Source organism: Leisingera coralii, from assembly GCF_049056525.1.
GTDB classification, from domain to species: domain Bacteria; phylum Pseudomonadota; class Alphaproteobacteria; order Rhodobacterales; family Rhodobacteraceae; genus Leisingera; species Leisingera coralii.
In genome coordinates, this window is record NZ_JBHUPT010000048.1 from 1 (window position 1) to 57,352 (window position 57,352).

The 57,352-nt window shown below is 62.8% G+C and carries 48 protein-coding genes and 2 pseudogenes (1 of these 50 cut by a window edge); 30 read left to right on the forward strand and 20 right to left on the reverse strand.

Annotation, left to right across the window (positions count from 1 at the left end; translation table 11 throughout):
• On the forward strand, positions 1-505 hold a 505-nt coding region (locus tag ACFMBG_RS15570; protein ID WP_421055615.1), incomplete at its 5' end, for a S16 family serine protease.
• A gap of 116 nt (positions 506-621) precedes the next feature.
• Positions 622-978 (forward strand): SPW repeat protein, encoded by a 357-nt coding sequence (locus ACFMBG_RS15575; RefSeq protein ID WP_421055616.1) that lies wholly within the window; start codon positions 622-624, stop codon positions 976-978.
• Positions 979-1,226: 248 nt separating this feature from the next.
• On the opposite strand, the gene ACFMBG_RS15580 is transcribed toward ACFMBG_RS15575, so the two are convergent.
• On the reverse strand, positions 1,227-1,529 hold the full coding sequence (locus ACFMBG_RS15580; RefSeq protein ID WP_421055617.1) for an SHOCT domain-containing protein: 303 nt from the start codon (positions 1,527-1,529) through the stop codon (positions 1,227-1,229).
• A gap of 482 nt (positions 1,530-2,011) precedes the next feature.
• A complete protein-coding gene (locus ACFMBG_RS15585; RefSeq protein ID WP_421055618.1) occupies positions 2,012-2,437 on the reverse strand; it encodes a DUF3775 domain-containing protein in 426 nt (141 codons plus the stop codon).
• Positions 2,438-2,642: 205 nt separating this feature from the next.
• Between ACFMBG_RS15585 and ACFMBG_RS15590 the strand changes: the two genes are divergently transcribed.
• The 4 genes from ACFMBG_RS15590 (at position 2,643) to ACFMBG_RS15605 (ending at position 5,120) form a co-directional block, all read left to right on the forward strand.
• Complete coding sequence (locus tag ACFMBG_RS15590; protein ID WP_421055619.1) at positions 2,643-3,062, forward strand: CBS domain-containing protein; 420 nt, start codon at positions 2,643-2,645, stop codon at positions 3,060-3,062.
• 9 nt (positions 3,063-3,071) lie between these two features.
• On the forward strand, positions 3,072-3,530 hold the full coding sequence (locus ACFMBG_RS15595; protein WP_421055620.1) for a host attachment protein: 459 nt from the start codon (positions 3,072-3,074) through the stop codon (positions 3,528-3,530).
• A gap of 183 nt (positions 3,531-3,713) precedes the next feature.
• The gene (locus ACFMBG_RS15600; RefSeq protein WP_421055621.1) at positions 3,714-4,235 is read left to right on the forward strand and encodes an Hsp20/alpha crystallin family protein; all 522 of its coding nucleotides are present in this window, start codon (positions 3,714-3,716) and stop codon (positions 4,233-4,235) included.
• 171 nt (positions 4,236-4,406) lie between these two features.
• Entirely contained in the window at positions 4,407-5,120 is a 714-nt protein-coding gene (locus tag ACFMBG_RS15605; RefSeq protein ID WP_421055622.1) for a response regulator transcription factor, read from the forward strand.
• Here the strand turns inward: ACFMBG_RS15605 and ACFMBG_RS15610 are convergent.
• Positions 5,095-7,044 carry an ATP-binding protein gene (locus ACFMBG_RS15610; RefSeq protein WP_421055623.1) on the reverse strand — a complete coding sequence of 650 codons (1,950 nt, stop codon included), beginning with the start codon at positions 7,042-7,044 and terminating at the stop codon, positions 5,095-5,097. The genes ACFMBG_RS15605 and ACFMBG_RS15610 overlap by 26 nt on opposite strands.
• 249 nt (positions 7,045-7,293) lie before the next feature.
• Here ACFMBG_RS15610 and ACFMBG_RS15615 point away from each other — a divergent pair, with 249 nt between their 5' ends.
• Positions 7,294-8,094 (forward strand): Crp/Fnr family transcriptional regulator, encoded by an 801-nt coding sequence (locus ACFMBG_RS15615; protein WP_421055624.1) that lies wholly within the window; start codon positions 7,294-7,296, stop codon positions 8,092-8,094.
• A gap of 269 nt (positions 8,095-8,363) precedes the next feature.
• Here ACFMBG_RS15615 and ACFMBG_RS15620 read toward each other — a convergent pair whose 3' ends face one another.
• The 4 genes and pseudogenes from ACFMBG_RS15620 to ACFMBG_RS15635 form a co-directional block, all read right to left on the reverse strand.
• Positions 8,364-9,014, reverse strand: a complete 651-nt coding sequence (locus ACFMBG_RS15620) for a BON domain-containing protein (protein ID WP_421055625.1) — start codon at positions 9,012-9,014, stop codon at positions 8,364-8,366.
• 310 nt (positions 9,015-9,324) lie between these two features.
• Complete coding sequence (locus tag ACFMBG_RS15625; protein WP_421055626.1) at positions 9,325-9,717, reverse strand: hypothetical protein; 393 nt, start codon at positions 9,715-9,717, stop codon at positions 9,325-9,327.
• A gap of 61 nt (positions 9,718-9,778) precedes the next feature.
• Positions 9,779-11,578, reverse strand: a complete 1,800-nt coding sequence (locus ACFMBG_RS15630) for a PHA/PHB synthase family protein (protein ID WP_421055627.1) — start codon at positions 11,576-11,578, stop codon at positions 9,779-9,781.
• Positions 11,579-12,011: 433 nt separating this feature from the next.
• Positions 12,012-12,161, reverse strand: a pseudogene (locus ACFMBG_RS15635) (ATP-binding protein); the annotation flags it as partial.
• A 347-nt stretch (positions 12,162-12,508) separates the two neighbouring features.
• Here ACFMBG_RS15635 and ACFMBG_RS15640 point away from each other — a divergent pair.
• From ACFMBG_RS15640 to ACFMBG_RS15650, 3 genes are all read left to right on the forward strand, one after another.
• The gene (locus ACFMBG_RS15640) at positions 12,509-14,275 is read left to right on the forward strand and encodes an SLC13 family permease (RefSeq protein WP_421055628.1); all 1,767 of its coding nucleotides are present in this window, start codon (positions 12,509-12,511) and stop codon (positions 14,273-14,275) included.
• 377 nt (positions 14,276-14,652) lie between these two features.
• A complete protein-coding gene (locus ACFMBG_RS15645; RefSeq protein WP_421055712.1) occupies positions 14,653-15,642 on the forward strand; it encodes a universal stress protein in 990 nt (329 codons plus the stop codon).
• Positions 15,632-24,028, forward strand: a complete 8,397-nt coding sequence (locus ACFMBG_RS15650; protein WP_421055629.1) for a GH36-type glycosyl hydrolase domain-containing protein — start codon at positions 15,632-15,634, stop codon at positions 24,026-24,028. Before ACFMBG_RS15645 ends, ACFMBG_RS15650 begins: the two co-directional genes overlap by 11 nt.
• An 80-nt stretch (positions 24,029-24,108) precedes the next feature.
• Here ACFMBG_RS15650 and ACFMBG_RS15655 read toward each other — a convergent pair whose 3' ends face one another.
• Positions 24,109-24,678 carry an HPF/RaiA family ribosome-associated protein gene (locus ACFMBG_RS15655; RefSeq protein WP_421055630.1) on the reverse strand — a complete coding sequence of 190 codons (570 nt, stop codon included), beginning with the start codon at positions 24,676-24,678 and terminating at the stop codon, positions 24,109-24,111.
• 54 nt (positions 24,679-24,732) lie between these two features.
• Positions 24,733-25,011, reverse strand: a complete 279-nt coding sequence (locus ACFMBG_RS15660) for a glycine zipper 2TM domain-containing protein (RefSeq protein ID WP_421055631.1) — start codon at positions 25,009-25,011, stop codon at positions 24,733-24,735.
• Positions 25,012-25,495: 484 nt separating this feature from the next.
• Between ACFMBG_RS15660 and ACFMBG_RS15665 the strand changes: the two genes are divergently transcribed.
• Positions 25,496-25,744, forward strand: coding sequence for a hypothetical protein (locus ACFMBG_RS15665; RefSeq protein ID WP_421055632.1), 249 nt, complete (start codon positions 25,496-25,498; stop codon positions 25,742-25,744).
• Positions 25,665-25,864, forward strand: a pseudogene (locus ACFMBG_RS15670) (integrase core domain-containing protein); the annotation flags it as partial. The gene ACFMBG_RS15665 and the pseudogene ACFMBG_RS15670, both read left to right, overlap by 80 nt.
• A gap of 44 nt (positions 25,865-25,908) precedes the next feature.
• Here the strand turns inward: ACFMBG_RS15670 and ACFMBG_RS15675 are convergent.
• Entirely contained in the window at positions 25,909-26,076 is a 168-nt protein-coding gene (locus tag ACFMBG_RS15675) for a hypothetical protein (RefSeq protein WP_421055633.1), read from the reverse strand.
• Positions 26,077-26,147: 71 nt separating this feature from the next.
• A complete protein-coding gene (locus tag ACFMBG_RS15680; protein ID WP_421055634.1) occupies positions 26,148-28,943 on the reverse strand; it encodes an AMP-binding protein in 2,796 nt (931 codons plus the stop codon).
• Between the two features lie 315 nt (positions 28,944-29,258).
• On the opposite strand from ACFMBG_RS15680, the gene ACFMBG_RS15685 reads away from it, so the two are divergent.
• From ACFMBG_RS15685 to preA, 5 genes are all read left to right on the forward strand, one after another.
• Positions 29,259-29,426, forward strand: coding sequence for an SDR family oxidoreductase (locus tag ACFMBG_RS15685; RefSeq protein WP_421055635.1), 168 nt, complete (start codon positions 29,259-29,261; stop codon positions 29,424-29,426).
• Positions 29,427-29,546: 120 nt separating this feature from the next.
• A complete protein-coding gene (locus tag ACFMBG_RS15690; protein ID WP_421055636.1) occupies positions 29,547-29,945 on the forward strand; it encodes a RidA family protein in 399 nt (132 codons plus the stop codon).
• 88 nt (positions 29,946-30,033) lie between these two features.
• Positions 30,034-30,672, forward strand: a complete 639-nt coding sequence (locus ACFMBG_RS15695) for a cupin domain-containing protein (RefSeq protein ID WP_421055637.1) — start codon at positions 30,034-30,036, stop codon at positions 30,670-30,672.
• Between the two features lie 159 nt (positions 30,673-30,831).
• On the forward strand, positions 30,832-32,166 hold the full coding sequence (locus ACFMBG_RS15700) for an NAD(P)-dependent oxidoreductase (RefSeq protein ID WP_421055638.1): 1,335 nt from the start codon (positions 30,832-30,834) through the stop codon (positions 32,164-32,166).
• A 52-nt stretch (positions 32,167-32,218) separates the two neighbouring features.
• The gene (gene preA, locus ACFMBG_RS15705) at positions 32,219-33,523 is read left to right on the forward strand and encodes an NAD-dependent dihydropyrimidine dehydrogenase subunit PreA (RefSeq protein ID WP_421055639.1); all 1,305 of its coding nucleotides are present in this window, start codon (positions 32,219-32,221) and stop codon (positions 33,521-33,523) included.
• Positions 33,524-33,613: 90 nt separating this feature from the next.
• On the opposite strand, the gene ACFMBG_RS15710 is transcribed toward preA, so the two are convergent.
• Positions 33,614-34,228, reverse strand: a complete 615-nt coding sequence (locus ACFMBG_RS15710; RefSeq protein WP_421055640.1) for a TetR family transcriptional regulator C-terminal domain-containing protein — start codon at positions 34,226-34,228, stop codon at positions 33,614-33,616.
• A gap of 269 nt (positions 34,229-34,497) precedes the next feature.
• Between ACFMBG_RS15710 and ACFMBG_RS15715 the strand changes: the two genes are divergently transcribed.
• From ACFMBG_RS15715 to ACFMBG_RS15750, 8 genes are all read left to right on the forward strand, one after another.
• Complete coding sequence (locus ACFMBG_RS15715) at positions 34,498-35,748, forward strand: Zn-dependent hydrolase (RefSeq protein ID WP_421055641.1); 1,251 nt, start codon at positions 34,498-34,500, stop codon at positions 35,746-35,748.
• Positions 35,749-35,879: 131 nt separating this feature from the next.
• Complete coding sequence (hydA, locus tag ACFMBG_RS15720; RefSeq protein ID WP_421055642.1) at positions 35,880-37,334, forward strand: dihydropyrimidinase; 1,455 nt, start codon at positions 35,880-35,882, stop codon at positions 37,332-37,334.
• A gap of 60 nt (positions 37,335-37,394) precedes the next feature.
• Positions 37,395-38,234 carry an ABC transporter ATP-binding protein gene (locus ACFMBG_RS15725; RefSeq protein WP_421055643.1) on the forward strand — a complete coding sequence of 280 codons (840 nt, stop codon included), beginning with the start codon at positions 37,395-37,397 and terminating at the stop codon, positions 38,232-38,234.
• Positions 38,235-38,335: 101 nt separating this feature from the next.
• Positions 38,336-38,593 (forward strand): hypothetical protein, encoded by a 258-nt coding sequence (locus ACFMBG_RS15730; RefSeq protein ID WP_421055644.1) that lies wholly within the window; start codon positions 38,336-38,338, stop codon positions 38,591-38,593.
• Positions 38,590-39,507, forward strand: coding sequence for an ABC transporter permease (locus tag ACFMBG_RS15735; RefSeq protein WP_421055645.1), 918 nt, complete (start codon positions 38,590-38,592; stop codon positions 39,505-39,507). The genes ACFMBG_RS15730 and ACFMBG_RS15735 overlap by 4 nt, the downstream gene beginning before the upstream one ends.
• Positions 39,508-39,592: 85 nt before the next feature.
• A complete protein-coding gene (locus ACFMBG_RS15740) occupies positions 39,593-40,438 on the forward strand; it encodes an ABC transporter permease (protein WP_421055646.1) in 846 nt (281 codons plus the stop codon).
• Positions 40,439-40,587: 149 nt separating this feature from the next.
• Positions 40,588-41,574: an ABC transporter substrate-binding protein gene (locus ACFMBG_RS15745; RefSeq protein WP_421055647.1), complete on the forward strand. Its 987-nt coding sequence runs from the start codon at positions 40,588-40,590 to the stop codon at positions 41,572-41,574.
• A 296-nt stretch (positions 41,575-41,870) separates the two neighbouring features.
• Positions 41,871-42,689 (forward strand): ATP-binding protein, encoded by an 819-nt coding sequence (locus tag ACFMBG_RS15750; RefSeq protein WP_421055648.1) that lies wholly within the window; start codon positions 41,871-41,873, stop codon positions 42,687-42,689.
• A gap of 31 nt (positions 42,690-42,720) precedes the next feature.
• Here the strand turns inward: ACFMBG_RS15750 and ACFMBG_RS15755 are convergent, their stop codons facing one another.
• The 8 genes from ACFMBG_RS15755 to acs all read right to left on the reverse strand — a co-directional run bounded on the left by ACFMBG_RS15755 (position 42,721) and on the right by acs (position 52,273).
• Positions 42,721-43,221 carry a flavin reductase family protein gene (locus tag ACFMBG_RS15755; RefSeq protein ID WP_421055649.1) on the reverse strand — a complete coding sequence of 167 codons (501 nt, stop codon included), beginning with the start codon at positions 43,219-43,221 and terminating at the stop codon, positions 42,721-42,723.
• A 74-nt stretch (positions 43,222-43,295) separates the two neighbouring features.
• Entirely contained in the window at positions 43,296-44,705 is a 1,410-nt protein-coding gene (locus tag ACFMBG_RS15760) for a 3'-5' exonuclease (RefSeq protein ID WP_421055650.1), read from the reverse strand.
• 2 nt (positions 44,706-44,707) lie between these two features.
• A complete protein-coding gene (locus ACFMBG_RS15765) occupies positions 44,708-45,226 on the reverse strand; it encodes an RNA-dependent RNA polymerase family protein (protein ID WP_421055651.1) in 519 nt (172 codons plus the stop codon).
• 85 nt (positions 45,227-45,311) lie between these two features.
• Positions 45,312-47,135: a DUF294 nucleotidyltransferase-like domain-containing protein gene (locus ACFMBG_RS15770; RefSeq protein ID WP_421055652.1), complete on the reverse strand. Its 1,824-nt coding sequence runs from the start codon at positions 47,133-47,135 to the stop codon at positions 45,312-45,314.
• Positions 47,136-47,365: 230 nt separating this feature from the next.
• A complete protein-coding gene (locus ACFMBG_RS15775; protein WP_421055653.1) occupies positions 47,366-49,150 on the reverse strand; it encodes a sodium:solute symporter family protein in 1,785 nt (594 codons plus the stop codon).
• A gap of 1 nt (position 49,151) precedes the next feature.
• Entirely contained in the window at positions 49,152-49,436 is a 285-nt protein-coding gene (locus ACFMBG_RS15780) for a DUF4212 domain-containing protein (RefSeq protein WP_058287156.1), read from the reverse strand.
• A gap of 184 nt (positions 49,437-49,620) precedes the next feature.
• Positions 49,621-50,304: an adenylate kinase gene (locus ACFMBG_RS15785; protein ID WP_421055654.1), complete on the reverse strand. Its 684-nt coding sequence runs from the start codon at positions 50,302-50,304 to the stop codon at positions 49,621-49,623.
• Positions 50,305-50,311: 7 nt separating this feature from the next.
• Positions 50,312-52,273 carry an acetate--CoA ligase gene (acs, locus tag ACFMBG_RS15790; protein ID WP_421055655.1) on the reverse strand — a complete coding sequence of 654 codons (1,962 nt, stop codon included), beginning with the start codon at positions 52,271-52,273 and terminating at the stop codon, positions 50,312-50,314.
• A 502-nt stretch (positions 52,274-52,775) separates the two neighbouring features.
• Here acs and ACFMBG_RS15795 point away from each other — a divergent pair.
• The 5 genes from ACFMBG_RS15795 to ACFMBG_RS15815 form a co-directional block, all read left to right on the forward strand.
• Positions 52,776-53,792 (forward strand): C4-dicarboxylate TRAP transporter substrate-binding protein, encoded by a 1,017-nt coding sequence (locus ACFMBG_RS15795; RefSeq protein ID WP_421055656.1) that lies wholly within the window; start codon positions 52,776-52,778, stop codon positions 53,790-53,792.
• Between the two features lie 81 nt (positions 53,793-53,873).
• Entirely contained in the window at positions 53,874-54,539 is a 666-nt protein-coding gene (locus ACFMBG_RS15800) for a TRAP transporter small permease subunit (protein WP_421055657.1), read from the forward strand.
• Between the two features lie 5 nt (positions 54,540-54,544).
• On the forward strand, positions 54,545-55,948 hold the full coding sequence (locus ACFMBG_RS15805) for a TRAP transporter large permease (protein WP_421055658.1): 1,404 nt from the start codon (positions 54,545-54,547) through the stop codon (positions 55,946-55,948).
• 255 nt (positions 55,949-56,203) lie between these two features.
• Entirely contained in the window at positions 56,204-57,205 is a 1,002-nt protein-coding gene (gene dusA, locus ACFMBG_RS15810) for a tRNA dihydrouridine(20/20a) synthase DusA (RefSeq protein ID WP_421055659.1), read from the forward strand.
• An 86-nt stretch (positions 57,206-57,291) separates the two neighbouring features.
• Positions 57,292-57,352 carry the 5' end (the start) of a sulfite exporter TauE/SafE family protein gene (locus ACFMBG_RS15815; RefSeq protein WP_421055660.1) on the forward strand. Its footprint extends 794 nt past the window's final position, so 61 of the gene's 855 nt are visible here — the first part of the coding sequence; the start codon lies at positions 57,292-57,294; its stop codon lies beyond the right edge, outside the window.

Genomic DNA, 57,352 nt, shown 5'->3' on the forward strand with positions numbered 1-57,352 from the left:
AGGCCATCATCCCGATAGACCAAAGGCCAGCCATGCACTAACTTTCAACTTGGACCACTCAAGTGGGGCGGCTCAGCTTGGCGACGTCATGCGTGAAAGTGCGCAGGCTGCCATGACGCTGGTCAAAGCACGGATGGGCGGGCTTGGCATTGATCAAGCCGTGTTCGAGAACTCCGATATTCATGTGCATGTTCCGGCAGGGGCAACACCGAAGGACGGTCCGAGCGCCGGCACCGCCATTTTTGCCGCCATGGTTTCGCTCCTTGTTGGCCGCAAGCTCAGGAACGACACCGCGATGACCGGTGAAATTTCACTGCGCGGCCTTGTTCTTCCGGTGGGCGGCATACGCGAAAAGGTGATGGCGGCAGCGACCGCCGGACTATCGCGCGTGCTTTTGCCTGCGCGCAACCGGCATGATTTTGATGATATCCCAAAGGCAGCCCGCGACGTGCTTGAAGTTGTCTGGCTGGAAACCGTTGATGATATTCTGGCCCGTGCCTTCTGATAGAGTTCTGAAAATGAGCGGTTTTGGTCGTTGACGGGGGGCAATGCCGCGCCGGCCGGGCGGGGCATAATGGGGTCGGCGGCAGCGTGCTGCAGGAGAACTCAGGAGGCTCGGGAATGGAACGGATTCATTGGCAGGATGGAATTACCCTGCTGACAGGGCTAGCACTGGCAATCGCCCTGTATTTTCTCAATGTCACCCCGGCGGACGGCGAAAGCCTGGCACCGGCGACCTGGAATTTTGTCCTTGCCGGGATGGCGGCGGCGGCACTCGCCGCCACCGCCCTTGTCAGCTTCAATGTCTGGGAAGAATGGGTTGAGATTGTGCTCGGTGCCTGGCTGATTATTTCGCCTTGGGTTCTGGGCTATGCCGACGCGGCCGTTCTGACATGGATGGCCGTTATCGGCGGTGTGGTCATCGTCGCGATGGGCGCGACTGTGGTGTATGGCGACAGGGCGAAGAAGCGGCTGTGACGCCTTTCCGGAAAAGCTAAACCGGGGCGGCGTACTGGTTGCCATGTTTTCTCATCGGCATGCTGCCCTTGATTGAACCGCGCGCGGCTTGGTCGGTGCGCGCTTCCTGCGGGAGTTCCGGAGACCGGCCGTTGCCAGTGCCCGTACCGGAGCGATCCTGAGCGGTCGCCTTGTGACGCAGCATCCGCCCGGCACCATGACACGATAGGTCGGGGATACCTTGGTCAAACCTGGCGAGTTTGTCTCTTCTAGCCCGCCAAAAGCTTTTTCCGAGCAGAATATTCTTCGGGTTCGATTTCGCCGCGTGCGAGGCGCATGTCGAGTTCGGCAAGCGCGCTCTGGCGGTTGCGCGACACGTTGCTGTCGTCGTTGCGCCGAACGAACCAGATAATACCGGCGATGACCAGTCCGAGCACGGCCAGCCACAAGATTGAACCGAAGATCATTAACAGGCCATGGCCGTAACTCCAATCCGGCATATGCCGGTATCCTTCCGTGCCTGCCATTGCCGGGGACGCGAATACAATTGCGGTGAGCGCGAAACGTTGCATGACTGCCTCCGCAGGATAAGTGACATAGCAGCAATCTGCAGGGCCGGAAGGGCCGACGCATTGATACACCGCAATCCCGGGAGTATTTTTGTTTTTTGAGCGCGGCCCGGTTTGGTCCGGCCCCGGGGATGTGCCGAATTTCTGCTGTTGTGAAGCGCAAGCGTAGGGGGCCGGGAACTGACGGGTTATTGGGATGAATACCGCCTCATCCGCTTTCAGCCTTAATAGCCAGCGCCTGAGAACAGCGAAGGATTGCCGGTCCCAGCTTCCACAACAAAGGTCTCCCCTAGTACGCTCGCTGAAATGCCGGCAATCCTCGACCAGCGGAATTCATTGCCGTGCCAGTCCATCGTTCCGAAGCTCCGCGCCTTGCGACGGTTTGCCTGGGACCTTCTCCGGTTTTGGCTCCCTCCACCGATAAAACCAGCATTGCTGATTCTCGCCTGCCCGCCATTGACAGCCGTCAACACAATGCCAAGCAATTACTCACGTTCCTGGCTGCTGATGCCAAGCTTGTCCAAGCCCGCTTGCAGGTAGCTGGAAAGAAGCGGAGTGCCGAGCAGGTAGTCCGCGGTGAAGTCGTTGTGTTCCAGTTCAGCCAGTTCGCGAAGCTCCGGCCATTCGCCTTCGTCCCGGCCCAGCCACATGAGGGCGACAAGATCGGTTTGAGCTTCCTCATCTAGATCGGCGATGAAAGATCTCAGCTCTTCCTCTGCCGGATCTCTGCCGCGGTCTTCCAGTATGTCTGCTTCCGGGTCGTTGTCGTCCCCTGCGTCTTCCGGTGCAGTGCTGGCGCTTTTTCCCATCAAGTCCTGTGCCAGTTCAGCTATGAACCAGACCGCCCTGGGCGTCACCCTGAGACCCTCGGCTTCCGGCTTGGCTGCGGCTGGTGATTTAAGAGGTTCCATTGGTCTTCCTTTCGAAATGCGGGTCCGCTCCGGATAGCGGAAATGCGCGTAGCCTCCTGTCCGGTGCTGCCGGACTTGCATCCATTCTCCTGGCAGCCGGTTCGATTGCATTGACCGCGGTCACTCCGGACCTGCTTGACGGCCATCAATGCACAAAAACCCTTGCGGGTCAGAATGGATCAGATGCTTTGGCATGGAGGATACAATGAAGATCAGTGAAGCAATGCATACCCCTGCAGAGTGGGTCAGCGCTGACACACCTGTCAGCGAAATCGCTGCCCGTATGGCGAAGGATGATATCGGGGCGGTGCCGGTTGGGAAGAATGACAAGCTCATCGGCATGATCACCGACCGCGATCTTGCGACGCGGGTGGTTGCAAAGAACCTCAGCGCCAAGAAGACAAAGGCTGAAGATGTGATGACGCCGGGCATTGTCTTTTGCCGCACCGAAGAAACGGTTGAAGACGCGGTGCACCTTATGGACCAAAAGAAGATCCGCCGGCTGCCGGTTCTGAACGAGGAAAAACGCTATGTTGGCATGCTCAGCCTTGGCGATGTGGCCCATGCCGCCGGCCTGGAGCTCATCGGTGAATTGACCCGCGCCGTGGCCGATCATCATAAATAGGAAACGACGATGCCACCCGGCCCTTCGGAACGGATCTGGTATGTGGTCATGAACACTAGCCGCGCCCGGATTCTCCGGCAGCTGCCCAGTGTCCGGAGCCAGGCAGCGGCAGAGATCACAATGCAGTCGGCGCGCCGGAACCTGCGGGACGTCCTGCAGAACAAACCCACCGGCAGCTTTTCTTCGGCCAGAGATGGCCGAAGATCCGGGGGTGAATCGGGCTCTGACCCCTTGCAGGAAGACGCGCGTGCCTTTCTCGAAGAGGTTCTCAGTTTTTTGGATGAACAGCACCGGCTTCATGCTTTCGACGGGCTGGTTCTGATTACGCCACCTGGCTGCGCCGACCTTTGGCGGGCTAAACTGCCAGGAACGCTACGGGATTGTGTGCGTAAGGAATTTCACAAAAACCTTGTGCGCCTCTCGTCTGCGGAGCTAGCAGCGGCGGTGCGGGCACTGGTTTCCGGTTGACCGCTGTCAATGCCTGCGGACTGAGTTTCATCCATAATTTCCTGGTTCGCGGACACTATGCGTTGAGCAGTCGCAGGCAGCCACGTCCCTTGTCCCAGTGTTCCGCAAACTCTCCGCTGGCCCGGGCCAGGCTTCTTGCTGTGTGCCCCGCCAGCGGAGTTCTTTTCACCAAGACGTAAACTCATGACCAAGAAAACCAAGGTTCCCGTTGCCCGCGAGACAGCACCGGCGCAGCGTTCACCCGCTCTAAGGCCTTGGAGCGGCTTTGGAACCCTGCGGGATGAAATGGAGCGGCTTTTCGATGCCTTCGAGCCGCGCTCACGGTTCAGCCGCAGCGGCCCGGATTTTGGATCACTCCGGGGGGAAATGGCGTTGTGCCCGGCAATCGACCTGGCCGAGAACGGCACCGAATTTGCCGTCACTGCGGAATTGCCTGGTTTGGATCCGGAGTCCATCGAGGTGAAGACCAGCAACGGCACTCTGTCGATCAGCGGCGAGAAGACGGAGCAGAAGCAGGAGGATGAACCCAGCTGCCACCTCAGCGAGCGCCACTGGGGCAGCGTCTTCCGCTCGGTCAGGCTGCCGGAAAATATCGACCCGGAAAAGACCAGCGCGCAGTTTTCCAATGGTGTGCTGACGGTGCATCTGCCGAAATCGGCGGAAGCGATTGCCTTCGAAAAGAAGGTTGCTGTCAAGGCAGCGTGACATCGAAACTCTGCACTGCGAAGGGGAACACTTTCGCGGTGCAGCAAGCTGCATGCAGGATCCCGGGGCCTTGCGGCGGTGAGACTCCGCGTTGCAGAATTGCCGGAGATATAGGTGGAAGTGTGATATGGTGACTTTGAATCGCGTTGTGATTGCAAAAGTTCCGCCAGTATGCAGCAAATCGAAATCCTCGTCGTAGATGATGAAGCCCCTGTCAGAGAGGCGCTTCGCCAAGGACTTGAGCCGGAAGGCTGGACGGTCCGCGAGGCATGGGACCGCGAGGGGCTTTTTGCAGCGCTTGAAGCCTATGACATTGATCTTGTGACGCTGGACATTGGCCTGGGGCAGCAGGACGGCCTGGACCTCGCCCGGGAACTGCGGCAGCAGCGTAATATTCCAATCCTCATGATCACCGGGAAAGCCCACCCCTTTGACCGGGTGAGGGGGCTGGAATGCGGTGCTGATGACTATATCGTCAAACCCTTCCATATCCGGGAGGTGGTCCTGAGAACCCGCAAGACGCTGGAACGCTACCGCGGGGCCTCTGATCTGGCGGCTTCGGTCCGTTTTGGCAATTGCGAGTTCGATGCGAAGGCCAGGCTGGTCCGGGATGCGGCCGGCACGCCCATAGACCTGACCGGAACCGAATTGCAGCTGCTGGAGCTGTTTCTGCGCAATCCCGGGCGTGTCCTGAGCCGGGATGAAATCTCGCAGGCGGTGCTTGGACGGAAATGGGCGCCCCTCGACCGGACGGTTGACGGCCACGTCGCGCGGCTGCGCCACAAGATCGAGCCCGGTGGCGAAGCGCCGCTGATGATAAGGTCGGTCAGGGGGGTCGGCTATGTCTTCAGCGGCGAGGTCACTCCTTTGGCTGCACGGTTCTGAGCGTCCGCGACACGGCCTGTGCCAGCACCTTGAGCGTATAAGGCTTTCGCAAGAGTTCAGGCTGCACGTCCATTTTCAGCCCGGTTTCGACGGCCCTGGAAAGATACCCAGAGGTCAGTAGAACGGCCGTGTCCGGGAACAGCCGTCTGACTTCCGCCGCCAGTTCGTAGCCCGACATCCCGCCCGGCATAACGACATCGGAGAACAGCAGATCCACGGGTTCTCCATCAGACAGCAGCTGCAGGGCGGTGGCGGCATCCGCCGCTTCGGTCACCGCATAGCCAATCGCCTCAAGGCGCTGCAGCGTTGCTTCGCGGACCCTCGCGTCATCCTCCGCAACCAGCACCAGCTCGCCGTTTCCGAATGGAATGTCCTGCCGGTCCGCCTGCGGGTCAGCGGCCTGCCGTCCGGCGGCAGGCAGGAACAGGGATACGCATGTGCCCTGGCCGGGCTCGGAACTGATGTGAACAAACCCCCCGGCCCGGGCGGCGGCGGCAGCGACACTCGCCAACCCTAGCCCGGTTCCCAGACCGCTGCCCTTGGTGGTGAAGAACGGCTCCAGCGCGCGGCTCCTGACGTCCTCAGTCATGCCGGTGCCCTTGTCCGACACGGAGAGCCTTAGATACTCGCCGGGCCGCCCGTCCGGATAGCGGCTGGCGGCGGCCTCATCCAGAGACACATGCGCAGTGCGGATATCGATGCGCCCGCCATCCGGCTGGGCGTCGCGGGCATTGATCACCAGATTGATCACCGCGCCGTCTAGTTCCGGCGGATCAACCCGGACACAGCAGCCATCGGCACCCGGAAGAAAGCGTAAGGTTATAGATTCGTTTAGCAAATTCTCTAGCATTGCCCATGTCTTCAGAATATGGCTGTCCAGTTGCAAGATTTCCGGGTTGCGGCCGTTTTCCCCCGTCAGGGCCAGCAGCTTTGCGTTGAAGTTTCCGCCGGCCTCAGCCGCATCAATTGCGCGCTGCAGATAGTCCTGTACATCGCCGCCCGGCACACGCAGCGCAGCCAGTTCCAGGTTGGCAAGAATGATCGATAGAAGGTTGTTGAAATCATGGGCGATCACCCCGGCCAGCTGCCCCAAAGATTCCAGCCGCTGGGCCTTTGCCAGTGCCGCTTGCAATTGGTGGCGCTTGGTTTCGTCAATGAGAAAACAGACAACATACTCAGGGTGGGCGCCCTTGCGTTTTCCCTTGCCGGTGAAAAACACCTTGCCGATAACACGCAGGTGTTTTTCTCGGCCCTTCACAATCGGGCAAATCTCACTGCGGACCAGGCCGCTCCCCGATGGATCAAGCGCATGTTCGCTCATCGCGCGGAACGCTTCCTGATCGGCTGGCCGAAGAAGTTCCGCCCACCCGGCAAGTGTCTTTGGAATATTCTTTTCGCCTATTTCCAGAAGAGACAGAAAGCCGTCTGATGCCTTCACCGAACCGGTGCGGTATTCAAGCTCGAAAACGCCGATTCCGGTTGCATCCATCGCCTGGAGGAAACGGTCCCTGCTTGCGGTTTCCAGTATCCCCGGGTCAGTGACCTGCTGGGACCAGACAACCGCCCCGGCGACCGCGCCGCCGGTATTCAGGACCGGCTGAACCTGCCTGCGTTCCCACGCGGTGCGGCCGCTTGCGTACTGGTAGCGTTCCGTCTCGCAGGAGGTGCTTTCCCCGGCCATTGCCTGCGCAATGGCTTTGCGGAACTGCGGCGGCAGATCGGGGAATTCCTCCTCGTAGCGCCGGCCCTGAAGGCCGGAGCCATCGGCGCCATGATCAAGAGCCCATTGCCGTGACCAGGCAATATAGCGCATCTGCCTGTCGAACATGGCCGCGGCCAGCGGAGATTCTGAAATAAAGGCGGACAGGCGGGCAGACAGCGCCTCGGCAGCGGGATCAGCATCCTGCGGATTTGGCTTGGACATAGGCGCACCTCGTTAAGAACACTCAGCCTTTTCTGCCGTTCCCGGCCCGCACAATTCTGCACAATTTCCCCCCTGCCGCCGCTGCCTCTGTTCTGCGAGGGTTTTGCAGGAGCCGGCGGACCGCCGGGACTGTGTGATGAGAGAAACTTTAAACCACGGGGGGGCAAAATGCCAAACTGCGCCTTTACTCCAACATCTGCCGGCGGCCTTTGCGAAACCTGTGCCTCAAGGGAACACGGGCTGTGCCACATGCTCGGCAGCGGATCCCTGTCCCACCTGGCATCCAGAAGTTTCCGCGCGCGTTACAAGCAGGGCGCCGGCATATCGGTTCAGGGGGAAGAGGCCGGGAACATCGGCATTCTCGTTTCCGGCCTGGTTAAGGTTTTTCTGATCACGGAGGATGGCGAGGAGCTGTTGCTCCAGATACTCGGTCCCGGACAGCTGATCGGTGAGCTGAACTCCGTAGAAAATGCGTTCTCGTGGCAAGCTGCTGTCCCGGCAGAGGTGTGCTGGGTGGCCCGCAGAACATTCCAGGATTTCCAGTCTGAAAGACCGCAGATCTTCTATGCCTATCTGTCCGCGCTGGACCACCAGATGACCGAGTACCGGCTTTGGGCGGCAGCCTTGCGGGGCCGCACCTCGCTTCAGCGCATCGCCTACTGGCTGGTTCAGCAGATGCCAATGGACACCAAAACGGGCGCGCCGGAAATTGAGGTGATTCTGACACGGCGGGATGTCGCGTCCTTTTTGAACATGACCGTGGAAACGCTCTGCCGCGGGTTGCACCAGCTGGCGGACAGAGGTGTCATAAGCTTGCTGGCATCCAATCGCTTCAGGGTTACAAACACGGGTGAGCTGCAGGATTTGGCGGATTTCGGCCTGCCGCGGACCCGGTCGGCTGCCGAGGCGGTCAAACGCCTGCTCCGGACCGTCCCAAGAGCCGGTTCCCGCGAGGAAAAACGGTTTGGCCCGGGCAGGAAGCGGGGCTCCTGCCAGCTTCGGAGGCGTGCCGCAGCCACTGCCACGGGTATTGGCAGTTACCGGCAATGACTTCTGTCAAAGCCTCTGCTGCACTGTTCCGGCAGAGTGAAAAAGGATCAAGCGACCCGGAATAAAGGGGGTGATGATTTCGCCGCTGGCCTTGACCGGCGCGGGTTCAAAGCGACGATCACGGGCCGATCTGCAACCGGAGGTCAGCGTGCAGCGGAACTGCTCCAGACTGCAAGGGAACAGAGTGCGGATCTGGTGGCTGCAGGCGCTCCTCTGTAAATGCCCTGAATATGCCAGGCGGGCTTCACCCGCCCGGCGTCTTGGCTGCGTCAGTTGCCGATGGAAATATGGTCAACCACATTCGCGACGCCCGGAGCTGCCCAGGCTGCGCGTTCAACCGCTTCACGCTCTGCCCAAGTCCGGACCTTGCCTTCGAGCGTGACTTCCCGGTCATGGACATTGACCTGGATTCGCTTCGCTTCCAGTTCCGCATCGCGCCTGAGCGCGTCTTCGATGCGCTGGCGCACATCGGCCGGCTTGACCGAAGGGACAATCTGGACCTGATTGGAAACAGCCTTGACACCTGCCAACCCTTGGACAGCCCGCTCAGCTGCCTGTTTTTCATAGTACCATCGGACATTCCCGGTTAGCGTCACAAGGCCGTTCTCAACTTTGACCTTGATGGAGTCCTTGGGTATGGAACTGTTCCAGCGCAGGGAGTTTACCGCCCGTTTCGCGACTTCGTCGTCTGCTGTTCTGTGAGCTCCAAACGGCCGCACCTCGATTTCCTGGGCAATGGCTCGCACGCCCTTCACCCTTTTGACGATGTTCTCGGCCGCCAGCTTCTGAGAATAAGTCGGAACATGGCCGGTCAAAGTGACCGTACCATCTTCAACTGTGATGCCGATGTCAGCGGCATCAATGCTTGGATCATAGTCCAACTCGTCCAATATGTCCTGCTTGAGATCGATATCCTTCATCTCGTTCATCCTTCCAGGAAACGCGAGTCACTCGCTTACAATGCGGCCATTCTTATGGTTCCGGGGGTATAAGGCATTGATAGCCGACAACGGCTTTCCCGAAGTGGTGGGGCAGGGATTTAATTAATTGCATATTTTTAGCCGCTTATGCCTTGCGTATTTGCATTTAAACGCAGGTTACAAGGCGTGTTTCCGCTGCTGCGGATGAATTTGCAGGGCAGGCGGATTGATAGGTGAGGCTGCAGACGTGAATGACCCCGAGTGCTTCCGTGACCGGTGGTCAAACGTGCTCGGATCATTCGGCTGGGCGTCAGGTGCGGCAATGACCAGACCAGAAATCCGATCCGAGAGCGGTATTCACGACGAGCCATTGTGGCGCAGTGAATTCCACTGGATCCTGGTCGGTTAGAATTTCGGCGGGGACTAGCAGGCCAAGATGCGTGCGTCGATCTGAGTGCCGGAACGAAAATTCGACGGCGGTCAACGCGCCGGCGGAACCGTCAGTGACCGGTAGTTGGCTAAAGCCAAGATGATTGAGGAGTTCGGCAAGAGTGTCTGTCTGATACGCTGGTAAGACGTCTTCGGAAAAAGCGCTGCCGAGAAATCCGAAACGGGAATGTGCGATGATGCCAAATCCGCACAGGCGGAGTTTAACAGCGAAAAGCAGTCCCTGATCGAAGCCTCTGCCAGTTCCATGGACCATTATGGGCGGCAGGCCGTCTTAGGCAACGGCGTATTCCAACGCCCCAGGTGTCTTAGACTGTTTATGGAACGCGTACATAGACGCCGGGTGCCGAGTAGAGCCTTTTCGGCCGTTTGCTGTCTGTCGTTGGCAGGGGCGGTTTCGCCCGCTCGCCCGAGCGTCCAGCCAGCCACGCTACCAGCTCAGGCCACCAGGACCCATTCTTGGGATCATGCGATGCGATCCACTCGTCCGGTGGTTCATAGAGTGCGCCGGCAGGTCGGCGGCCGATCCGATAGTGCCGGCCTGGATGTCCGGGTTCGCTCAGGATACCGCCATTGTGTCCGCCTTTCGTCAGGACGAAAGCGAGGTCGCCGTCGGTAAACAAACGCATCTTGTAGACCGATTTCCAGGGCGCAATGTGATCGGTCTCGGTCCCCACAACGAACATCGGCACGCGAATATCCTTGAGCGCCACGACCCTGCCTTCGACGGCGAAGCGCCCGGCACTCAACCGGTTTTCAAGAAATAGCCCGCGCAGATATTCCGAGTGCATCCTGGCAGGCATGCGCGTGGTGTCATTGTTCCAGACCGTGATGTCGCTAGGCAGGTCGTCTTCGCCCAGAAAATAGCGTCGCACCGCGCGTGAGTAGATCAGATCCTCGGCCCGGATTGAGGTGAAGGTGCGAGTCATCTGCGGCCGGTCGAGGTAGCCCTGCAGCCACATCAGATCCTCGACGAAGGCGACCTGGCTGTCATCGATGAAAAGCAGGAGTTCGCCCGCCTCGGCGAAATCGACCTGTGCGGCCATAAAGGTCAGGCTCGCTAATCGGTCGTCCGCATTCCGCGCCATGACGGCCGCTGCGATGGCCAGCAGTGTCCCGCCAAGGCAGTAGCCATTCACATGGACCTTTCGTTCCGGCAGAATGGACCCGATCACATCGAGCGCCGTCATGATGCCCCTAAGACGGTAATCCTCAAGAGAAAGATCAGATTGGTCGGCGCCGGGATTGACCCATGAGACCATGAAGACGGTGAAGCCTTGATCCACGAGGTAACGCACCATGGAGTTCCTGGGCGACAAGTCGAGGATGTAATACTTCATGATCCAGGCCGGCACGAAGAGGACCGGTTCCGGATGCACGCGGTCGGTCGTAGGCGCATATTGGATCAGTTCGAAAAGCTCGTTTCGATAAACCACGTCGCCTGGCGTGCAGGCCAGATCCTTGCCAATCTCGAAACCTTCCGGTGCTGGCTCATGACATTGTGTCACCGTGTGGGTGAAATCCTCCCAGAAGTGGTGTGAGCCTTCGACGAGGTTCCGGCCGCCTTCCTTCATCGTTCGTTCGATGATTTCGGGATTCGACCATGGGAAATTCGAAGGCGAAAAAAGGTCAAGCGCCTGGCGAACCTGGAACCGGGCGCGGTCGGCGTCCCGTCTGGCAAGTCCCGGCATCTCTTCCGTCGCCGCTTCCCACCAATCCTGGGTCGCAAGGAAGGCCTGTTGCCATACTGAGAAGGGTGCCTTCTTCCACCCATCGGCCTCGAAGCGGTGATCGAAGCTTCGCGGTTCGAACTGAGGCGTGTCAGTCAGGCCCGATGCCGACAACCCGACCTTTGCCGCGTTTTTTACGGCCCGTTCCGCCAATTCCAGCTGCCGACCGGGGGATCTGCTGAGATGCAGCGCCCAGTCCATCCATGTGGCCATGATCGAATGGGGCGATACGCCGGCCGTGACGCGCGCCAGGGCCGCACGGGTTGCGCGGTCCATTTTTTCATAGGGGTGCACAGCCTGTTGTTCGGATGAAACGAGCGCCTGGCCCCCTTCAAGCGTGGCGGATTCCTTGTCTACCGATGGGTTCACTTTGGAGTGTTCGACCATGACTGCAGCCTGCCTATGAGCGGGAAGGACCATCGAACCGGTCTTTCCGAAAAAGTATTCGCATGGTCACGCCAAGAATTATCTGTCTTGCGCGTGATTGATCGGCGGCACCGCGCCAACAACAATGGAGAGATGTGGGGACCTTGCGTGCGCCGCCGCAAACAATTGTTGGAACTTGCTAGGAGCGGCCCCCCAGTTGACCAAGACAGTGACGGTTGCGTTTTTCATGATCGTGCTCCCATGCAGTCAACGGAATGATAGCCCTTGATCGCGCGAGAGCCTTGATGTCCGTCAATTGTGTTCCTGGGTTGAAACGTATCACGAGAGTGATTGGCCCGTCCGTCTGATCCATGTCCTGCCGGTTTGCCATTCCCTGGGCGGGCACAATTGGGCCATTTCGGATGTGTCTTCTGGATCGGGTGGCGAAATTGGCTTTGAAGCGGTCGCTGTCGTATCCAGTTTCCAGAATCCGGCAGCGGCGGGTGAGAAGGTCGATGAGTGCTGTGGTTATCTTGGCACCTCCGAAGAAGGCGGCCCATTCGCTGAAACTGAGGTTCGTCGTGATGAACACGCTGGTGCGCTGTTATATCCGCTGCTGCGCGGAGCTATCTGTGATCGCCGACAGCGCTTCGCTTTTATGAACTCGTGCCGAAGGCGCAGTGGTCTGGATGATACTGCGGGTGACAGTGGGGTTCTGTTTCGCAGGCCTCTTTATAGTTGCAGGATGCTGGCTCAACGACCGAGCCACAGATGGGACGCGGCAACGCCTTTTCAGGAAATACACATTCGCCACCGTAAAATCATAACGGGAGGGAAAGAGCCGTTGACCCGGACATAACCACCGGAAGATAACAATCAGGCGGGTCACTTCTCGACAAAAAAATTTGGTTAGATCTCGGCGGGAAACAACAAACTGACACCTGATAGAACATGACTGTCGAAATCATACTGGTCCTAGCCCTTCTTTCATTGGCGGTTCTTTTCATCGCGATGGAGTGGTTGCCGGTCGACGTCATTACGCTGTCCCTCCTTGCGGCTCTCGTCGTTTCAGGCGTCCTGACACCTGCCGAGGCTTTCTCGGGTTTCGCGAACGAGATGGTGATCATTCTGGCTTCAGTGTTTGTTTTATCCAGCGCTTTGATCAAATCCGGTGTGATGGAATGGCTTAGCGGAAGCATTCGGAACTTGGGTGGCAAGACGGAATGGCGCGGCATGGGCATGTTGCTGACCATCGCTGCCGCTACCTCCGCCTTTTTGAGCAACACGGTTGCAACCGCAATACTCATGCCAGCCGTGCTCCAGATCGCAAGAAACGCACAGGCCAGCCCGAGCCGGTTTCTCATGCCGGTGGCATACGCTTCGATCCTTGGAGGAGCATGCACGTTGGTCGGGACGTCGACGAACATCGCGGGAAGCGCCATGGCAGCGCACTTGGGACTGGAACCTTTCTCAATGTTCGAATTTCTGGAGATTGGCTTAGTAATGGCGGCCTGCGGCATCGTTTGGCTGGTGTTCTTTGGCAGCCGTCTGGTGCCGGCTCGCGCGCCAGTGGAACTTGAGGATGAGTTTGGGAAACCTGATTATCTGTCGGCACTCGTGGTTCCGCGAGGGTCACGTGCCGACGGACGGACGATTGGCGAGCTCAAGCTAGGGGAGTTCAATGTGACCGCGCTCGCAGCTGTTCAAGCCGGCAAGCGCCTGCGCCCTCATCACCGGCGCAAGCTGCATGAGGGGGATCTCCTGATTGTGAGGGCTTCGCGCCAAGACCTGCTTCGCGCCGAAGCTCAACTCGGATTGGCAATCGATGCCACTCAGCATTTCTCCGTGCAGGACCTTCAACCCGAAGAGATCGCTATGGCAGAGGCGGTTTTGCTGTCGCAATCAAACTTAGTTGGCCGAACCCTGAAACAGACAAATTTTCACCGCAGATACGGTGTCACCGTCGTGGCAATTCACCGCCCTGGTCACGCCCGGCCGGCCAAAATCGAAAACCTGCGGCTTCAAGTTGGGGATGTTCTTTTGCTGCAAGGCGCACGGGAGGAACTTGAGAAGCTGAAGGGAAACCGCAATCTTTGGGGCCTATTGGAAGTGGAGAGCAGAGTTCTCACTCATCAGCAGGGTGTGATTGTAATAGGGATAATCGCGATGGCCGTGCTGCTCGGAGCATCGGGAATTCTGCCCTTGTCGGTTTCGCTGCTTTCGGCTGCGCTGGTGCTTGTCATGGCGCGGTTTGTCACCATGGAAGAAGCGTACCGGTTCATTGAATGGCGCCTGCTTGTTTTAATCGCCGGACTCACCAGTTTTGGCGGGGCCATGGTCAAGACGGGTACTGCGGCCTATCTGGCAGACTTGATCGTTAGCGCAACTCTGCCATTCGGTGTTACTGCCTCCATGGCGGCTTTCGCGGTTCTCACCATTCTGCTCACGCAGCCGATGTCAAACGCGGCAGCCGCATTGACGGTGTTACCGGTAGCCGCTGCTTCGGCCGATGCCTTGGGGGTTGATGCGCGCTCGCTGGTGGTTCTGGTCACGCTTGCTGCCTCGCTTTCCTTCATCACGCCGTTCGAGCCCGCCTGTTTGCTCGTCTATGGCCCGGGACGCTACCATTTCCGGGACTTTGTCCGGGCCGGTCTGCCGCTGACAATAATCTGCCTCACTCTATTGCTGACACTCGTTCCAGTGTTCTGGCCGCTTTGAATCCTCCGCTGAATTCCGCTTTCGCGGGTGGGCATCTCCGATGGGCGCGTGAAGAGCCATGCCGTCCGCGCCTGCCACAGCAACAGGTTTATGCTCAAGGGGGCATCACGCACCGATGGCCGACAGCGGTTCTTCCGGAGCGACGGGGTGAAACTTTCATTAATGTAATGTTTGCAGATGCTTACGCTTGCATCACTTGCGCTTCGTCGCGCGTTGCGAAACCTGTCCCTGCTGGTCCGCGCGGATCACCGGCACAGGCGGATTGATAGGCGTCAATGCGGCTCCAGATGGCCAAGGGTACTACTTTTTGCAACTACTCACCAATTAAAGGCCCTGCTGACATGCCGGAACACGCGTGCCCCGTTCGTATTGATGACATGTCTCCTGCTTCCGGAAAGTCCCGCAAATGCCGGTTGTTCCAACGTGTGCTTGTGTGCCTCGACCGTTCTCCCAACTCTCAGCGCGTACTGGAGAAGGCTGTAGAATTGGCGAAGCTTCTGGAGGCACCGCTAACGGCAGTCAGAATGTCTTCCGAACCGGGCAATGACTTTCGGGCTGTGGACCCGGTTGACTGGGAACTTGCAAAACGTGACGAACTTGAGCGTTTGCGCGAATTGGCGGTGTCCGCGAACGCACCAGGGGACATTCATCTTGAGATCCTAACCTGGCCGGAAATACTGACGGTTTGCCGAAAGGCCGATGCCCAAGAGCGCGCGCTGACTGTGATTGGCGCGGGAGAGCACAAGGAAAAAGGCAGCCAGCGGTTTGGCGGAACCAGCCGCGATTTGATTGATTCCCTGCCGGGTTCGGTCTTCATTGTTCCTGCGCCCTTGGCGGGCGGAAGGGGAAACGGCCCTGAACGGCGTGTCCTTGCGCCGCTTGATGGATCGTCCGAGGCGGAAGCAGCCCTCAGGATTGCGGCGCAATTTGCATCGAAACGGGATGCTGAGCTGGTTCTTATTCATGCCATTGAAGAGGTGGCGGCACCGGCTTCGGGACAGGCCAGGCGCGAGGAAAAGGCGTTGTGTGAACGCTTGATGTCCCACCGTGAGCGCGTAGCGCAAAACATGCTGGAACGTGTCAGGCGTTTGATCCCCGGCAACGGAGTCCGCAGCCGGGTGCTGCGCGCGCGGAATCCGCGGCAGGCTCTTGCTCAGTCGATTTTGGAAGAACAGGGCGAACTTGTGGTGCTATCCGCGCGCGGAATGGGCGGCGATCCCGAACTTTCGGTGGGCAGCACAGCCGATTATCTCATCTCACATGCGACGACACCGGTGCTGCTGGTGCGGACCAAGGCCGGGGAACTGCCGCAGCGGAGCGCGGAGGCTCCTCCCAGGCGTCCGGGCACGGTTCACGATGGCACGTGATCTCGGAAAAACCGAGCAAGGCCAAGAGACTGCCGGGGCTGCATCCCAGGGCGCCTTACACGCAATCAAGGCGGGGCAGCCAGAGCCCGTCGGCGTCTGGCTGCACTTGAACGCGATCCGGAGCTGGCTCGGCACCGCCCGTGCCGCTTGTCACAAGCCGCCAGCCGAAGCGGAAAAAGCAGCGGAATGGCTGCTTGACAACGAATACCAGATCCGGCGCGCAGTTGCTCAAGTCGAGGAGGACATGCCGGCGCAATTTTACTGCCGTCTCCCCCGCCTTGCGGCCGCGGAGTTCGAGGGGGTGCCGCGCGTATTTATCGCGGCTGACTGTTACATGGATGCTGTGCACGGGCAAATAGGGCTCGCCTCTGCCACCGATTTCATTGGCTCCTACCAGGATGGGCAATCGCTGCGCATTGCCGAGCTGTGGGCGTTCCCAGCCATGCTCAGGCTGATTTGCCTGCAGGCCATCGTCGCTGCCGTGTCGGATCTTTTCCCTGATCTTGAAATGCCCTTCCGGATGGCGCCTGCGGCGGCTGCGGGCAGCGAGCGTGATCCGACTGAGACGATGTCGCGTGCGATCGTGGCGCTGGGGGTGATTTCACGGGTGCGCTGGAAGGACTTCGTCGAGGCTTCAAGCCATGCGGAGTCCATTCTGCGCGCCGCGCCGGACGGGCTCCACGCGGCAATGGATTTCGAAACCCGTGATATGTACCGCAACGCTGTCGAGGAACTTGCGGACGGTTCCGGCTGGACGGAAACGGCGATCGCCAGCGAGGCGGTCAAGCTGTGCGCCGCGCAGGCGGGCAGCCGCCGCCGTGCGCATGCAGGCTGGTGGCTCATTGGCGGGGGCAGGCGTGAACTGGAACGGCGCACCAGTTTCCGCCCAAAGGCTGCTGCCGTCTTGAAACGCTTTGCCCTGGTTTATGCCGAAAGCGCGTTTCTCCTAGTGCTTCTGGTATTTACGCTGCTGGCGCTTGCGCCGCCCGTTCTGCTTATGCGTGCCAGCGGCGCCGGCCCGGCCGCGCTGGCCGCTGTCACTGTTCTCTCAGTCATTCCGGCGTCGATCATCGGTGTGACACTGACCAACTGGATTATCACCCTCACCGTTCCGCCACGCATCCTGCCCAAGATGGACTTTGAGAAGGGCCTGCCGGAAGGATACGAAAGTGCGATCATCGTCCCGGTGATCTTTCGGACACGAAACGAAACAGCACCGCTTCTGCGTCAGCTTGAAAGACACTGGCTGACCAATCCCGATCCAAGGCTGCGGATCGTTTTGCTCAGCGATCTGGGGGACGCGGAACAGGCGGTTATGCCGGGTGATGCCGGCATCGAGGCAGCCCTGAAGTCCGGTATCGCAGCATTGAACGCGAAATATGCGCCGGAATCTCCGTTCGTGCTGATGCACCGCCGCCGCCGCTGGAACCCGTCTGAGGGTGTCTTCATGTGCTGGGAACGCAAGCGCGGTAAGATCGAAGAGTTCAATGAGTACCTGCTTGGCGCAGGGAGGGACGCTTTTCCGGTCAGTGAAGGCGATACCGGCTCCCTTCGGAAGATCCGTTTTGTAACAACTTTGGACGCCGACACCATGGCGCCCCCAGGCACGGTCCGGCGGATGATCGGGACACTGGCGCATCCGCTCAACCGGCCCGGGTTCGATCAATCGGCAAGCCGGGTAACGGCGGGCTACTCCATCATTCAGCCCAGGATCGAGATCTCGCCAGCCGCTGGGGCAGCTTCAATTTTTGCACGGCTCTATACCGGCGACACCGCCATCGACATCTATAGCCGCGCGGTCTCGGATGTTTATCAGGACCTCTTCGGTGAAGGGATCTTTACAGGCAAGGGGACTTACGACGTTGCCGCCTTCCACCGGAGCCTGAAGGGCAGGGTGCCGGAAAATGCACTAACCAGCCACGACCTTTTTGAAGGGCTGCACGGGCGCACCGGCCTTGCATCCGACATCGTGCTCTACGAAAGCTTTCCGGCGCGCTATCCCGAATACGCGCGCCGCCTGCATCGCTGGGTACGCGGTGACTGGCAGCTGCTGCCATGGCTGAAAGCTTCGCCGCCAGGGCACGGCGGACAGAGAGTGCGGTCTCACTTCTCGCAGATCGACCGCTGGAAGATAATCGACAACCTGCGCCGCAGTCTTGTCGCGCCGTCGCTTGTTCTTCTCGCGGTCTGCGCCTGGCTGGCAATGCCGCGCGCGGCGCCGGTCTGGACGCTGCTGATTGCCGCGGCACCGGGCTCCTATCTGTTCACCGACCTAGTGATGGGGCTTTCGCGCGGCCGCCGCCGCGGCACGGTCCGGCACCGGACCCGCCGGTTCGCTGATCATGCCGGACGCTGGGCTCTGGAGGTTGCCTTCATGGCGCAGGGGGCGCTTGTTTCGCTCGATGCCGTCCTGCGGACGCTTTGGCGGTTGTTTGTGACCCGCAGGCGCATGCTGGAATGGGTCACTGCCGCTCACGCTGCCGCGCGCGGTTCGGACCGGCGGGCGGGCTACTGGGCCGCCATGGCAGGTGCGCCGGTTCTGGCCGCCAGCATTACCGGAATTCTGACGGTGCTGGCCCCCCAGGCGCTGCCGGGCGCGCTCCCGCTTCTCGTGGTCTGGCTCCTGTCGCCTGAGATTGCGCAGTTGATCGGACGGCCGCTGCCGAGGCGTCAAGAGCGGCTCAGCGATGACGACAGGTGTTATCTCAAAGGGATCGCAAGACGAACCTGGCTTTTTTTCGAGACCTTTTCCGGCCCCAAGGACAATTGGCTGCCGCCGGACAATTACCAGACCGGGACGCATGAAGAGATTGCGCACCGGACCTCGCCGACGAATGTGGGGATGCAGTTTCTTTCCAGCCTGACGGCACTCGATCTGGGCCATGCGGGGCTTTGCGAGATAAATACCCGGACGCAACAGGCCCTATCGGCACTTGGCCGCATGGACCGGCACCGGGGGCACTTTCTGAACTGGATCGACACGCAGACGCTTGCGCCACTGGAGCCGCGTTACATTTCGACCGTCGACAGCGGCAATCTTGCAGTATCGCTGATAACCCTCGAGGAAGGGCTGCGGGAAGCGTCCGGCGGCCCGGCAATCTCTCTGGCCATCTGGTCAGGGCTCGGAGATACGATGACGCTTCTTAGGCAAGCGGTGATGGGGCTTCAGGGCGGCCTGCGCACACCGCTTCTTGCACGAATGGACAATCTGCTGCACACCGCCGCGGCCGTTTGCGACCGTCCGTCTGCGTGGCAGGAAACGGCCGTCCGGCTTCATGAGGAAGAGCTTCCCGCCCTTGCCGCCGAAATTCTCGAAGCACTCAACGCTTCTCCGGAAACGGACTCGCGCGAGCTTCACCTGTGGCTGGAACGCTGTCAGCATCATGTCGGCAGCCTGGTCCGGGATTTGTCAGTGTATTTCCCATGGCTTGAGATGCTTTCGGCACCGCCTGAAGGGGCAGAGGCGCTTGCCGCCGAGCTTTCGGAACTGCTGCCCGCCGATATGCCGCTGTCGCGTGCGGAAGACCTGGCGAAGGCGGGCAGAACGGCAATCGGCCCGGCACCCGCCTGCCGCTGGAGGAGCGGTCTTCTTGCGGCTATCGGGCAGGGCATTAAGGCTCAGATGGACCTGCGCCAAAGCCTCCTCGACAATGCCGGCAAATGCGCAGACTTCGCCGAAGCGATGGATTTCGGTTTCCTCTACGACCGCGAGACCTCGACGTTTTTCATCGGATACAATCTGAGCCAGGACCGCATGGATGAGCACCGCTATGACCTGCTTGCGTCCGAAGCACGGCTTGCGAGTTATTTCGCTATTGCGAAAGGGGATGTGCCGGCAGAGCACTGGTTTTCATTGGGCCGTCCGATGTCACGCGAGGGTGGCGCGCTCAGGGCGTTGTCGTGGAACGGCTCCATGTTCGAATACCTGATGCCGGCGCTTCTGATCCGGAGCGAGCAGGACCAGCTCCTTGGGCAGAGTGAGGCGGCAGCGGTTGATGTCCAGATCCGCTGCGGCGGTAAGCTGCGTCTTCCGTGGGGCGTGTCCGAGGCTGCATTTGCAGCGCGCGATGCCAGGCAGGCCTATCAGTACAGCGCATTCGGGGTCGCTGGCCTTGGGATGAAACAAGGGCTGGCAGAGGACTATGTGGTCGCGCCTTACGCCAGCGCCCTGGCTTTGGCCGTCAAACCGCATACCGCTACCGCAAACCTGAGGCGGCTGGACGCTATGGGCCTCCTGGGCCGGTATGGGTTCTATGATGCTGTCGACTTCACGCCTGCGCGCATTCCGGAGGGCCGCAAATACACGCCCGTCCGGGTATTCATGGCCCACCATCAGGGAATGCTGCTGGCTGCAATCGACAACATCCTCATGGGCGACCTGCTGCCCAAGCGGTTTAACCGCAACCCCCGCATCGCCGCGGTGGACCTCATCCTGCATGAGCGGATTCCCTGGGAGTATGTGCCAGAGCCGCTCCCGGACCCGGGTCTGGAACCGCTCGAGAAGCAGCGCCGGTCCGTCCCGAAGCTGCATGGATGGCGGCCGCCTGCCGGGGAGACGCCGCAGCTCCATTCATTTGGAAACACCCGCCTGTCAATTTGGATCGATGATGCTGCCCGAAGTTCGGTCTGGTGGCATGGGCAGTCCATTACGCGATGGGCCGGAGACCCGTCAGCGCCTGCCGGAAATGCGCGGCTGTATCTGCGCGATGCGGAAACCGGTGAGGTCTTCGGTTTCGGCCGGGGCGCCACGCAGGACCCGGATGTTACATTCTATCCGGAGAAGGCGGCGTTTCATGCCCGCCACGGCGGTATCGCTGCAAGCCTTGAGATGTCGGTGGCCGCCGCCGACGATGTTGCGATCCAACGGGTCGGGCTTGTCAATCACTCGGACAAAAGCCGCGAGATCGAGGTTACATTCTTCTCGGAGCCAGTGCTTTGGCCGAATGCCGCGCACGAGCGGCATCCTGCATTCAGCAAGCTTTTTATTAAAAGCGAGCTTTTGCCCGGCACGAAGCCGCTGGCTTTCATCCGCCGCCCGCGAAAACCTGGGGACCAGCCGCCTGTGCTGCTGCAGCAGCTTGTCATCGAAGATCCATCAGTCCAAGCTGCGGGATACGAAACCGACCGCCGCGTCTTCCTTGGGCGGCACGGTGATCCGGCCAGGCCGGAAGGGCTCCGGCGCGACCTGACGGAAACGGCGGGCTGGACGCTCGACCCTGCCGCGGTGATGCGCGCGCGGGTGGTTCTCCGCCCCTGGGGAACCGCCAGCTTTGCCTTCGTCACGGTTGTCGCGGGTTCACTTGAAAGTGCGGTGGAGATCGCCCGCCGCTACAATGGCATGGCCGCACTCGACTGGGTGCGCGAAGACGCGGAGCGGGCTGCGGCGGTGGCCGCCGCAGCTCTCGGAACCGGGCAGTCCGAGATTGAGGACGCCCAGGCGCTGTGCAGGCGGCTTGTCCTGCCTCCGGTGAAGCCGGCGGACACGTTGCGAGGGGAGCTTCCGGGCCAGGCAGACCTTTGGAGCCTGGGGCTGTCGGGTGATCATCCGGTCATCCTTGTCAGGCTTGCAAACCCGGACTCTGACGGGCTGCTGCCGACCGTGATCCGGGCCCATCACTGGTGGAGGCGCAATGGGCTTAGTTCTGACCTCGTGATCCTGGGCCTATCCGCCTCGAGCTATGACGAACCGGTCAGTGCCAGCGTGCGCGGCATTCTCCGCAATGCCGGACTTGACGAGCGTTTGGGCGGTGCAGGCGGCGTGCACCTTCAGAGCATCGACCGGATCTCACCCCGGCAGCGGCACGCGCTCGAAACCCTGTCGCGGATCGTTCTCGACGGGCAGCCGGAGACACTGCCTGCTGCATTGCCGCCCCGGCCGGAAGCCCATGCCAAGCCGCCGTTTTTTGAAGCGGCGGCGCCATGGCGCCAGCACACCGTCAAGCCGGTCCCAAGGCCGGATGGCCTTCTCTTCGGCAATGGAACCGGCGGTTTTTCCGCGGACGGCAAAACCTATGTGATCCATCTGGCTTCAGGCCAGCGCACACCGGTGCCCTGGTGCAATGTCATCGCGAACGAAAATTTCGGTTGCATCGTCTCGGAAGCCGGCCTCGGGTTCACATGGAGTCTGAACAGCGGCGAGTACCGGCTGACCCCATGGCCGAACGACCCGGTTTCAGATCCGCAGGGCGAAGCGCTGTATCTGCGGGATGAGGAAACGGCCGAAATCTGGACAACGACGCCGCTGCCGGCAGGAGATGTCGAACCCTGCCGGATTGACCACGGGGCCGGTACCACGGAATGGCGCCGGAACAGCAAGGGGCTCGAACAGCGTCTCACGGTTCTGGTTCCGGCCGATGCGCCGGTGAAAGCCGTCAGGCTGATGCTGCGCAATCCTGGCAGCGAACCCAGGCGGGTAACTGCTACCTATTACGCGGAATGGCAGCTTGGCGGGCTCTACAGCCCTTCACATGCGCATGTTTCCTGCGGATACGACACCGATGCACAAGCGCTGACAGCGCGCAACGGCTGGTCCAGCGAGTTCGCCGGCCGCGTTTCATTTCTTGCCTCCAGCCACCCGCCGCACGCTTTGTCGTATGACCGCAGCAGTTTCCTCGGGACCGGGGATACATCCCGTCCGGAAGCCCTGACGCGCTGGGACCTTGGCAGCCTGCCAAGCCATGTCAGCGACCCCTGCGCCGCTTTTCAGGTGCATCTCGACCTTCCCCCGGGCGGCAAGACCGAAGCGGTCTTCATTCTGGGAGATGCCGCCAGCCGTGAGGAAATGAGAAAACTTGCGGAAGAATGGACGGCACCCGGTCGGTTCGAAGAGGCTGAGCAGGAAAATTCAAGGGTTTGGGACAAGCGGCTGGGGGCGGTGCAGGTCAAGACGGCCGATCCCGCTTTCGATCTGATGGTGAACCGCTGGCTGCCCTATCAGGCGTTCGCTTCGCGCATTTTGGCGCGTGCGGGCTACAGCCAGGCAGCGGGGGGTGTCGGTTTCCGCGACCAATTGCAGGATATGATGGCCTTTCTCATCTCTGATCCGTCCCGCGTCCGCAGCCACATCCTGGATTGCGCCGCAAAGCAGTTCGAGGAGGGAGACGTTTTGCACTGGTGGCACCCGCCGCTGGGGCGCGGTGTCCGGACCCGGTGCTCGGACGACATGCTGTGGCTGGTCTATGCGACACACCGTTATGTTTCCGCCACCGGGGACGCGGCCATTCTCGACGCGAATGTCCCCTTCCTGACCGCACCGGAGCTGGCCGAGGACGAGGATGACCGCTATGCGGCCTTTGAAACTTCCTGGGAGGCGAGACCGCTTTATGACCATTGCCGGCGGGCGCTTGAACGCGGCTTGACCGAGGGGCAGCATGGGCTGCCGCTGATGGGCGGCGGCGACTGGAACGACGGTATGGACAGGATAGGCCGCCAAGGGCGCGGCGAAAGCGTCTGGCTGGCCTGGTTCGGGTCGGTGTGCGCGGATGCCTTTGCCGGCCTCTGTACCCGGAAGGGCGATGACACCCAGGCGCAGAAATGGCACGCGTGCTCTGCGGCGCTTAGGCGCGCGGCAGACAGCGCTGGCTGGGACGGAGCATGGTACAAAAGAGCCTTCGACGATGACGGCGAGCCCTGGGGGTCGGCAGGCAACGAAGAGTGCCGGATCGACAGCATTGCGCAGTCATGGGCGGTGCTGGCCGGTGCACCGGACAAAGCCCGCGCCCGCAAGGCGGTGCAGTCTGCCGCGGCCCGCCTCGTTGACCGGGAGCTGCGACTTGTGCGCCTTCTGGCGCCTCCCTTCGAAAACACTCCGCGCGATCCTGGCTATATTCGCGCCTATCCACCCGGTGTTCGCGAGAACGGAGGCCAATACACCCATGCCGCGACATGGCTCGGCCTTGCCTTTGCAGGGCTCGGCGATGCCCGGGCCGCGCGCGAAATCTTCGATCTGATCAACCCGGTACTGCGCACGGCCACCGCGCCGGAAGCCGCGCTGTACCGGGGGGAACCCTATGTGATGGCTGCCGATGTGTATGGGGTTCCGCCGTTTGAAGGGCGGGCAGGCTGGACATGGTATACCGGCGCCGCCGCCTGGGCCTGGCGCCTGGCCGTCGAGGGAATACTTGGGCTTGAGCTTTGCAATGGCCGGCTGCGGGTCGCGCCCTGCCTGCCGCAGGACCACAGCGGCATCAAGGCAGAGGTGAAAGGGCCGCGGGGCACAATCGCGCTCACCCTTGCGCCGGCGGGAGCTTCGGAGACCGGTTCCGGTCTGCAAGACGGTGCGCCGGCTGCCGGTTTCACCGAGGTGGAATTTCCGGAGGACGGATCAGTGCTGGCCGTTCACATTGCGGCTGGCGGGCAATCCGGCGCTGCAACGGAAACGAGCTGACGGATGGCGCCGCCAGCCAGCCAGTGATCCTTTCTCCACGCGGGCACCTGGGGTTACCCGTCAGACGAGCCCTGGAGGTTTCAAAACGGGGATTTTCCGGCGCCGGCCACGGAAACGGCCGCGGCATAGGGGCCTTTTTCACCCTCCATCACGCGAAACCTAAGCAGAGTGCCTTCGGTGAGCTGGTCCCACACGTCCGCTGTCAGAGCGTCCCGTTGAAAGTACACCTCGCGCCCGTCATCAGCACGGACATACCCATAGCCCAGCTCTTTTTCCAGCAGCGAGATACGGCCTTGCAGCACTGGAGGGTGGCGTTTGACCTCAATGGCGGCCATTGTCTTCTTTTGCCGTTTCAGAAGCTTTTCGGCGGCGGAAAACGCCCGGTTCAAGGCAAGTGCCAAGTCCTCCCTGGCGCTGCCCTTGGCTGATTTCCGCGTTACTGAAATATCCGGGCCTGGCACGCTAAGTGTGAGCCGGACCCGGTACTCCCGGCCCGAAACTTTGCGTTTCTGCGGCGCTTCAATAACGGTCTCACAGCCAACGATCCGGCTGTTGATCCGCTCAAGAGCCTCAATCCGCCTGGCGACCAGCGCCTCCACCGATGGGGAGGGGTCGACATTGCGGTATGTTACAATTGGCTCGGTCTGCATTTTGAACCCCCTATTGCAAACTCAGCGGGCCGCCAGACGGCCGAAAACTTCTGATCAATAACAGGGCCGGGTGTAGTAGGTTCCGTCCCCCCGCGCGTAGGCGCATCGCCCGGCTGCGTTGTTCTGCGCAACCAGTGTTCCGGCTGCCGCGCCGGCCAGCGCCGCGATCAGGCGCCAGTCATCGTCGGCCTTAAGTGCGTCCGCCGTAATCAGCCCAGCCGCTGCGCCAGCGGTTATTCCAACAACGGTGCGCTGTTCGGGAGTGAGATTTTCGCAAGCAGGGAGGACTCCCAAGGCGATCAGCAAGGATGCAATCCTGAATTTATGCGGCATTTCCTTACCTCCATCGTATTTTGCTTTTCACCAAGGGAGCGGGAATTTCCTGGAGCGCCGGCCACCCCCCTGAATTACCCGGCGCTCCAGCCCCGACATCCTCGCCGCTGATCTTCCGGCCCGGTTGTGTCGAGGAAGGGAAATCATCGGCACATCAAGGACTCGAAAGAGGACTGCGGGCTGCCGCAGCCCAACCTGACATCTCCTCCCACCGTAGCTTTCGAGACATTCTTCGGTCCGTCCTCATGTTCGGTCTTCGGCCCAGAATGTCCCCTGCCGGGCAAGCGGTCATTGATTGCGGTCAATCGGAATTCCCTTAATCGCGGCGGAAGAACGGCCAGAAGGGGCTGCGCATCAATCCAAGGGGGTGCCTGCCGTGACAAACTTGACCGGCGTTGCGGCTGCGTCGGCACCGCACCTAGTGACAGCTGACGCGGGCCGCTGAGACGCTGCTGCGTTTGGCGGGCAAGGGGGCAGTGCAGAGATGACGCACAAGAAGATGCTGTTTTATTCGAAGGCGCGCGAAAAGCTCCTTCGCGGTATGACGGCACTTGCCGAAGCAGTGCGCGTGACGCTGGGGCTGCGCTCGGATTCCGTTCTGCTGCAAAAAAATGGGGCGCCGCTGATCACTGAGGCGGGTCCAGGAGCCCGGCATCGGCTGGCACTGCACCGCACCCGGCAAGCCTCAACAGAACGCCTTCATCGAAAGCTTCAACGGCAAACTGCGCGATGAATGTTTGAGCGAAACGCTCTTCAGTTCACTGGCCGAGGCCAGGGAAACACTGGAAGAATGGCAGGAGGATTACAACACCTACAGACCCCATCGGCGCTCGGAAACCTGACGCCCAGGGAGCTTGCTGAGAAAGTGATGATGGACAAACTGACGGCACAGCTCCATCAAATCAGACCTAAGGACTTTCCCCGAGGTGGAAGAAACTTCGGGCTCAGGTCAAATATTCCGTTCAAAACTGGCCGCTCGTCCTCCCGCGCGGGGGCACGCGGTTTACTCGGCAGCAGCGGCCGGATGATCTGCCACTCCGCATCGCTCAAGTCAAAACGCGCCATGATCCATCTCCAGTTTCGAACAGTGAATTACAGGAGGCGGCGCTTGGGAATCCGGTTCATGGGTGCGGAACCTAGTCCGAGCGCGGCATGCCGAACTCGATCTGCTCGCGGCTGAGGTCCGGCTCCTGGCAATGGGCCAGGATTTCCGCGCGCACGGCTTTGCCAAGGTCGAGCGCACCTGCGAAATCCTCCGCCTCTGCCCGCATGGGATCGCTCACGTGTACGGAAACCGGCGCGCGGCGCGGAAACCATTGGCGGCTGTCGCGCAGGATCGAGCGCGTTCCCGCCAAGGTCACCGGCACGACCGGCACGCCCGCCCTTGCCGCGATATGGAAGGCGCCGGGATAGAAGCTGAGCAGCCCAGGCATGCGTCGCAACCGTCCCTCAGGGAACACCACAAGCCGCTCGCCGGCGCGGACGGCAGCAAGGATCGCATCCTCCGCCTCGCGCAGTCCACTTGGAGCATCCGCGACGAAGATTGCACCGAGACGGCGCAGGAATGGTCCGGCGACGATCTGGCGCGCGAACCGCTCCGTCACAACGAAGGTCAACGGCCCGTCGATTGCCGCGGACAAGACCCCTCCGTCGAGATAGCTCGCATGGTTCGCGACGATCACGATGTCGCGTTCAGGAACCACGGACAGGCGTTCGACCCCGAAACGGATTCCGGTGAGCCGGAACAAGGTGCGGATCGCCCCCCCGACCACCGTGTGCCGCCATCGCCGCACCGGCAAAACGACGACCAGCGGCCAGACGAAGACGGCAAGAAGCAACAGCACGCTCCACCACCAGCCGGCAAAGGCGTACCTGCCCACGGTACGGGCACCGCGCATCAGGCGTCCGGCGGCTGCAGAAGCGGTCAACCGTCCTAGCTGCCACCACAGCCCCGGGCCGGGCTGGCCCAGCGTGCCGGTCTCGTAGAACTCGCGTGTTGTCGATCGGCGGATCTTGCCGCTTGAGGTCTTCGGCACTGCATGCGGCGGTACGAGCACGATTTCCTCGGGCGGTATCTCGAGTATCGATGCGGAAGCCTCCAGAATGCGCGTTTCAAGATCCGCGAGCGCCGCGGGATCGGTGAGCCGGGTTTCAGCGACCACGATCAGCTTCTCGGTCGCCGTTTCCTTATCGGTCCCCGCAATCACCGCGACGCATCCCTTGCGCACGCCTGCGACGTCGCCGACGCACTCCTCCAGTTCGTGAGGATAGACGTTGCGGCCCGCGCGTATGATCACGTCTTTGACCCGGCCTGTCAGATAGACGTCGCCCTGGAAGATGTAGGCGAGGTCGCCGGAGTCGGCCCAATCGCCCTTGAACAGCGTCTTGTTCTTTTCCGGGTTGCGGAAGTAACCGCGGGTCACCGACGGGCCTTTGAACTCAAGCCTGCCCTCATGGCGCTCGGGGGCCTCGCGCCCGGTGTCATCGACGATGCGCACCTGATGGCCCGGCAACGGCTGGCCGCAGGCAACAATTTCGAGCGCTGTAGGGTCATCGGCTGCTGCGGGACGGGCGATGTCTTGCTCAGCGAGCGCGTGCCGCTCGACGCGATCAACGATCGGCATCCTCCGCGGCGGAGGGAAAGCGAGCCCTACGGAGCTTTCCGCCAGGCCATAGACCGGCGCCATGGCCGTGGGCGCAAATCCGTACTTCGAAAACCGCTCGGTAAAGCGGGCGATTGTGCTAGGGCTTACCGGTTCCGCACCATTGACGACCATGCGCAGCGAACTCAGGTCGAGGCCTTTGATGTCTTCATCCGCGACCCGTTTCAGGCACAGCTCGAAGGCGAAGTTCGGCGCCGCCGACAAGGTCGCCCGGTGGCGGTGGATCGCCCACAACCACCGAGCCGGATCGGCGATGAATGCGAGCGGCGGCATAATGATCGCCGGAACCCCGTAATAGAGGCTGCCGAGCCAGGCGCCGATAAGGCCCATATCGTGATAAAGGGGAAGCCAACTCACGAAGATGTCGTTGGAATCGGCCTCCATGACAGTCCCCATCGCGCGGATGTTGGCCAACAGGTTGGCGTGGCTCAGCAACACGCCCTTAGGGTCGCCGGTGCTGCCGGATGTGTACTGGATCAGTGCCGTGTCGGACGGCACCGCCTGAAACGGCGTTTCGATCGGCCGGCCAGATGTGCTGATTTCGGCGACAGTTCGGACGCTCTTCAGGCTTTTCACCATCCCGTAGAGAAGCCCGCCAACGCGGCCGGTCAGTTCGTCGGTGATCAGCACAACCGCCTCCGCATTCTTCAGAATTCCGGCCTGCCGGCGCAGGTGATCCTCAACCTGGGCGCGACGCAGCGGTGGATATACCGGCACCGGAACGGCGCCGGCCATGACGACGCCGAAAAAGGCGCGGAAGAAGTCGAGGCTTGTCGGAAGCATGATCGCGACCCGCTCTCCCGGCGCGACGCCAAGGTCGATCAGCCCCTGCGCCACCATCCGCGCGGCATCATCGAGTTCGGCATACGAGAACTGTTCTTCGAAATTCTCGCTGTGCCACAAATAGACATGCGGGCGCTGGGAATGCGCGTTGACATGAAAACTGAGAATCTCCAGCAGTGTTTGCGCGTCCTCCGGCGCATGACTCTCCGGCAGTATGATCGGGCGGACCGCTTCGCGTTCTTGCTCATGAAGAATGTCCGGAACGCTGGCGGCGACCGCATCAATGATGTCGCTTGCTGTCGCGGCCTCGACGATCAGTTGATCGGCCAACCTGACGTTGAAGTCGCGTTTGATTCGCAGCAGCAATTCCGCGCGGGCCAAGCTGTCGAATCCAAGATTACGATCGAGGTCGCTGCTGCCACGCACGATCAACGTCTTGCGCCACTCAGGATGCAGCTCCACGGTCAGGTCGCGGATGGTGTTCAAGACACGATCCTCTATCCTGGCGTTGCCGTCTGCGCGATCCGATGCTCGCGCTGGATCGGACGTTCCTGTCATTGGCCTCTCACTATTTTAGACGATGTGGTCTGCTATTGTGCCGGGGCGGAAGCTGTCTGGCAAACCAGTGATCCTCCCCCCTTAAGTGGTACGCCGTTATGTTTAGGAGAACGGAGGAAGTGCGCATCACCGAGCAGACCTGCTACCGCTGGCGCAAACACTGAGCCATTGCCGGACGGAGGATGGGAAAGCATTCCGTATGCTGAACTGCCGGGCTTTGTCGCCACACAGAGGACCGAGGGCATGGACCTGCCGTACAAGCTGACCGTCCAGCCCGAGGAAGTCGCCCGCGCCATTACCGATGCCACTGCCAAGCAGAAAAACATCGCCTATGTGCGGCCGGTCTGGCGGCTGATCATGCTGATCATCCGCAGCATCCCGGAAGGCGTTTTCAAGAAAATGAGCATCTGAGCGGCGCCGCACCCGCCCTGCATGGCGGGCTTGCTTCAGGCTTATAAGTTTTAAGCTTGAAATAAATCCTGCGGCGGCGCTATTGTCGGCAGCAGGCATTATCAGCAAAGGAGCCCCGCCATGCCGGCCATCAGTGTGCATCCCGAAGGGTGGAAGCCCGCCAAAGGCTACGCCAACGGCATGGTCGCAGAGGGCAAGCTGCTGTTTGTCGGCGGCCAGATCGGCTGGACCGCGGATCAGGTGTTCGAGTCGCATGATTTCATCGGCCAGATGAGCCAGGCCCTTCGCAACATCCTCGAAGTGGTCGAGGCCGCGGGCGGCACTGCCGAGGACATTACCCGGCTGACCTGGTATGTAACCGACAAGGCGGAATACCTTGGCCGTCAGGCAGAGGTCGGCAAGGCCTACCGCGCGGTGATGGGCTATCACTTCCCGGCGATGACAATGGTCGTAGTCTCCGCGCTGGTCGAAGATGAGGCCAAGGTGGAAATCGAAGCCACCGCGGTTCTGCCCGGCTGAGGCCGCAGATCAAGCACGGTTTCGTGAACGCTCTTCCCTTGCTCCTGGCCAGCCGCCACATTGCTTGGCGCAGTCAGGGGAGAGAGACATGCGTATCAATGCCGACTTCACCAAACGCGCCGCGGTACACTTCGAGGACACCCCCTGGGTGCCCAGCCCGGCACCGGGGGTAGAGCGCAAAATGCTCGACCGCATCGGCGAGGAAGTTGCCCGCGCCACCACCATCGTCCGCTTTGCGCCGGGGTCCGCCTTTGACCCGCACGTGCACGACGGCGGCGAGGAGTTCCTGGTGCTGGACGGCGTGTTCCAGGACGAGCACGGCGATTTTCCCGCAGGCTCCTATGTCCGCAACCCGCCCACCACCAGCCACACGCCCGCCGCGGCAGAGGGCGCGGTGATCCTGGTCAAGCTGCACCAGTTCGACCCTGCGGACCGGACCGAGATTAAAACCCGCACCGATGACGGCGCCGCGCAGCAGCAGCTGTTTCAGGATGCGGTCGAGACGGTGACGCTGCAGACCTGGGCCGCCAATCAGGCGGTCAGCCTGCAGGCGCCCGGCGGGCTGGAGGTCTTTGTGGTGGCCGGCAGCTACAGCGAAAGCGGTGAGGAATTCACCCGCTGGGACTGGCTGCGCCTGCCGCCCGGCAGCCGGTTTGACGCCAAAACCGGCCCGGATGGCGCCAAGGTCTGGATGAAAAGCGGTCATCTTGCGCAAATGACCGCTTAATAGGCATCGGCTGTTTTCACCCTGAAATCAGCTTCTTGCAGGCCGCTCCTTCTTGGGGCGGCACTTTTTTTACTGGTCATCAAAATTTGTCCAGTTGATAAAAAATCAGACTGTGGCACTCTGATGGATAAGAAGAACAGAAAATCAGGGAGACACCCAATGGCGACCAGCCATCAGGCATCCGGCATTCAGGCAGCGCGGCTTGACGCTGCCGGGATCGCTGAGAATTTCTCGGACTTGCACCCGCCCTATGACGCACATGAGGCCGCCGTGGCAGCCGACCGCTGCTACTTCTGCTATGACGCGCCCTGCATGACGGCCTGTCCGACCAGCATCGACATTCCCCAGTTCATCCGGGAGATCCAGGCAGGCCACCCCGAGAGCGCGGCCCGCACCATCTTGGAGCAGAACATCCTGGGCGGCATGTGCGCCCGGGTCTGCCCGACCGAAACCCTGTGTGAAGAGGTCTGCGTGCGGGAGACTGCCGAGGGCAAGCCGGTCGAGATCGGCCGCCTGCAGCGCTATGCCACCGACACGCTGATGGAGAAGGGGGAGCATCCCTTCACCCGCGCCGCCGCCACCGGCAAGAAGGTGGCTGTTGTCGGTGCGGGTCCCGCGGGCCTTTCTGCGGCGCACCGGCTGGCGATGCTGGGTCACGACGTCGTGGTCTATGACGCCAAATCCAAGGCGGGCGGTCTCAACGAATTCGGGATTGCCGCCTACAAGACCACCAATGATTTTGCGCAGCGCGAGGTTGGGTGGCTGCTGCAGATCGGCGGCATCACCATGGATTACGGCAAGAAGCTCGGCGCGGAGCTGTCGCTCGACGCCCTGAAAGAGGCTTATGACGCGGTGTTCCTCTCCATCGGCCTGGCCGGGGTCAATGCCCTGCGCGCGCCGGGCGAGGATATGGACGGCGTCCGCGACGCGGTTGAGTTCATCGCCGAGCTGCGCCAGGCCGATGATCTGACCACGCTGCCGGTGGGCCGCAATGTGGTGGTGATCGGCGGCGGCATGACCGCGGTGGATGCCGCTGTGCAGTCCAAGCTCCTGGGCGCCGAAAACGTCACCATCGCCTACCGCCGCAGCCGCGAGGAAATGGGCGCCAGCCGGTTCGAGCAGGATCTGGCGGCTTCCAAGGGCGTCAAGCTGATGTTCAACGTGATGCCGGTTGCGGTGCACGGCAGCAGTGCGGCAGCCGAGATCGAATTGGAGTATACTGAGGTCGCGGACGGCAAGGTCTCCGGCACCGGCGAGACCGTGCGGCTGGCCGCGGACCAGGTGTTCAAGGCGATTGGCCAGACGCTGGAAGGCCAGCCGGACGCGCTGGCGCTGGAGGGCCGCAAGATCAAGGTGGACGCCAGCGGGCGCACCTCCGTGGCCGGGGTCTGGGCCGGGGGCGACTGCGCCTCGGGCGGCGAGGACCTCACCGTGACCGCCGTGGCCGAGGGCCGCGACGCTGCAATGGACATTCACTCCAGCCTGATGGGCTGAGCCAGTCAGGAACGGGAAACCGTTCCGAGCTAGCCTTAAGAGGAGAGATCAAATGGCTGATCTGACAACAGAATTTCTGGGGATCAAATCCCCCAACCCGTTCTGGCTGGCCTCCGCGCCGCCAACCGACAAGGAATACAACGTCCGCCGCGCATTCGAGGCCGGCTGGGGCGGTGTGGTCTGGAAGACGCTGGGCGCCGAAGGCCCGCCGGTGGTCAATGTGAACGGCCCGCGCTATGGCGCGATCTGGGGTGCCGACCGCCGCCTGCTGGGCCTGAACAACATCGAGCTGATCACCGACCGGCCGCTGCAGACCAACCTGGAGGAAATCACCCGGGTCAAGAAGGACTACCCGGACCGTGCCGTGATCGTCTCGATCATGGTGCCCTGCGAGGAGCAGGCCTGGAAAGACATCCTGCCGCAGGTCGAGGCCACCGGCGCCGACGGGATCGAGCTGAACTTCGGCTGCCCGCACGGCATGGCCGAGCGCGGCATGGGATCCGCGGTGGGGCAGGTGCCGGAATACATCCAGATGGTCACCGAGTGGTGCAAGAAATACTACTCCAAGCCGGTGATCGTGAAGCTGACTCCAAACATCACCGACATCCGCCACCCGGCCCGCGCCGCCCATGCGGGCAATGCCGATGCGGTCAGTCTGATCAACACCATCAACTCGATCACCTCGGTGGACCTGGACAACATGGCGCCGGAGCCGACCATCGGCGGCAAGGGCACCCATGGCGGCTATTGCGGCCCGGCGGTGAAGCCGATTGCGCTGAACATGGTCGCCGAAATCGCCCGCGACCCGCAGACACAGGGTCTGCCGATCTCCGCCATCGGCGGCGTCACCACCTGGCGCGACGCGGCAGAGTTCATGGCGATGGGTGCGGGCAACGTGCAGGTGTGCACCGCGGCGATGACCTATGGCTTCAACGTGGTGAAGGAGATGATCTCGGGACTCTCGAACTGGATGGACGAGAAGGGCTACACCTCCACTCAGGACTTCATCGGCATGGCGGTTCCGAATGTGACCGACTGGCAGTACCTGGACCTGAACTATGTGACCAAGGCCAAGATAAATCAGGACGATTGCATCAAATGCGGCCGCTGCTACGCAGCCTGCGAGGACACCTCGCACCAGGCGATCGCGATGAGCGAGGACCGGGTGTTCACCGTCAAGGACGACGAATGCGTCGCCTGCAACCTCTGTGTGAACGTCTGTCCGGTCGAGGGCTGCATCACCATGGAGGAAGTGCCCGCAGGCCAGATCGACGAGCGCACCGGCGAGGTGGTCTCCGGCGAATACGCCAACTGGACCACGCATCCGAACAACCCGTCGGCAGCGGCCGCGGAGTGAACTGAAACGCACCCCAAAGGGCGTGTGCCTCCGGCGGGGGTATTTGGAGCAAGAGGAAAGGGCGGTCCAAACGGGCCGCCTTTTGTTGCGTCAGCTTTTGGGCGTAAGCATCCGCCGGTACAGGGTTTCCAGATACTCAGGTGCCGCGTCGAACGGGTCTTCCTCGCCCATCAGCGTGCGCACCTGAGCGTCGAAATCCGCGTAATGCTGGGTCAGCGACCAGATCGAAAACAGCAGGTGCTTGGGATGCGCCCGGTTGATCCGGCCGGCATCCATCCAGCCTTGCAGGAGCTGCGCCTTTTCCTCCACCAGCACGTTCAGATCCCCTGCGATCACGTCCTGCAGCCGCGGTGCCCCTTGCACGATCTCATTGGCATAAAGCCGGCTTTCCCGCGGGAAATCGCGGCTCATCTGCAGCTTGCGCCGCACATAGGCGAGGATCTCCTCAAGCGGTTCGCCCTCCGGGTTCAGGCTGCGCAGCGGGTCCAGCCAGGTGTCCAGCAGCCCCGTCATCAGCTCGTTGAAGATCGCTTCCTTGGAGGGGAAGTAATAGAGCAGGTTCGGTTTCGACAGCCCGGCCGCCTTGGCGATCTGGTCCACGGTCGAGCCGCGGAAGCCGTGGCTGGAAAACACGTCCAGCGCCGCTTCCAGGATGGCAGCGCGATTCTTTTTCTGAATGCGGGTGGGCGCGCGGTCTGCGGGCATGGTCGTCCTTGTCTGGTTCTGCCGCCTGTGGCCGGCGAAAGCACGGATTTTAACCTGTTTCCGGCAAAGAGGCCGTTTTTTGCAAGGGTCCTGCGGCAATTTCTTGACTGGTGGTGAACCCGTGATAGCGTGAGTTTGACCAGTTGGTCAAATCAATGTCCGGATTGCGAACAGCCCGGCTTGGTAAAAGACCAGCACTCGAAGCCACCTAACACGGCGTCAAGCCGGGGCAAGCCTGCAAAGACGGGCGCACAGGGAAGGAAGCTGAGATGACGTCGCTTGGACAGAATCTGAAAATCAATGGCGACAGGCTGTGGGACAGCCTGATGGAGATGGCCAAGATCGGCCCCGGTGTCGCGGGCGGCAACAACCGCCAGACGCTGACGGATGAGGATGGCGAAGGCCGTGCCCTGTTCCGGAAATGGTGCGAGGAGGCAGGCTGTACCATGGGGCTCGACCAGATGGGCAACATGTTTGCCCGCCGCGAGGGCACTGACCCGGACGCTCTGCCGGTCTATGTCGGCTCGCATCTGGATACCCAGCCGACCGGCGGCAAATACGACGGGGTGCTGGGCGTGCTCGGCGGGCTGGAACTGATCCGCTCTCTCAATGATATGAATATCAGGACCAAACATCCGATTGTTGTCACCAACTTCACCAATGAGGAAGGCACCCGTTTTGCGCCCGCGATGCTGTCGTCGGGCGTCTTTGCGGGCATCCATACCCAGGACTGGGCCTATGACCGGGAAGATGCGGAAGGCAAGAAATTCGGCGATGAACTGAAGCGCATCGGCTGGCGCGGCGAGGAAGAGACCGGCGCCCGCAAGATGCATGCTTTCTTTGAGCTGCACATCGAGCAGGGGCCGATCCTGGAGGCCGAGGGCAAGGATATCGGCGTCGTGACCCACGGCCAGGGCCTTAGCTGGACTCAGGTAACCATCACCGGCAAGGACGCCCATACCGGCTCCACCCCGATGCCGATGCGCCGTAATGCAGGCCTGGCGATGGCGCGCATTCTGGAGGAGGTGGACGCAATCGCCTGGAGCCATGCACCCCATGCGGTCGGGGCAGCGGGCCATATCGACGTCTACCCGAACTCGCGCAACGTGATCCCGGGCAAGGTGGTCTTCACCGTCGATTTCCGCAGTCCGGAGCTGGACGTGATCACCGACATGGAAAACCGCCTGCGCGAGAAGGGCACCCAGATTGCCGAGGCGATGGGGGTGGAGATCGCATTCGAGAAGGTGGGCGGCTTTGACCCGGTGGATTTTGACGCGGGCTGCGTGACCGCAGTGCGCAATGCGGCGGATCGGCTGGGCTATTCGCATCTGGATATCATCTCGGGTGCGGGCCACGATGCCTGCTGGATCAACCGGGTGGCGCCGACCGCCATGGTGATGTGCCCTTGCGTCGACGGCCTCAGCCACAATGAGGCCGAGGAGATCAGCAAGGAATGGGCCGAGGCCGGTGCCAATGTGCTGTTCCACGCGGTGGTTGAGACAGCGGAGATCGTTGAGTAGGGGGCGCTGCCCCCGCGGCCCCTCGGGCCGCTCCCCCGGAGTACTTCGGGAAAGATGAAATAAGCTGCGCCAGACAGCGGAAGAGATAAGTGGAGGCGCCAAAATGCGCCCCGATTCAGGGAGTTATAACCATGAGTAAAGTCATCAGAAACGGCACCATCGTGACCGCCGATCTGACCTACAAAGCTGATGTGCTGATCGAAAACGGGGTGATCACCCAGATCGGCCCGAACCTGAAAGGCGACAAGGAGCTGGACGCCACCGGCTGTTACGTGATGCCGGGCGGGATCGACCCGCATACCCACCTGGAGATGCCCTTCATGGGCACCTACAGCTCGGACGATTTCGAAAGCGGCACCCGCGCCGGGCTGGCGGGCGGCACCACCATGGTGGTGGATTTCGCGCTGCCCAATCCGGGCGAGAGCCTGCTGGACGCGCTGAAGCGCTGGGACAACAAATCGACCCGCGCCAACTGCGATTACTCCTTCCACATGGCGGTGACCTGGTGGGGCGAGCAGGTGTTTGATGACATCAAGACCGTTATCCAGGAGCGCGGCATCAACACCTTCAAGCACTTCATGGCCTACAAGGGCGCGCTGATGGTGAATGATGACGAGCTTTATGCGTCGTTCAAGCGCCTTTCGGAACTGGGCGGCATCGCGCTGGTCCATGCCGAGAATGGCGATGTGGTGGCGGAGCTGCAGGCTAAGCTGCTGGCTGAGGGCAACACCGGCCCCGAAGCCCACGCCTATTCCCGGCCGCCGCAGGTGGAGGGCGAGGCGACCAACCGCGCGATCATGATCGCCGATATGGCGGGTGTGCCGCTGTATGTGGTGCATACCTCCTGCGAGGACAGCCACGAGGCCATCCGCCGCGCCCGGATGCAGGGCAAGCGGGTCTGGGGCGAGCCGCTGATCCAGCATCTGACTCTGGATGAGAGCGAGTATTTCAACAAGGACTGGGACCACGCCGCCCGCCGGGTGATGTCGCCGCCGTTCCGCAACAAGCAGCATCAGGACAGCCTGTGGGCCGGTCTGCAGTCGGGCTCCTTGTCCGTCGTGGCGACGGACCACTGTGCCTTTACCACTGAGCAGAAACGCACGGGTGTTGGGGATTTCACCAAGATCCCGAACGGCACTGGCGGCCTGGAAGACCGGATGCCGATGCTGTGGACCCACGGTGTCGAAACCGGCCGCCTGACCCCGAACGAGTTTGTTGCGGTTACGTCAACAAACATCGCCAAGATCCTGAATTGTTACCCGAAAAAGGGCGCACTCCTGGTTGGCGCCGACGCCGACCTGGTGGTCTGGGACCCGGAGAAGCGCAAGACGATTTCGGCGGATACCCAGCAGTCCTCGATCGACTACAACGTGTTCGAGGGGCATGAGGTGAAGGGCCTGCCGCGCTTTACCCTGACCCGCGGCCATGTGGCGGTGCACGATGGCGAGATCAAGTGCCAGGAGGGCCACGGCAAGTTCGTCGCCCGGGAGGCCAACACCACGGTGAACAAGGCGCTGTCGACCTGGAAAGAGCTGACGGCGCCGCGCCCGGTGGAGCGCACCGGCATCCCGGCAACAGGCGTGTAAATCAGGAGCGGGCTGCCGGTATCGGCGGCCCGTTTTCCTGTGTGAAATCAAGGCGAAGATATGAATATGGAACCGACCACCCAGGCAATCCGTCCCGAGGCCGCCGCGTCCGCACCAGCCCCTGCTGACTGCGTGATCGAGGCCAGGAACCTGGACCTGACATTCCAGACCAACGACGGGCCGGTGCATGCGCTGAAGGATGTGAGCCTGGAGATCAACAAGGGCGACTTTGTCTCCTTCATCGGGCCTTCGGGCTGCGGCAAGACCACCTTTCTGCGCTGTATCGCAGCGCTGGAAACACCCACCGGCGGCAGCCTGAGCGTGAACGGCATGACCCCGGACGAGGCGCGGCGCAACCGGGCCTATGGCTATGTGTTTCAGGCGGCGGGGCTGTACCCGTGGCGGACCATCTCCAAGAACATCAAGCTGCCGCTGGAGATCATGGGATATTCCAAGTCGGAGCAGGAAAAGCGCGTTAACCAAGTATTGGAACTTGTTGAATTGTCAGGCTTTGGCGGCAAATTCCCCTGGCAGCTGTCGGGCGGGATGCAGCAACGGGCCTCCATTGCTCGGGCGCTGGCGTTTGATGCCGATATCCTGCTGATGGACGAACCCTTCGGCGCGCTGGACGAGATCGTGCGTGACCATCTGAACGAGCAGCTGCTGAAGCTGTGGGCGCGGACCAACAAGACCATCGGCTTTGTTACCCACTCGATTCCGGAGGCAGTGTATCTGTCCACCAAGATCGTGGTGATGTCGCCGCGGCCCGGCCGGATCCATGACGTGATCGACAGCACGCTGCCCAAGGAACGGCCGCTGGATATCCGCGACAGCCCGGAGTTCATCGAGATCGCCCACCGGGTGCGCGAGGGTCTGCGGGCGGGGCATGGCGATGACTGAATTCGCCAGAACGACCCGCCGGAATTGGGGGGTGACCTGCGTGCACCCCCTGTACACCCCCTGTGCACCGATCGGCTGCCGGATAGGGGAGCCAGTTACAGATGGATGAGAAAAATCAAAAGGCGCCGGGGAGTGATCCTCAGAGTTTGGCGGGATCGGCGACGGTGCGGAGGCTGTCCGGAAAGAGAACTGGGGTGAAATTCAACTCCATAATGGGCGCCGTGTGGATTGCGCTGGGAGTGGCGACTGTTTTTGTCGGGAACAAGACGCACGCGCTTTTGCAAATCGGTCTTGGAGTTGTTCATCTGATAATTGCGGCTTTCAAGTTTGTTGCTGGGCGGAAGGAGGCGCAGCGATGAAAAGCCTTGTTGCTGTCCTCACCGTTGTCGCCGCGATCATCGCCCTTTGGTATGCGGCCTGCGTGCCGATGAACATCAAGGGGGTATTGGATTCCGCCGAGCGGGCAGGGGCTGAAGTCACTCCCGCGACTGCCAAAGAGCGCCGGGACATGAGCGAGATCGTCTTGGTTGCGAAGAACACATTTGCCGTCAATGACACCTGGGTGCAGGAGCGCCCGCGGCTGCCGGCACCGCATCAGGTGGCGGTGGAGCTGTGGGAGACCACGGTGGAGAAGAAGATCACCTCCAAGCGCAGCCTGATCTATCATGGGCAGGTGACGCTGAGCGCCACTTTACTGGGCTTTGCCATTGGCACCGGGCTGGGCATTCTGCTGGCAGTGGGTATCGTGCACAGCCGGGTGATGGATATGTCGGTGATGCCCTGGGCGATTGTCAGCCAGACCATCCCGATCATCGCGCTGGCGCCGATGATCATCGTGGTGCTCTATTCCATCGGGGTGCAGGGGATTATCCCGAAGGCGGTGATCTCGGCCTATCTCAGCTTCTTCCCGGTGGTTGTCGGCATGGTGAAGGGCCTGCGCGCGCCGGATGCGATGCAGCTGGATCTGTTGAAGACCTACAATGCCAATACCTCGCAAGGGTTCTGGAAGCTGCGGCTGCCGTCCTCGATGCCTTACCTGTTTGCCTCGCTGAAGATCGGCATTGCGGCGTCCCTGGTGGGGGCCATCGTGGGCGAGCTGCCGACCGGCGCGGTTGCGGGCCTTGGCGCGCGATTGCTGGCAGGCAGCTATTACGGGCAGACCGTGCAGATCTGGTCGGCGCTGTTTGCGGCCGCGATCCTGGCGGCGGCGCTGGTGGCCTTGCTGGGCCTGATCGAGAAGGTTGTCTTGAGCCGGATGGGGGTGCGGGCATGATGGATGTTTGGAGGGAGGGCTCTGCCCTCGCCGCTGTGCGGCTCACCCGGGATATTTTTGGCCAGAAGAACAAGGGGATCAAGTCATGGTGATGGTAGTCCTTGCCGTTCTTGTCTGGTGTCTGGGGTGGTGGCTGAACAGCCGGCTGGCGAACAGCCCGGCGTCGAAAACCCGGGCGGTGCAGCTGCTGGTGCCGGCCATCTTCGGCATCACCGTGCTGCTGGTCTGGGAGCTGCTGGTGCGGGGGCTGGAGGTGTCGCTGGTGATCCTGCCTGCGCCGTCGGTGATTGCGGAGCGGTTCATGGCGAGCCTTCCCATTCTGTGGGCGGATTTTGCCCAGACCATCCTGAAGGGCGCGCTTGGCGGCTATGTGATCGGCTGCGGCGCGGCCTTCCTGACCGCGATCCTGGTGGACCGCAGCGATTTCCTGCGCCGCGGGCTCTTGCCGGTGGGGAACTTCGTCGCCGCGCTGCCGATTGTCGGCACCGCGCCGATCCTGGTGATGTGGTTCGGCTTTGACTGGCAGTCCAAGGCCGCCGTGGTCGTGGTCATGGTGTTCTTTCCGATGCTGGTGAACACCGTGGCGGGGCTGCGCGAGACCTCGGCCATGCAGCGCGATTTGATGCAGACCTACGCCGCGACCTACTGGCAGAGCTTCTTCAAGCTGCGCTTGCCGGCGGCGCTGCCGTTTGTGTTCAACGGGCTCAAGATCTCCACCACCCTGGCGCTGATCGGCGCGATCGTGGCGGAGTTCTTTGGCTCGCCCACCGTCGGCATGGGCTTCCGCATTTCCACCAGTGTCGGCCAGCTGGCGCTGGACATGGTCTGGGCCGAGATCGTGGTGGCGGCGCTGGCGGGATCGGCCTTTTACGGGCTGGTGGCGCTGGTCGAGAAGAGCTTCACCTTCTGGCACCCGTCGCAGCGGGGCTGACAGGAAGACGCCGTCCCGCCAGGTGCGGGGCGGCTTTGCCGGAAATTTGCGCGGGGCGCTCGCAAGGGCTGGGCTCATAAAGAAAAAACTTTGAACGAATGGTCAAACCCGGGCAAGCTTCACATCATAATCAATAGGGAGAACGAGACATGAAACATATTCTGACTGCGGCGGCTTTGGCGCTGGGGGCAACCGGAGCGGCGCAGGCGGCGGATGACGTGACGCTGCAGCTGAAATGGGTGACCCAGGCGCAGTTCGCGGGCTACTACGTGGCGCTGGACAAGGGGTTCTATGAGGAAGAGGACCTGAATGTCACCATCCTGCCGGGCGGCCCGGATATTGCGCCGACCCAGGTGATCGCCGGCGGCGGTGCCGATGTGACGGTGGAATGGATGCCCGCGGCGCTGGCGGCCCGCGAGAAGGGTTTGCCGCTGGTCAATATCGCGCAGCCGTTCAAATCCTCCGGCATGATGCTGACCTGCTGGAAGGACACCGGCATTGCCGAGCCTGCCGATCTGGCTGACCGGACGCTGGGCGTGTGGTTCTTCGGCAATGAGTTCCCCTTCATGAGCTGGATGAGCCAGCTGGGCATCTCCACCGAAGGCAAGGGCGAGAGCGGCGTGGAAGTGCTGAAGCAGGGCTTCAACGTCGATCCGCTGCTGCAGCGCCAGGCGGACTGCATCTCGACCATGACCTACAATGAATACTGGCAGGTCATCGACGCAGGGGTGTCGCCGGATGAGCTTATCACCTTCAAGTATGAGGATCAGGGCGTCGCGACGCTGGAGGATGGTCTTTATGTGCTGGAGGAGAACCTCGGGAACCCTGAGTTCGCCGCCAAGATGGAGCGCTTTGTGCGGGCCTCGATGAAGGGCTGGAAATATGCTGAGGAGAACCCGGACGAAGCGGCGGAGATCGTGCTCGACAACGATGCCTCCGGCGCCCAGACCGAGACCCACCAGAAGCGGATGATGGGCGAGATTGCCAAGCTGACCGCAGGCAGCAACGGCGCGCTGGATCCGGCGGATTACGAGCGGACTGTGTCGACGCTGATGGGCGGCGGGTCCGATCCGGTGATCACCAAGGAGCCGGAAGGCGCCTGGACCCATGCGATCACCGATGCGGCGCTGAAATAAGCCGCTTTCCTGGCTGACAGGAAAAGCCCAGGCCCGCCGGATTTCTGGTCCGGCGGGCCGTTTTGCTTTGCAAGAATTTTGTAAAACTTTCGGTAATTCCGCCGGGAGGGTGAATTACACGCTATGAGGGAGTAATTTTGTGTTAACCTCTCCACATGGGAGAGGTTCACGCTCATATCCCTCAGGGGCAGAGGCCAGACGGAAACCCGCCGCAATATGTTTGTTTCTGCCGGCGGCCCGATGCCCCCTTATGCAATGCGCGGCATGCCCCGCGCGAGCGGTCTGCGCTGCTGGATGTGGCCCGCAGGAGCTGTGAACTGCCGCTGATTTCGTTGTGCGGGGCGGCGCACCGGCGCAAGCACGAAACCGGCCGCGCCCAGGTCCTGATCCTGTATGAGGCGGAGCCGGCCTCGCTGGCAGCGGCGGAGCCGCAGCAGCAGGCAGAGGGCGCCGCGGACGTGATTCCGGTTCTGGTCTGCTGCCTGGAGAAAATCGGCCATGCGGACCTGCTGCATGCGCTGGCCTGCGGCTTTGACGTCATCCACCTGCAGGCCTGTCCCGGTTCTGCCGGCCGCGCGCATCAGCAGCAGCAGGTGGAACTGGCGCATGTTCTGGGCGGGCTGGGCCGGATCCTGCTGTTCGAGGATCCCGGCACCCTGGCGCGGCGGCTGGAGGCGGGGATCTTTCCGTTTCCCTCGGTGGCGCCCGACGTGCTGGCGGTGGGCAACCGCAGCGATACCGCGCGGGCCAGTGCCGCGGCGCTGCTGCCGGCCAGGTCCGGCAATATCGCGCTGCCGGAGCAGGCCCCCTACGGTTCGGTCAGCCTGAACGAAGGCCGCTGTACCCATTGCAGCAGCTGCGTCTGGGTCTGCCCCTCGGATGCGCTGAGCCTGACGGAGAACGGCGGCGCGCTGAGCTTTGTGGAATCCTTGTGCTTTCAGTGCGGCCTGTGCGTGTCGATCTGCCCGCAGCGGGCGCTGCGCATGGAACCCGGCATGGATCTGACCGCGTCAGCGGTTTTGCCGCATCTGCTGTCGGGTCAGGAAGATCAGGCGGCGGACGGCAGCGCGGGGGAGCGGCGCACCGGTGTGCCGCCGAGTCAGCCCGCGGGGTAGCTGAGCCTGCCTGGTGCCGGCCAGGCGGCGCTCAGCTTTGTTCCAGGAAACCGCCGTACTGGCCGCGCTTGAAGATCAGCCCCTTGCCGGGCCGGGTGGTCACGCTGGCCACCTCGCCGATGACGATGGTGTGGTCGCCTGCCGGATGGGCGGCAAAGCGGCGGCAGTCGAAACGGGCAATCACCCCCTCCAGCGCCGGTGCGCCTTGCACGTTGGGCTGCCATGCGGCGGCAGCGAAGTCCTCGCCGTTGGCCGCAAAATGCTTGGCCAGGCCCAGCTGGTCCTCTGCCATCACGTGAATGGCGAAATGCTCTGCCGCGACAAAGGCGTCATGGCGCAGCGAGGCCTTGGCCGGGCACCACAGCAGAAGCGGCGGCTCCAGTGAGACGGAGGTGAAGCTGTTGACGGTGATCGCCAGCGGGCCGCGCGGGGTTTGGGTGGTGACAACCGTCACCCCGGTGCCGAAGCAGCCAAGCGCATCGCGGTAAGCCCGGGCGGTGTCCGGCCCGGGGATAAAGCTGGTGTCGGCCATGTCGCGCGCCTTTTGTTCGTTCCGGGCAGTGACCTGCCACGCACAGGGCCGATTGTCTACCCTAGGTTCTGACCCTAATTCATGTCCTCGATGAGGCGGCCGTGCTTGCGGGTCTCCTCCAGAACGGCGCCAAAGGTGGTGAGACCGCGGGCCTCCAGCATCGGCAGCATCTTGCAGAACACTTCGGCGGTGGCGCGCGCGTCGCCCATGGCGGTGTGGCGCAGGGCAGGCGGGATGGTCACCTCCAGCCGCTCGCACAGCGCATCCAGCGTGTGGTTCTGGGAGGCGCCGAACAGCACCGCGCTCAGCAGCACGGTGTCCAGGACCGGCTGGTCCCAGGTAACGCCTGTGCGTTTGGCGTGGCGGTGCAGGAAGGCCATGTCGAAAGGCGCGTTATGGGCCACGATCACCGCGTCGGAGGCAAAGCGGTGGAAGTCGCGCGCGGCATTCGCGATACCCGGGCGGCCCCGCACCATGACATCGGTGATGCCATGCACCCTGGTGGAGGCGGCCGGAATGGGGCAGCCCGGGTTCACCAGGGTCTCAAAGGCTTCGCTTTCGATGATCCGCCCGCGCACCACCCGCAGGGCGCCGATCTGAACGATCTCGTCCTTGTGCGGCAACAGGCCGGTGGTTTCGGTGTCGAACACCACATAGCTGAGTTTCGAGAGCTTGCGGCTGTCCAGTTCCGCGTGCTCGGTGTCGAGCAGGGCAAAGTCATAGACCAGCGGCCGAGCCTCCTCGGGGGCGAGGTCCGCATGGCTGCCTTCGAACAGGATAATATAGCCGGGCGCACCGCCAAGCGGCTTGAGGCGCAGATCGAACACCTGGCTGCCCCTGGCGCTTTTCACCTCGGCTTCAACCTCCAGGCCGGTGCGCACCAGCCGGCCATAGGCGGCCTCCAGCCCGGTCAGGTCCAGGTAATCGGACAGCGGCGCATTGAGCCGCGGCGGCGCCTCCTCGGCCAGCACCGCGGCGGCTTGGCCATCGTATAGGACGATCTGATGGGTGGGGCTGGCCATCACGGTGGCGATCGGAATGTCGGTGAGCAGGGCGGCGAGGCGGGTTTTCTCCGACTCCAGATGCTCGGTCTCGCGGGCGATGGCCTCCGCCGCGGACAGGGCAGAGGCGCCCAGCTGGCCCGCCAGCCCCTCGGCAGCGGCGGCCAGGTCTCCCAGGTAGCGGGCGCCATGGGTGTCCAGCTCCTTGTTCACCCCGGCGTGCGCCCGGGCGCGCATCCCCGCCGCCAGCCGCTCGATCGGCTTGGCGACGTTTTCGTCGAACAGCAGCCAGACCCCGGCGCAGAGCCCGAGCATGGCAAAGCTGCTGAGCAGGCCGGAGAAGATGAAGGCATCAGTCAGCCCGGGCTGGGCCGCGCGGTTGTAGCCGAGCCACAGCGCGCCGCCGGTGACGGCGATGCCGCCCAGCGCCAGCAGGCAGAAGAACAGGAAAATGCGGAGCCGCAGCGAAAGCCGTGTGTGCATGGCTACCCCTCGCAGGCTGCGTTCAGGAGGGCGTCGTCCGCTTCACCGGCGACCCAGTCCAATCCCTGGGGCAGGCCGCTGCCGGAAAACGCCGCGGTGCCCGCCGCCAGGGCCCGGCGCCATTTGCCGCAATCCAGCACCGCGGGCTGCTTGCTGACCGGCGCCCAGCGGCCGAAGAAATAGATGTCGGCCAGATAGACCTGCGGGTGCGCCGGGTGGCTTTTCATCGTGGCGGTGTCGACAGCGGCAAAACGGTCCACATAAGGCACAACCTGGGTCCAGGGCCGGTAGAGGCTGCGGTTCTCGACGGTTTCCGCCACCACCAGGCCTTCGGGCAGGGCTGCCTTGGTGCGCGCGTACCAGCCGTATTCCGAGGCGATGGTGACGCCGATCATCGCCAGGCCCGCCGCCACCGGCGCCATCCAGCGCGGCAGCCGGCCCTTGAGCGTCCGGTTCAGCAGCATCACCACGCCGGCCGCGGCAATGCCCGCAAAAATCACCGCAATCAGTTCCAGAAACATTCGCTCTCCCTGCAGGCCTCCGGCCTTTTCATCTTTCTCAAAATACTCGCGCCGCAGGCTCCCGCACGCTCCGCAAGCGCAGCCGTCAGCTCAGCATTCCCTTACCGTGGCCAACCGCCGATTGCATTGTTTTTACCACAACAAAGGCGTCGCGCAGATGGCTTCGTTCAAAATCCGACAGATCCGAGGGCGCCAGATAGTTGTCCGGCGCCTGGCCGCCGCGGATCTGCGCCGCCTGATGCTCCAGCCGGGTCTGGGCGATCAGGTCGTAAGCGTCCATAAGGTCCCGCGCGCCGGAGGGGCTGAGCACGCCCGCGGCCTCCGCCGCTTCCAGCCGGGCGCGGGTGTTGACCCCGGCCAGCTGGCCTTGCAGCGCATAGACCCGGCCCAGGTCCACCACCGGCACCACGCCGTTGTGCTTCATGTCCAGCGTGTTGCGGTGCTCGCCCGAGCGGATGGTGGCCAGCCCGCGCAACAGGCCCAGCGGCGGCGTGTGCTTCAGCGAGTTGGCGATCATGTGGGCGGTGAAGATCGAGTTGGCGCTGGCGGCCTTCAGGGTTTCCTGCTGCAGGTTTGCGAACAGCGCCGCATCGCCGCCGATGGGGCGCAGGTCGAACATCACCGAGGCCAGCATCTGCGCCTCCGGGTCCGGCTTGGCGATCCAGCCGCGGAAATAGCCGCGCCAGACCTGCAGCGGCTGCCGCCAGCGGGGATTGGAGGCCATCATGTCGCCGGGGCAGTAGACATAGCCGCAGGTGTTGAGCCCGTCGCAGACGAACTTGGCGAGCTGCTCGAAATAGGGTTCGTCGCCGGGGGCCAGATCGTCGGACAGGATCAGGCAGTTGTCCTGATCGGAGACGCCGGTCTGCTCGCGCCGCCCTTGCGAGCCGCAGGCGAGCCAGAGGTAGGGCACGGGGGGCGGGCCTAGCGTTTCTTCCGCCAGTGCCAGCAGACGGCGGGTGGCGGTGTCGGCGATGTCGGTGATCAGGCGGGTGACCACCTCGTGCCGGTTGCCGCCGGCCACCAGCTGCACCAGCAGGCGGGGGATTTCGGCGGTGACCTTGGCCATTTCCTCAGCTGACCCGGCGCGGGCGATGCTGGAGACCATCTCGCCTGAGCTGACCGCCTGGAAGCGGGTGAGGTCGGTCTGGGTGACGATGCCGGCCAGCCGCCCGGCCTCCACCACCGGGATGTGGCCGATGCCGTGCTCCATCATCATGTGCAGCACGTCGGAGCCGATGGCGGAGGGCGCCAGGGTCAGCGGGTCCGGGGTCATCACGTTGCAGACCGGGGTGGAGACCGGCTTGCCCTCGGCCAGGATCCTGGCGGTCAGGTCGCGGGTGGTGAGGATGCCTTGCAGGCTGTCCCCGTCGGTCACGCAGACCGAGGAGATGCGGCGCTCCCGCATCAGCTGCGCCGCGCCCTGGCAGGTGAGGCCGCCGGAACAGGTGACGGGATCGCGCGCCATGATGGTTGCAACGCGGGTGGTGGCTAGGCCGCCGGCATCCCGGCTGCCGGGGCGGCGGCGGTCGAAGAACTTGGCGACCTTCGGCTGGCTGGCCATCAGGCCGTGGAAGTCCGCCTTGGGCAGCAGCAGCAGCAGGGTGTCAGCGGTGGCCTGGGACGAGGTCGCCGCCCGGCCGCCGCGGGTCAGCCCGCGCTCGCCAAAGGAATTGCGGGGGCCGAGGATGGAGACGGGGATGCCGTTTTCGTCGGTCACTTCCACCTCGCCGGTGTGGACCAGGTAGAGCCCCTGCAGCTCCTCGTTCAGCGCATAGACGGGGTCGCCTGCGGCGGCCTCGATCAGGCGGAACTTCGGCGCCAGTGCTTGCAGCAGCGCCGGTTCCAGGCTGTCGTAGGGGTGGACCGAGGTCAGGAAGCGGAGCAGCGCGGCGTCAGATAGGGGCATTTGCTTGTGTCCTCTCGAACTGTCTTTCCCGGGCCGCAGGCCCGGATTGCCCCCGGCCCGCCCCCCAGGGCGGGGGCAATTGCCCCCACCCTCGGGCCGGGGGCAATCCTGAGTGTTTTCTAATGACCGCTGTTCCGGGCGTTATAGCAAAAAATGGTCCCGCCGAGTGTGAACCGGACGGGACCATGAGGAAAGAGGCGGGCCGCTGGGAGCAGCCCGCCCAGGGGAGTTTAGTGGTCCTGTGCGGCCCCGGCGCCGCGCGGGATGCGGACGCTTTCCACCAGCTCTTCGATCTCGGCGGGGATCGCCTCGCTCGACTTCGACACGAAGTAGGCCACCGCGAAGTTCACCATTGCGCCAATCGCACCGAAGGAGGTGGATTTGATGGTGCCCAGCAGCGGGTCCGCATCGGTGAAGGAGTTGGTGCCCGGGATGAACAGCCAGCCCTTGTGCAGGAAGATGTAGACCAGGGTCACGATCAGGCCTGCCAGCATGCCGGCCACGGCGCCCTTGTTGTTCACCTTGGTGAAGATGCCCATCATCAGTGCCGGGAAGATCGAGGCTGCGGCCAGGCCGAAGGCCAGTGCAACAGTCTGCGCGGCAAAGCCCGGCGGGTTCAGACCCAGGTAGGTTGCCACACCGATGGCCACGGCCATGGCGATACGGGCCGACAGCAGCTCGCCTTTTTCCGAGATGTTCGGGTTGATCGAGCCCTTGATCAGGTCGTGCGACACAGCCGAGGAGATCGCCAGCAAGAGGCCCGCAGCGGTCGACAGTGCAGCCGCCAGGCCGCCAGCCGCCACCAGGCCGATCACCCAGCCCGGCAGGTTGGCAATCTCAGGATTGGCCAGAACCAGGATGTCGCGGTTGAAGTTGGTCAGCTCATTGCCGGCCCAGCCGTTGGCTTCGGCCACGGCCTGCAGATCGGCGTTCTTGTCGTTGTAGTACTGGATCGCACCGTCGCCGTTCTTGTCTTCCCAGCCCAGAAGGCCGGTCTGCTGCCAGGTCGCCATCCAGTCGTACTTGGGATCTTCTTCGATCTGCTGCACGGTCACGGCGCCGCCTTCGATGCCGCCGTTCGGCCACATCATCTCGGTGATGTTCAGGCGGGCCATGGCGCCAACTGCCGGAGCGGTCAGGTACAGCAGCGCAATGAACACCAGCGCCCAGCCGGCCGACCAGCGGGCATCAGCCACTTTCGGCACGGTGAAGAAGCGCATGATGACGTGGGGCAGGCCCGCGGTGCCGATCATCAGCGACAGGGTGAACAGCACCATGTTGAAGGTGTCGGCGTGATGCGCGGTGTACTCGTTGAAGCCGAGCTCGGTCACGATGGCGTCCAGCTTGGACAGCAGCGGCTCGCCGCTTGCAGCGTGGTCGCCGAACAGGCCCAGGGCCGGGATCGGGTTGCCGGTCAGCTGCAGCGAGATGAAGATGGCCGGGATGGTGTAGGCCATGATCAGCACGCAGTACTGAGCAACCTGGGTGTAGGTCACGCCCTTCATGCCGCCGAACACGGCGTAGGCGAAGACCACACAGGCGCCGATCAGCAGGCCCGCGGTGTTGGAGACCTCCAGGAAGCGGCCGAAGGCCACGCCCACGCCAGTCATCTGGCCGATCACGTAAGTGGTCGACGCCACGATCAGGCAGATCACCGCCACCACGCGCGCGGTCGGGGAGTAGAACCGGTCGCCGATGAATTCGGAGACGGTGAACTTGCCGAACTTGCGCAGGTAGGGGGCCAGCAGCAGTGCCAGCAGAACGTAGCCGCCGGTCCAGCCCATCAGGAAGGTGGAGTTGTCATAGCCGGTGAAGGCAATGAGGCCCGCCATCGAGATGAAGGAGGCTGCCGACATCCAGTCGGCTGCGGTTGCCATGCCGTTGGTGACGGGGTGAACGCCCCGGCCGGCGGCATAGAATTCAGATGTGGAGCCCGCGCGGGCCCAGATCGCGATGCCGATGTAAAGCGCAAAGGACGCGCCCACAAACAGCAGGTTGATGGTAAACTGGTCCATCTTATTCTTCCTCCACGCCGTATTCGCGGTCCAGCTTGTTCATCCGGAACGCGTAGAAAAAGATCAGCCCCAGGAACACCAGGATCGAGCCTTGCTGGGCGAACCAGAAGCCCAGATCGCTGCCGCCGACCTTGATGCCCGAAAGCAGCGGGCGCAGCAGGATGCCGAAGCCGAATGAAACAACAGCCCAGATCACAAGGCTGACTAGAATGATGCGCACGTTCGCCGCCCAATAGCCTTTATCGGCTTCGGCGGTTTTTGCCGCATTTGTGGTTTGATCCGCCATGGCGGCTCCTCCTTCTTCCTCCTGAGCCGCCGCGGGGGACCGGGCAGACTCTCTCCGTTTGCCTGGCTCCGGGTCAGGGCGCGCAGGCATGACTCCTCCGGTCCGCCAAGGCGGTGCCGATGGGTATTCCAATGTCCGGGGGACGGGGTCCTGCCGGGTCAGGGCAGGCCCCGTTTCTTGTTCGTTAGCTGGTGGCCTTGGTCACGATGGCCGCCATGTCCTGGGCGATGTCGTCGATACCGCCCATGGCATCTGTGGTCTGCAGCACGCCCTTGCCGCCGTAGTAGGCAATCAGCGGCGCGGTCTGCGCGTGATAGGCCTCCAGCCGGCTGGCAACGGTTTCCGCGTTGTCATCGGCGCGGCGCTTCATCTCGGTGCCGCCGCATTTGTCGCACTTGCCGGCCTCGGCGGGCTGCTTGAAGCTGTCGTGGTAGCCCTCGCCGCAGCCGCCGCAGGTGTAGCGGCCGGAAATCCGCTCGACCATCGCGGCGTCGTCCACCTCGAGGCTGATCGCCGCGTTGATCTTCTGATTGGTTTCCGCCAGCAGAACGTCCAGCGCCTCGGCCTGCACGGTGGTGCGGGGGAAGCCGTCGAGGATCACGCCCTTGGCGCAATCGGGCTCTGCCAGACGGTCGCGCAGGATGTTGATCACGATCTCGTCGCTGACCAGCTGGCCTGCTTCCATCACCGCCTTGGCGGCGAGGCCGGCGGGCGTGCCCGCGGCAACCGCCTCGCGCAGCAGGTCGCCGGTCGAGAGCTGCACGTAGCCGAATTTTTCCTCCAGCATCCGCGCCTGGGTGCCCTTGCCGGCGCCCGGAGGCCCCAGCAGGATCAGAACGGCGGGACGGGTCATAACTGCCATATTCATCGGTCTATCACCCCTTGTTCGCGCGGTTTTCAATCAGGTCTTCGACCACCGACGGATCGGCGAGGGTCGAGGTATCGCCCAGGGAGCCGAAGTCGTTCTCGGCGATCTTGCGCAGGATGCGGCGCATGATCTTGCCGGAGCGGGTTTTCGGCAGGCCGGGGGCCCACTGGATCACGTCCGGGGAGGCAATCGGGCCGATCTCGGTGCGGACCCAGGTGCGCAGCTCCTTCAGCAGCTCATCCGAAGGCTCGCGGTCGTTCATCAGGGTCACGTAGCAATAGATGCCCTGGCCCTTGATCTCATGCGGGTAGCCGACCACGGCGGCCTCGGCCACTGCGGCGTGGGCGACCAGCGCGCTTTCGACCTCGGCGGTGCCCATGCGGTGGCCGGAGACGTTGATCACGTCGTCGACGCGGCCGGTGATCCAGTAGTCGCCGTCCTCGTCGCGGCGGCAGCCGTCACCGGTGAAGTAGTAGCCTTTGTAGTCGGAGAAATAGGTTTTCTCGAAGCGCTCATGGTCGCCCCAGACGGTGCGCATCTGGCCCGGCCAGCTGTCCTTGATGCACAGCACGCCTTCGACGCCGTTGCCGTCGATCTCGACACCGGACTGCGGGTCCAGAACCACCGGCTGGATGCCGAAGAACGGCTTCATCGCCGCGCCCGGCTTCAGCGTATGCGCGCCCGGCAGCGGGGTCATCAGATGGCCGCCGGTCTCGGTCTGCCACCAGGTGTCGACGATCGGCACGGTGCCTTTGCCAATCACGTTGTGATACCACTCCCAGGCTTCCGGGTTGATCGGTTCACCCACGGTGCCCAGCACCTTGAGATCGCTCAGATCGCAGCTTTCAACCCATTTGTCGCCCTGGCCCATCAGCGCGCGCAGCGCGGTGGGGGCAGTGTAGAACTGGTTCACCTTGTGCTTTTCGCAGACCTGCCAGAAGCGGGAGGCATCGGGGTAGGTCGGCACGCCCTCGAACATCAGGGTGGTGGCGCCATTGGCCAGCGGGCCATAGACGATATAGCTGTGACCGGTCACCCAGCCCACGTCCGCGGTGCACCAGTAGATGTCGCCGTCATGGTAATCAAAGGTGATCTCATGGGTCATCGCGGCATAGGTCAGGTAGCCGCCGGAGGTGTGCACCACGCCCTTGGGCTGGCCGGTGGAGCCGGAGGTGTAGAGGATGAACAGCGGATCCTCGGCGTTCATCTCGGCCGGCTTGCAGTAGTCGTCCGCTTCCAGCGCCATCTCGTTGTAGTCGTAGTCGCGGCCGTCGACCCAGGTGGTCTGGCCGCCGGTGCGCTTGACCACCAGGCATTTCACGCTGTCCTTGGTGTGCAGCAGGGCGGCGTCGGCGTTCGACTTCAGCGGGGTCTTGCGGCCGCCGCGCGGCGCCTCGTCCGCGGTGATGATGACCTTGGCGTCGCAGCCGTTGATGCGGGCGGCCAGGGCGTCGGGGGAGAAACCGGCAAACACGATCGAATGAATGGCGCCGATGCGGGCACAGGCCAGCATGGCATAGGCCGCTTCGGGGATCATCGGGAGATAGATCACCACCCGGTCGCCCTTGCGCACGCCCATCGACTCCAGGATGTTGGCCATCCGGCAGGTGCGGCGGTGCAGCTCCTTGTAGGTGATGTGCTGCGCGTCCTCGTTCGGATCGTCCGGCTCCCAGATGATCGCGGTCTGGTCGCCGCGGGTGTCCAGGTGGCGGTCGATGCAGTTGGCGGAGACGTTCAGGGTGCCGTCGGCATACCAGTTGATCGAGACATTGCCGAAATTGTAGTTCACGTCCTTCACCTGGGTGAAGGGCTTGATCCAGTCGATGCGCTTGCCTTGCTCGCCCCAGAAGGCTTCCGGGTCGTTCAGCGAGGCGTCATACATCTCCTGGTATTTCGCGGCAGTGACATGCGCGCGGGCAACGGTTTCGTCGGATGGCGGATAGACAGCGTCTGCGTGCAGCGCGTTCATTCGGTTTCCTCCCAGAATTTTATTGGCAAGACAAACGACAACGCTGTGCCGTGGCTGTCAAACCGTTTCCTCCTGGGCATTGATAATACCGCAAGCTGAAAATTTGTGAATAAGCGGCGGGTTTTTAAGCATTTCATTGTCAACGAATTTCCCTTCTGAGCGTATACGTGTAAATGTTTTGACAGCCGCAGATGCTGCATTCGGGAAAAACAACAGCTTAGGTGTAAACGGATTTGCGGACAATTTAGGGGTGAAACCGGCGCTGATTGACCAAAGGGCAGCTGAGGCAGCGGATACAGGCGCAGCTGCACTGCGGCATATTGTGCCAGGCCGCCCGGCGGCAGGCCGCGCGGAGGGCACCCGGTGCCCTGAACGCGAGTCGCTGCGTAACGTTTCTGCCGGGGGGTTGGCAGGGCGCGGCCTTGCCGCTAGCCTGTGCGGCAAGCGTCCGCCTGTTGCACGGGCAGCAGGCAAAAAGGGCGCAATCCGGGAGAGTTACATCATGAACAGATTTCTGACTGCCGCTGTGGCGGCGACTGCTGGCGTTGCAATGGCGGGCGAGGCTGCCGCAACTGAGTGGAACGTGTCCCTGTGGGGCAAGCGCCGCGCCTTTACCGAGCATGTGGAGAAACTGGCGGAGCTGGTCTCCGAGAAAACCGGCGGCGAGTTCACCCTGAACATCAGCTATGGCGGCCTTTCCAAGAACAAGGAGAACCTCGACGGCATCTCCATCGGCGCCTTCGAGATGGCGCAGTTCTGTGCGGGCTACCACCGCGACAAGAACCCCTCGATCACCGTGCTGGAGCTGCCGTTCCTGGGTGTGAGCACGCTGGAGGAAGAGGTGGCCGTGTCCCACGCGGTTTACGCCCACCCGGCGGTGGAAGCGGATCTGGCGCGCTGGAACGCCAAGCTGCTGATGACCTCGCCGATGCCGCAGTACAATATCGTCGGCACCGGCGAGCCGCGCGATGAGCTGGGCGAGTTCAAGGACATGCGGGTGCGCGCCACCGGCGGCATCGGCCAGGCGTTTTCCGCCGTGGGCGCGGTGCCGACCTCGGTGACCGCAACCGAAGCCTACAACGCGATGGAATCCGGCGTTGTCGACACCGTTGCCTTTGCCCAGCACGCGCATCTGGCGTTCGGCACCATCAACAAGGCCGACTGGTGGACCGCCAACCTGAATCCCGGCACCGTGAACTGCCCGGTGGTGGTCAACACCGATGCCTATGAGGCCCTCAGCGACGCCGAGCGTGAGGCGCTGGACAGCTCGGTCGCGGAGGCGATTGCCCATTACCTCGACAACTACGGCGCGCTGCTGACCAAATGGGACAGCGTTCTGGAGGAAAAGGGCGTCGAGAAGGTCACCATCTCCGATGAGCAGCTGGCCGAGTTCCGCAAGGTGGCCGCCGATCCGATCCGCGAGCAGTGGATCAAGGACATGAGCGCGCAAGGGCTGCCGGCGCAGGAGCTGTACGACCTGGTGCAGAAGACCCTCAGCGACCACCGCTCGGGCAGCTGAGCCTGACATGATACGGAAGGGCCGGACCGCACAGTTCCGGCCCTTTCTGTCTTTGACGATACTGAAAGATGGGGGCAGGGCATGGCGGCAGGAGCAGCAGTCCTGGAGGACGGCAGCCTGATCAGCAGGCTGGACCGCGGGTTATTGAAGGCGGAGCGATTGCTGGCGCTGCTGAGCGGGATTGCGGTGTTTTCGCTGATGATCCTGGCGGTGGTCTCGGTCGGCGGGCGCAACGCGATGAACGCGCCGCTGCCGGGGTACGTGGACTGGATCGAGCAGATCATGCCGCTGATCGCCTTCATGGGCATCGCCTATGTGCAGCGCGACGGCGGCCACATCCGCATGGACATCTTCATCGGCGCCCTGCGGGGGCGGGCGCTGTGGCTGTTCGAGCTGGTTTCGGTGGTGCTGATCCTGTTGCTGATCCTGGCGCTGGTCTGGGGCAGCTGGTCGCATTTCCTGCGCTCCTTCGACTTTGCCGCGCCGATGTGGAGCCGCGACAGCTCCATCGATATCGGCCTGCCGATCTGGCCCGCCAAGCTGCTGGCGCCGGTGGCCTTTGCGGTGCTGGCGCTGCGGCTGATGCTGCAGATCTGGGGCTATGGCCGCGCATTCGTTTTGGGGCTGGAGGCACCGGTGGCGGTGCCGCTGGTGCAAAGCGCCGCCGAGCAGGCGGCGGCCGAGGCCGAGCAGATGCAGGGCCATGACAGCAGCACTGGCGATAATTCTACTGGCGGGCAGGGGTAAGGCGCATGGAACCCATTGAAATCGGCCTGTGGGTCACGGGCGGCCTGCTGGCAATGGTGGTCCTGGGGATGCGGGTGGCCTTTGCAGCCGGCCTTGCAGGGCTCATCGGCCTCATTTGGATCTTCTGGGCCAAGTTCGGCTATGACCCGGCGCGGTTCGGCAAGGCGCTGACCGTCTCGGTCAAGATTGCGGGGCAGGTGCCGCACTCCAAGGTATCCAGCCAGGCGCTGAGCCTGATCCCCACCTTCATCCTGATCGGCTATCTGGCCTATTACGCGGGGCTGACCCGGGCGCTGTTCACTGCCGCCAAGCGCTGGATCGCCTGGCTGCCGGGCGGGCTGGCGGTCTCCACCGTCTTCGCCACCGCGGGATTTGCGGCGGTGTCGGGCGCAAGCGTGGCAACCTCCGCCGTCTTTGCCCGCATCGCCATCCCGGAGATGCTGGACATCGGCTATAACAAGCGCTTTGCCGCCGGCGTGGTGGCGGCGGGCGGCACGCTTGCCTCGCTGATCCCGCCTTCGGCGATCCTGGTGATCTACGCCATCATCGTCGAGCAGGACGTGGGCAAGCTGCTGCTGGCGGGCTTCATCCCCGGGGCCTTTTCGGCGGTGATCTATGGCCTCTTGATCGTCGGCATTGCGGTGGTCTTCAAATCCGTCGGCCCGCCGGTCAAGGGCTTCACCTGGGGCCAGCGCTTTGCCGCGCTGCCCGGCGCGCTGCCGATCATCCTGGTGGTCGTGATCATCATCTGCTTTGTCTACAACCCCTTTGGCGGCGACGCCTGGGGCACCCCGACCGAAGGCGGCGCCATCGGCGCCTTCATCGTGTTCCTTTACGCGCTGAAGGAAGGCATGAAATGGTCCGAGCTGAAATCGGCGCTGCTGGAGACCGCCAAGCTCACGGTGATGATATTCACCATCATCTGGGGGGTGCTGATCTATGTCCGTTTCCTCGGCTTTGCGGATCTGCCGGGGGCGTTCTCGGACTGGATCACCTCCTTGGAGATGAGCCCGATGGTGATCCTGATCTGCATCCTGCTGGCCTATGCGGTCTTGGGGATGTTCATGGACGCGATCGGAATGCTGCTGCTGACGCTGCCGGTGGTTTACCCGGCGGTGATGGCGCTGAACGGCGGCGAGAGCGTGGCCGCGGCCGACAGCGCCTTTGGCATGAGCGGCACCATGTGCGCGATCTGGTTCGGCATCCTGGTGGTGAAGATGGCCGAGTTCTGCCTGATCACCCCGCCGATCGGGTTGAACTGTTTCGTCGTGGCAGGCGTGCGGCCTGACCTGAGCGTGCAGGATGTGTTCCGCGGCGTGATGCCGTTCTTCGTGGCGGACGCGGTAACCATTGCGCTGCTGGTCGCCTTTCCGGGGATTGTCTTGTACCTGCCGTCCTTGGCTGGGTAGAGGACGGGTGGGGAGAAAGGGCGCTCAGGGCTCACCAAAGCAGATACAGGCGTCAGACCCGCCTTCACATGATCCCTGCCTGCCAGCGCCAGCCGCCGGCCTCAAGCAAAACAGCCGCATCCCCGCCTGCGGGCGGGGCCCCTCGGCGGTTTTGCCTGATCCCGCCGCCTGTCCCCGGCTGCCTGTGCTCACGCGAAGGCGGCTCCGAAGCAGATCGGCTTGGCAGGCGGCGGCGCAGGGCCTATATGGCGCGGCATGAGAGATTTTGCCCCCCTGCACCAAGCCGCGCGGTTAAGCGTGGCGCCGATGATGGACTGGACCGACCGGCACTGCCGCTATCTGCACCGGCTGCTGAGCCGGGAAGCGCTGCTTTATACCGAGATGGTGACCGCGCCGGCGCTGGTGCGCGGCGGGGCGCTGCATTTGCTGGAGTTCAATCCGCAAGAGCACCCGGTGGCGCTGCAGCTGGGCGGCTCCGATCCAAGGGAGCTGGCTGAGGCAGCCCGGCTGGGGGGTGAAGCGGGCTATGATGAGATCAATCTCAACTGCGGCTGCCCCAGCGACCGGGTGCAATCCGGCGCCTTTGGAGCGGTGCTGATGCAAACGCCGGAGCTGGTCGCGGACTGCGTGGCGGCGATGCGCGAGACGGTGGACGTGGAAGTCACTGTCAAATGCCGCATCGGCGTCGATGAGCAGGAGCCGGAGGAGGTGCTGCCGGACTTTCTGGAGAAAATCCGGGCCGCGGGTTGCCGGCGGGTGACCATCCACGCGCGCAAGGCCTGGCTGCAGGGGCTGTCTCCCAAGGAGAACCGGGACATTCCGCCGCTGGATTATGACCTGGTGCACCGGATGAAGGCGGCGTTTCCGGATCTGCATGTCTCGATCAATGGCGGTATTGCCACGCTGGGTGAGGCCAAGGCGCATCTGGACCGCGGCCTGGACGGCGTCATGGTGGGGCGGGCGGCCTATCACCAGCCTGCCGATGTTCTCTGTGCGGCGGACCCGGAGATTTACGGCACCGGCGCGGTGAGTGACGCGGGCGAGGCGGTGCGGCAGATGCTGCCCTATATCGAGGCGCGGCTCAGCGAAGGCGCCAAGCTGAACCAGATCACCCGCCACATGCTGGGGCTGTTTGCGGGCAAGCCGGGGGCGCGGCAGTGGCGGCGGATGCTGTCCGAGGGCGCCTGCCGGGCCGGGGCCGGGCCGGAGCTGGTGCAGGAGGCGCTGGCGCAGGTGGAGAACCGCGCCGCGGCGTGACGGTACGCCTCACACGCTAGTGCCTTGTGCAAGCGGGGAACCACCGCTAACCCTTTGCCGGTGAACCAAAGCCGGAGGTGCCCCGCATGACCGATCCCGCCCTGACCGCAGCCCTGTGGCCGGCGCCTGCCCTGCTGATGCAGATGG

Bases quoted from the DNA above. Each gene is read 5' to 3' on its own strand.
- ACFMBG_RS15660 (WP_421055631.1), bottom strand. From the start codon at position 25,011: ATGCCGCATAAATTCAGGATTGCATCCTTGCTGATCGCCTTGGGAGTC.
- ACFMBG_RS15770 (WP_421055652.1), bottom strand. From the start codon at position 47,135: ATGCCCCTATCTGACGCCGCGCTGCTCCGCTTCCTGACCTCGGTCCAC.
- ACFMBG_RS15645 (WP_421055712.1), top strand. From the start codon at position 14,653: ATGTCTCCTGCTTCCGGAAAGTCCCGCAAATGCCGGTTGTTCCAACGT.
- ACFMBG_RS15580 (WP_421055617.1), bottom strand. From the start codon at position 1,529: ATGCAACGTTTCGCGCTCACCGCAATTGTATTCGCGTCCCCGGCAATG.
- ACFMBG_RS15600 (WP_421055621.1), top strand. From the start codon at position 3,714: ATGACCAAGAAAACCAAGGTTCCCGTTGCCCGCGAGACAGCACCGGCG.
- ACFMBG_RS15775 (WP_421055653.1), bottom strand. From the start codon at position 49,150: ATGGACCAGTTTACCATCAACCTGCTGTTTGTGGGCGCGTCCTTTGCG.
- ACFMBG_RS15575 (WP_421055616.1), top strand. From the start codon at position 622: ATGGAACGGATTCATTGGCAGGATGGAATTACCCTGCTGACAGGGCTA.
- ACFMBG_RS15725 (WP_421055643.1), top strand. From the start codon at position 37,395: ATGAATATGGAACCGACCACCCAGGCAATCCGTCCCGAGGCCGCCGCG.
- ACFMBG_RS15780 (WP_058287156.1), bottom strand. From the start codon at position 49,436: ATGGCGGATCAAACCACAAATGCGGCAAAAACCGCCGAAGCCGATAAA.
- ACFMBG_RS15655 (WP_421055630.1), bottom strand. From the start codon at position 24,678: ATGCAGACCGAGCCAATTGTAACATACCGCAATGTCGACCCCTCCCCA.
- ACFMBG_RS15695 (WP_421055637.1), top strand. From the start codon at position 30,034: ATGCGTATCAATGCCGACTTCACCAAACGCGCCGCGGTACACTTCGAG.
- ACFMBG_RS15700 (WP_421055638.1), top strand. From the start codon at position 30,832: ATGGCGACCAGCCATCAGGCATCCGGCATTCAGGCAGCGCGGCTTGAC.
- ACFMBG_RS15640 (WP_421055628.1), top strand. From the start codon at position 12,509: ATGACTGTCGAAATCATACTGGTCCTAGCCCTTCTTTCATTGGCGGTT.
- ACFMBG_RS15730 (WP_421055644.1), top strand. From the start codon at position 38,336: ATGGATGAGAAAAATCAAAAGGCGCCGGGGAGTGATCCTCAGAGTTTG.
- ACFMBG_RS15630 (WP_421055627.1), bottom strand. From the start codon at position 11,578: ATGGTCGAACACTCCAAAGTGAACCCATCGGTAGACAAGGAATCCGCC.
- ACFMBG_RS15800 (WP_421055657.1), top strand. From the start codon at position 53,874: ATGGCGGCAGGAGCAGCAGTCCTGGAGGACGGCAGCCTGATCAGCAGG.
- ACFMBG_RS15735 (WP_421055645.1), top strand. From the start codon at position 38,590: ATGAAAAGCCTTGTTGCTGTCCTCACCGTTGTCGCCGCGATCATCGCC.
- ACFMBG_RS15755 (WP_421055649.1), bottom strand. From the start codon at position 43,221: ATGGCCGACACCAGCTTTATCCCCGGGCCGGACACCGCCCGGGCTTAC.
- ACFMBG_RS15805 (WP_421055658.1), top strand. From the start codon at position 54,545: ATGGAACCCATTGAAATCGGCCTGTGGGTCACGGGCGGCCTGCTGGCA.
- ACFMBG_RS15615 (WP_421055624.1), top strand. From the start codon at position 7,294: ATGCTCGGCAGCGGATCCCTGTCCCACCTGGCATCCAGAAGTTTCCGC.
- acs (WP_421055655.1), bottom strand. From the start codon at position 52,273: ATGAACGCGCTGCACGCAGACGCTGTCTATCCGCCATCCGACGAAACC.
- ACFMBG_RS15590 (WP_421055619.1), top strand. From the start codon at position 2,643: ATGAAGATCAGTGAAGCAATGCATACCCCTGCAGAGTGGGTCAGCGCT.
- ACFMBG_RS15650 (WP_421055629.1), top strand. From the start codon at position 15,632: ATGGCACGTGATCTCGGAAAAACCGAGCAAGGCCAAGAGACTGCCGGG.
- ACFMBG_RS15740 (WP_421055646.1), top strand. From the start codon at position 39,593: ATGGTGATGGTAGTCCTTGCCGTTCTTGTCTGGTGTCTGGGGTGGTGG.
- ACFMBG_RS15715 (WP_421055641.1), top strand. From the start codon at position 34,498: ATGACGTCGCTTGGACAGAATCTGAAAATCAATGGCGACAGGCTGTGG.
- ACFMBG_RS15625 (WP_421055626.1), bottom strand. From the start codon at position 9,717: ATGGTCCATGGAACTGGCAGAGGCTTCGATCAGGGACTGCTTTTCGCT.
- ACFMBG_RS15665 (WP_421055632.1), top strand. From the start codon at position 25,496: ATGACGCACAAGAAGATGCTGTTTTATTCGAAGGCGCGCGAAAAGCTC.
- ACFMBG_RS15785 (WP_421055654.1), bottom strand. From the start codon at position 50,304: ATGAATATGGCAGTTATGACCCGTCCCGCCGTTCTGATCCTGCTGGGG.
- ACFMBG_RS15760 (WP_421055650.1), bottom strand. From the start codon at position 44,705: ATGCACACACGGCTTTCGCTGCGGCTCCGCATTTTCCTGTTCTTCTGC.
- ACFMBG_RS15585 (WP_421055618.1), bottom strand. From the start codon at position 2,437: ATGGAACCTCTTAAATCACCAGCCGCAGCCAAGCCGGAAGCCGAGGGT.
- ACFMBG_RS15620 (WP_421055625.1), bottom strand. From the start codon at position 9,014: ATGAAGGATATCGATCTCAAGCAGGACATATTGGACGAGTTGGACTAT.
- preA (WP_421055639.1), top strand. From the start codon at position 32,219: ATGGCTGATCTGACAACAGAATTTCTGGGGATCAAATCCCCCAACCCG.
- ACFMBG_RS15675 (WP_421055633.1), bottom strand. From the start codon at position 26,076: ATGGCGCGTTTTGACTTGAGCGATGCGGAGTGGCAGATCATCCGGCCG.
- ACFMBG_RS15605 (WP_421055622.1), top strand. From the start codon at position 4,407: ATGCAGCAAATCGAAATCCTCGTCGTAGATGATGAAGCCCCTGTCAGA.
- ACFMBG_RS15610 (WP_421055623.1), bottom strand. From the start codon at position 7,044: ATGTCCAAGCCAAATCCGCAGGATGCTGATCCCGCTGCCGAGGCGCTG.
- ACFMBG_RS15595 (WP_421055620.1), top strand. From the start codon at position 3,072: ATGCCACCCGGCCCTTCGGAACGGATCTGGTATGTGGTCATGAACACT.
- ACFMBG_RS15710 (WP_421055640.1), bottom strand. From the start codon at position 34,228: ATGCCCGCAGACCGCGCGCCCACCCGCATTCAGAAAAAGAATCGCGCT.
- ACFMBG_RS15745 (WP_421055647.1), top strand. From the start codon at position 40,588: ATGAAACATATTCTGACTGCGGCGGCTTTGGCGCTGGGGGCAACCGGA.
- hydA (WP_421055642.1), top strand. From the start codon at position 35,880: ATGAGTAAAGTCATCAGAAACGGCACCATCGTGACCGCCGATCTGACC.
- dusA (WP_421055659.1), top strand. From the start codon at position 56,204: ATGAGAGATTTTGCCCCCCTGCACCAAGCCGCGCGGTTAAGCGTGGCG.
- ACFMBG_RS15685 (WP_421055635.1), top strand. From the start codon at position 29,259: ATGGACCTGCCGTACAAGCTGACCGTCCAGCCCGAGGAAGTCGCCCGC.
- ACFMBG_RS15765 (WP_421055651.1), bottom strand. From the start codon at position 45,226: ATGTTTCTGGAACTGATTGCGGTGATTTTTGCGGGCATTGCCGCGGCC.
- ACFMBG_RS15690 (WP_421055636.1), top strand. From the start codon at position 29,547: ATGCCGGCCATCAGTGTGCATCCCGAAGGGTGGAAGCCCGCCAAAGGC.
- ACFMBG_RS15795 (WP_421055656.1), top strand. From the start codon at position 52,776: ATGAACAGATTTCTGACTGCCGCTGTGGCGGCGACTGCTGGCGTTGCA.